This is a genomic window from Aestuariimicrobium soli, from assembly GCF_051192575.1.
Taxonomy (GTDB): domain Bacteria; phylum Actinomycetota; class Actinomycetes; order Propionibacteriales; family Propionibacteriaceae; genus Aestuariimicrobium; species Aestuariimicrobium soli.
This window is the reverse complement of sequence record NZ_JBPJSQ010000001.1, coordinates 171,339-227,865: the sequence shown is the minus strand read 5'-3', so window position 1 is coordinate 227,865 and position 56,527 is coordinate 171,339. Positions and strand designations below refer to the sequence as shown.

The 56,527-nt window shown below is 69.0% G+C and carries 53 protein-coding genes and 4 tRNA genes (2 of these 57 only partly in view); 14 read left to right on the top strand and 43 right to left on the bottom strand.

The genetic code is table 11. The annotated features are described in order from the left end of the window. Positions 1-481, top strand: partial view of a pyrophosphate--fructose-6-phosphate 1-phosphotransferase gene (locus tag ACSDQ9_RS01065; protein WP_435142686.1) — the end only. 740 nt of this gene lie to the left of the window's left edge; the window shows 481 of its 1,221 coding nt (coding positions 741-1,221); its start codon lies off the left edge, out of view; its stop codon occupies positions 479-481. Between the two features lie 19 nt (positions 482-500). Then, a complete protein-coding gene (locus ACSDQ9_RS01060; protein ID WP_435142684.1) occupies positions 501-3,665 on the top strand; it encodes an efflux RND transporter permease subunit in 3,165 nt (1,054 codons plus the stop codon). A gap of 2 nt (positions 3,666-3,667) precedes the next feature. Here the strand turns inward: ACSDQ9_RS01060 and ACSDQ9_RS01055 are convergent, their stop codons facing one another. From ACSDQ9_RS01055 to ACSDQ9_RS00920, 28 genes are all read right to left on the bottom strand, one after another. Further along, positions 3,668-4,822, bottom strand: coding sequence for a YhjD/YihY/BrkB family envelope integrity protein (locus tag ACSDQ9_RS01055; RefSeq protein WP_435142682.1), 1,155 nt, complete (start codon positions 4,820-4,822; stop codon positions 3,668-3,670). Beyond that, positions 4,806-7,667: an aminomethyl-transferring glycine dehydrogenase gene (gene gcvP, locus ACSDQ9_RS01050; protein WP_435142680.1), complete on the bottom strand. Its 2,862-nt coding sequence runs from the start codon at positions 7,665-7,667 to the stop codon at positions 4,806-4,808. Before gcvP ends, ACSDQ9_RS01055 begins: the two co-directional genes overlap by 17 nt. A 70-nt stretch (positions 7,668-7,737) precedes the next feature. Further along, the gene (locus ACSDQ9_RS01045; protein ID WP_435142678.1) at positions 7,738-8,319 is read right to left on the bottom strand and encodes a MerR family transcriptional regulator; all 582 of its coding nucleotides are present in this window, start codon (positions 8,317-8,319) and stop codon (positions 7,738-7,740) included. 166 nt (positions 8,320-8,485) lie between these two features. Further along, the gene (locus ACSDQ9_RS01040; protein ID WP_435142676.1) at positions 8,486-8,944 is read right to left on the bottom strand and encodes a bifunctional nuclease family protein; all 459 of its coding nucleotides are present in this window, start codon (positions 8,942-8,944) and stop codon (positions 8,486-8,488) included. A 9-nt stretch (positions 8,945-8,953) separates the two neighbouring features. Further along, positions 8,954-9,655, bottom strand: coding sequence for a transcriptional regulator FtsR (ftsR, locus tag ACSDQ9_RS01035; protein WP_435142674.1), 702 nt, complete (start codon positions 9,653-9,655; stop codon positions 8,954-8,956). Next, positions 9,655-10,164, bottom strand: coding sequence for an FHA domain-containing protein (locus ACSDQ9_RS01030; protein ID WP_435142672.1), 510 nt, complete (start codon positions 10,162-10,164; stop codon positions 9,655-9,657). Before ACSDQ9_RS01030 ends, ftsR begins: the two co-directional genes overlap by 1 nt. 27 nt (positions 10,165-10,191) lie before the next feature. Next, positions 10,192-10,578, bottom strand: a complete 387-nt coding sequence (gene gcvH, locus ACSDQ9_RS01025) for a glycine cleavage system protein GcvH (RefSeq protein ID WP_435142670.1) — start codon at positions 10,576-10,578, stop codon at positions 10,192-10,194. A gap of 77 nt (positions 10,579-10,655) precedes the next feature. Next, positions 10,656-11,393, bottom strand: a complete 738-nt coding sequence (locus tag ACSDQ9_RS01020; protein ID WP_435142668.1) for a DUF881 domain-containing protein — start codon at positions 11,391-11,393, stop codon at positions 10,656-10,658. Further along, entirely contained in the window at positions 11,386-11,718 is a 333-nt protein-coding gene (locus tag ACSDQ9_RS01015) for a small basic family protein (protein ID WP_435142666.1), read from the bottom strand. The genes ACSDQ9_RS01020 and ACSDQ9_RS01015 overlap by 8 nt, the downstream gene beginning before the upstream one ends. Further along, entirely contained in the window at positions 11,715-12,533 is an 819-nt protein-coding gene (locus tag ACSDQ9_RS01010; RefSeq protein ID WP_435142664.1) for a DUF881 domain-containing protein, read from the bottom strand. Before ACSDQ9_RS01010 ends, ACSDQ9_RS01015 begins: the two co-directional genes overlap by 4 nt. Continuing rightward, a complete protein-coding gene (locus ACSDQ9_RS01005) occupies positions 12,530-13,099 on the bottom strand; it encodes a CDP-alcohol phosphatidyltransferase family protein (RefSeq protein WP_435142662.1) in 570 nt (189 codons plus the stop codon). The genes ACSDQ9_RS01010 and ACSDQ9_RS01005 overlap by 4 nt, the downstream gene beginning before the upstream one ends. A gap of 9 nt (positions 13,100-13,108) precedes the next feature. After that, positions 13,109-14,206: a glycosyltransferase family 4 protein gene (locus ACSDQ9_RS01000; protein ID WP_435142660.1), complete on the bottom strand. Its 1,098-nt coding sequence runs from the start codon at positions 14,204-14,206 to the stop codon at positions 13,109-13,111. 55 nt (positions 14,207-14,261) lie between these two features. After that, a complete protein-coding gene (locus ACSDQ9_RS00995; protein WP_435142658.1) occupies positions 14,262-15,143 on the bottom strand; it encodes an LpxL/LpxP family acyltransferase in 882 nt (293 codons plus the stop codon). Then, positions 15,140-15,760 (bottom strand): phosphatidylinositol phosphate synthase, encoded by a 621-nt coding sequence (gene pgsA / locus ACSDQ9_RS00990; RefSeq protein WP_435142656.1) that lies wholly within the window; start codon positions 15,758-15,760, stop codon positions 15,140-15,142. The genes ACSDQ9_RS00995 and pgsA overlap by 4 nt, the downstream gene beginning before the upstream one ends. Beyond that, positions 15,760-16,317, bottom strand: a complete 558-nt coding sequence (locus ACSDQ9_RS00985; RefSeq protein WP_435142654.1) for an HIT family protein — start codon at positions 16,315-16,317, stop codon at positions 15,760-15,762. Before ACSDQ9_RS00985 ends, pgsA begins: the two co-directional genes overlap by 1 nt. A gap of 3 nt (positions 16,318-16,320) precedes the next feature. Beyond that, positions 16,321-18,342 carry a threonine--tRNA ligase gene (gene thrS / locus ACSDQ9_RS00980; RefSeq protein ID WP_435142652.1) on the bottom strand — a complete coding sequence of 674 codons (2,022 nt, stop codon included), beginning with the start codon at positions 18,340-18,342 and terminating at the stop codon, positions 16,321-16,323. 92 nt (positions 18,343-18,434) lie between these two features. Next, complete coding sequence (locus ACSDQ9_RS00975) at positions 18,435-18,698, bottom strand: hypothetical protein (protein WP_435142650.1); 264 nt, start codon at positions 18,696-18,698, stop codon at positions 18,435-18,437. Between the two features lie 36 nt (positions 18,699-18,734). After that, the gene (locus ACSDQ9_RS00970; protein ID WP_435142648.1) at positions 18,735-19,058 is read right to left on the bottom strand and encodes a hypothetical protein; all 324 of its coding nucleotides are present in this window, start codon (positions 19,056-19,058) and stop codon (positions 18,735-18,737) included. A 242-nt stretch (positions 19,059-19,300) separates the two neighbouring features. Continuing rightward, complete coding sequence (locus ACSDQ9_RS00965; RefSeq protein WP_435142646.1) at positions 19,301-20,419, bottom strand: ABC transporter ATP-binding protein; 1,119 nt, start codon at positions 20,417-20,419, stop codon at positions 19,301-19,303. Continuing rightward, on the bottom strand, positions 20,416-21,468 hold the full coding sequence (locus ACSDQ9_RS00960) for an ABC transporter ATP-binding protein (RefSeq protein ID WP_435142645.1): 1,053 nt from the start codon (positions 21,466-21,468) through the stop codon (positions 20,416-20,418). The genes ACSDQ9_RS00965 and ACSDQ9_RS00960 overlap by 4 nt, the downstream gene beginning before the upstream one ends. Next, positions 21,465-22,316, bottom strand: a complete 852-nt coding sequence (locus ACSDQ9_RS00955; protein ID WP_435142643.1) for an ABC transporter permease — start codon at positions 22,314-22,316, stop codon at positions 21,465-21,467. Before ACSDQ9_RS00955 ends, ACSDQ9_RS00960 begins: the two co-directional genes overlap by 4 nt. Further along, a complete protein-coding gene (locus tag ACSDQ9_RS00950) occupies positions 22,313-23,392 on the bottom strand; it encodes an ABC transporter permease (RefSeq protein WP_435142641.1) in 1,080 nt (359 codons plus the stop codon). Before ACSDQ9_RS00950 ends, ACSDQ9_RS00955 begins: the two co-directional genes overlap by 4 nt. A 114-nt stretch (positions 23,393-23,506) precedes the next feature. After that, the gene (locus ACSDQ9_RS00945; protein WP_435142639.1) at positions 23,507-25,399 is read right to left on the bottom strand and encodes an ABC transporter substrate-binding protein; all 1,893 of its coding nucleotides are present in this window, start codon (positions 25,397-25,399) and stop codon (positions 23,507-23,509) included. 124 nt (positions 25,400-25,523) lie between these two features. After that, complete coding sequence (locus tag ACSDQ9_RS00940; RefSeq protein ID WP_435142637.1) at positions 25,524-26,705, bottom strand: ROK family protein; 1,182 nt, start codon at positions 26,703-26,705, stop codon at positions 25,524-25,526. 89 nt (positions 26,706-26,794) lie between these two features. Beyond that, positions 26,795-27,997: an NAD(P)/FAD-dependent oxidoreductase gene (locus tag ACSDQ9_RS00935; RefSeq protein ID WP_435142635.1), complete on the bottom strand. Its 1,203-nt coding sequence runs from the start codon at positions 27,995-27,997 to the stop codon at positions 26,795-26,797. Positions 27,998-28,143: 146 nt separating this feature from the next. Next, positions 28,144-28,215: transfer RNA gene (locus ACSDQ9_RS00930), tRNA-Val, on the bottom strand. A gap of 1 nt (position 28,216) precedes the next feature. Next, a tRNA-Cys gene (locus ACSDQ9_RS00925) sits at positions 28,217-28,287 on the bottom strand. Between the two features lie 41 nt (positions 28,288-28,328). Next, positions 28,329-28,401: transfer RNA gene (locus ACSDQ9_RS00920), tRNA-Gly, on the bottom strand. Positions 28,402-28,568: 167 nt separating this feature from the next. Here ACSDQ9_RS00920 and ACSDQ9_RS00915 point away from each other — a divergent pair. The 3 genes from ACSDQ9_RS00915 to ACSDQ9_RS00905 all read left to right on the top strand — a co-directional run bounded on the left by ACSDQ9_RS00915 (position 28,569) and on the right by ACSDQ9_RS00905 (position 30,704). Next, a tRNA-Val gene (locus tag ACSDQ9_RS00915) sits at positions 28,569-28,640 on the top strand. A 170-nt stretch (positions 28,641-28,810) separates the two neighbouring features. Beyond that, positions 28,811-29,770, top strand: a complete 960-nt coding sequence (locus ACSDQ9_RS00910) for a YihY/virulence factor BrkB family protein (RefSeq protein ID WP_435142633.1) — start codon at positions 28,811-28,813, stop codon at positions 29,768-29,770. Between the two features lie 118 nt (positions 29,771-29,888). Further along, complete coding sequence (locus ACSDQ9_RS00905) at positions 29,889-30,704, top strand: sirohydrochlorin chelatase (RefSeq protein ID WP_435142631.1); 816 nt, start codon at positions 29,889-29,891, stop codon at positions 30,702-30,704. Positions 30,705-30,737: 33 nt separating this feature from the next. On the opposite strand, the gene ACSDQ9_RS00900 is transcribed toward ACSDQ9_RS00905, so the two are convergent. After that, the gene (locus ACSDQ9_RS00900) at positions 30,738-31,619 is read right to left on the bottom strand and encodes a PPK2 family polyphosphate kinase (protein WP_435142629.1); all 882 of its coding nucleotides are present in this window, start codon (positions 31,617-31,619) and stop codon (positions 30,738-30,740) included. Between the two features lie 17 nt (positions 31,620-31,636). Here ACSDQ9_RS00900 and msrB point away from each other — a divergent pair, with 17 nt between their 5' ends. After that, positions 31,637-32,056: a peptide-methionine (R)-S-oxide reductase MsrB gene (gene msrB / locus ACSDQ9_RS00895; protein WP_435142628.1), complete on the top strand. Its 420-nt coding sequence runs from the start codon at positions 31,637-31,639 to the stop codon at positions 32,054-32,056. 28 nt (positions 32,057-32,084) lie between these two features. Here the strand turns inward: msrB and hemQ are convergent, their stop codons facing one another. The 3 genes from hemQ to ACSDQ9_RS00880 are packed head-to-tail and all read right to left on the bottom strand — an operon-like array spanning position 32,085 to position 34,451. Next, positions 32,085-32,777 (bottom strand): hydrogen peroxide-dependent heme synthase, encoded by a 693-nt coding sequence (hemQ, locus tag ACSDQ9_RS00890; RefSeq protein WP_435142626.1) that lies wholly within the window; start codon positions 32,775-32,777, stop codon positions 32,085-32,087. Between the two features lie 9 nt (positions 32,778-32,786). Further along, complete coding sequence (hemE, locus tag ACSDQ9_RS00885; protein WP_435142624.1) at positions 32,787-33,863, bottom strand: uroporphyrinogen decarboxylase; 1,077 nt, start codon at positions 33,861-33,863, stop codon at positions 32,787-32,789. Between the two features lie 24 nt (positions 33,864-33,887). Further along, positions 33,888-34,451, bottom strand: a complete 564-nt coding sequence (locus ACSDQ9_RS00880; protein WP_435142622.1) for a DUF402 domain-containing protein — start codon at positions 34,449-34,451, stop codon at positions 33,888-33,890. Positions 34,452-34,532: 81 nt separating this feature from the next. On the opposite strand from ACSDQ9_RS00880, the gene ACSDQ9_RS00875 reads away from it, so the two are divergent. Beyond that, positions 34,533-35,132 carry a DUF3000 domain-containing protein gene (locus ACSDQ9_RS00875; protein WP_435142620.1) on the top strand — a complete coding sequence of 200 codons (600 nt, stop codon included), beginning with the start codon at positions 34,533-34,535 and terminating at the stop codon, positions 35,130-35,132. Further along, the gene (locus ACSDQ9_RS00870) at positions 35,132-36,439 is read left to right on the top strand and encodes a ribonuclease D (RefSeq protein WP_435142618.1); all 1,308 of its coding nucleotides are present in this window, start codon (positions 35,132-35,134) and stop codon (positions 36,437-36,439) included. Before ACSDQ9_RS00875 ends, ACSDQ9_RS00870 begins: the two co-directional genes overlap by 1 nt. On the opposite strand, the gene dxs is transcribed toward ACSDQ9_RS00870, so the two are convergent. Next, a complete protein-coding gene (gene dxs, locus ACSDQ9_RS00865) occupies positions 36,429-38,339 on the bottom strand; it encodes a 1-deoxy-D-xylulose-5-phosphate synthase (RefSeq protein ID WP_435142616.1) in 1,911 nt (636 codons plus the stop codon). The genes ACSDQ9_RS00870 and dxs overlap by 11 nt on opposite strands. A 47-nt stretch (positions 38,340-38,386) precedes the next feature. Further along, positions 38,387-38,899 carry a hypothetical protein gene (locus tag ACSDQ9_RS00860; RefSeq protein WP_435142614.1) on the bottom strand — a complete coding sequence of 171 codons (513 nt, stop codon included), beginning with the start codon at positions 38,897-38,899 and terminating at the stop codon, positions 38,387-38,389. Between the two features lie 173 nt (positions 38,900-39,072). Between ACSDQ9_RS00860 and ACSDQ9_RS00855 the strand changes: the two genes are divergently transcribed. The 3 genes from ACSDQ9_RS00855 (at position 39,073) to ACSDQ9_RS00845 (ending at position 42,592) form a co-directional block, all read left to right on the top strand. After that, positions 39,073-39,699: a superantigen-like protein SSL4 gene (locus ACSDQ9_RS00855; RefSeq protein WP_435142612.1), complete on the top strand. Its 627-nt coding sequence runs from the start codon at positions 39,073-39,075 to the stop codon at positions 39,697-39,699. A gap of 184 nt (positions 39,700-39,883) precedes the next feature. After that, entirely contained in the window at positions 39,884-40,453 is a 570-nt protein-coding gene (locus ACSDQ9_RS00850; protein WP_435142610.1) for a YdhK family protein, read from the top strand. 60 nt (positions 40,454-40,513) lie between these two features. After that, positions 40,514-42,592, top strand: coding sequence for a copper-translocating P-type ATPase (locus ACSDQ9_RS00845; protein WP_435142608.1), 2,079 nt, complete (start codon positions 40,514-40,516; stop codon positions 42,590-42,592). 391 nt (positions 42,593-42,983) lie between these two features. Here ACSDQ9_RS00845 and ACSDQ9_RS00840 read toward each other — a convergent pair whose 3' ends face one another. The 5 genes from ACSDQ9_RS00840 to ACSDQ9_RS00820 form a co-directional block, all read right to left on the bottom strand. Then, positions 42,984-43,730, bottom strand: a complete 747-nt coding sequence (locus ACSDQ9_RS00840; RefSeq protein WP_435142606.1) for a hypothetical protein — start codon at positions 43,728-43,730, stop codon at positions 42,984-42,986. A gap of 349 nt (positions 43,731-44,079) precedes the next feature. Next, positions 44,080-44,814, bottom strand: a complete 735-nt coding sequence (locus tag ACSDQ9_RS00835; protein WP_435142605.1) for an SDR family NAD(P)-dependent oxidoreductase — start codon at positions 44,812-44,814, stop codon at positions 44,080-44,082. 44 nt (positions 44,815-44,858) lie between these two features. Further along, positions 44,859-45,245, bottom strand: coding sequence for a nuclear transport factor 2 family protein (locus ACSDQ9_RS00830; protein ID WP_435142604.1), 387 nt, complete (start codon positions 45,243-45,245; stop codon positions 44,859-44,861). A gap of 63 nt (positions 45,246-45,308) precedes the next feature. Further along, the gene (locus tag ACSDQ9_RS00825; protein WP_435142603.1) at positions 45,309-46,343 is read right to left on the bottom strand and encodes an aldo/keto reductase; all 1,035 of its coding nucleotides are present in this window, start codon (positions 46,341-46,343) and stop codon (positions 45,309-45,311) included. 19 nt (positions 46,344-46,362) lie between these two features. After that, on the bottom strand, positions 46,363-47,334 hold the full coding sequence (locus ACSDQ9_RS00820; RefSeq protein ID WP_435142600.1) for an aldo/keto reductase: 972 nt from the start codon (positions 47,332-47,334) through the stop codon (positions 46,363-46,365). 73 nt (positions 47,335-47,407) lie between these two features. Between ACSDQ9_RS00820 and ACSDQ9_RS00815 the strand changes: the two genes are divergently transcribed. After that, positions 47,408-48,034, top strand: a complete 627-nt coding sequence (locus ACSDQ9_RS00815; protein ID WP_435142599.1) for a TetR/AcrR family transcriptional regulator — start codon at positions 47,408-47,410, stop codon at positions 48,032-48,034. 107 nt (positions 48,035-48,141) lie between these two features. Continuing rightward, the gene (locus ACSDQ9_RS00810; RefSeq protein WP_435142598.1) at positions 48,142-49,272 is read left to right on the top strand and encodes an MFS transporter; all 1,131 of its coding nucleotides are present in this window, start codon (positions 48,142-48,144) and stop codon (positions 49,270-49,272) included. 132 nt (positions 49,273-49,404) lie between these two features. Here ACSDQ9_RS00810 and ACSDQ9_RS00805 read toward each other — a convergent pair whose 3' ends face one another. Next, positions 49,405-51,450 (bottom strand): AAA family ATPase, encoded by a 2,046-nt coding sequence (locus ACSDQ9_RS00805; protein WP_435142597.1) that lies wholly within the window; start codon positions 51,448-51,450, stop codon positions 49,405-49,407. 152 nt (positions 51,451-51,602) lie between these two features. Then, positions 51,603-51,803: a helix-turn-helix domain-containing protein gene (locus ACSDQ9_RS00800; RefSeq protein ID WP_435142768.1), complete on the bottom strand. Its 201-nt coding sequence runs from the start codon at positions 51,801-51,803 to the stop codon at positions 51,603-51,605. A gap of 678 nt (positions 51,804-52,481) precedes the next feature. Between ACSDQ9_RS00800 and ACSDQ9_RS00795 the strand changes: the two genes are divergently transcribed. Continuing rightward, a complete protein-coding gene (locus tag ACSDQ9_RS00795; protein ID WP_435142596.1) occupies positions 52,482-53,159 on the top strand; it encodes a hypothetical protein in 678 nt (225 codons plus the stop codon). A 167-nt stretch (positions 53,160-53,326) separates the two neighbouring features. Here ACSDQ9_RS00795 and ACSDQ9_RS00790 read toward each other — a convergent pair whose 3' ends face one another. After that, positions 53,327-54,787, bottom strand: coding sequence for an AAA family ATPase (locus ACSDQ9_RS00790; protein ID WP_435142594.1), 1,461 nt, complete (start codon positions 54,785-54,787; stop codon positions 53,327-53,329). 4 nt (positions 54,788-54,791) lie between these two features. Beyond that, positions 54,792-56,527 carry the 3' portion of an ATP-dependent nuclease gene (locus ACSDQ9_RS00785; RefSeq protein WP_435142593.1) on the bottom strand. The gene runs 25 nt beyond the window's last position, so 1,736 of the gene's 1,761 nt are visible here — the last part of the coding sequence; the start codon falls outside the window, past its right edge; it ends in the stop codon at positions 54,792-54,794.

Genomic DNA, 56,527 nt, shown 5'->3' with positions numbered 1-56,527 from the left:
CGATCGCCTCAAGAAGGTGATGGACGAGGTGGGCAACGTCACCATCTTCCTGTCCGAGGGCGCAGGCCTCGACGCCATCGTCGCCGAGCTGGAGAAGGCCGGGCAGGAAGTACCCCGCGACCCCTTCGGCCACGTGAAGCTCGACAAGGTGAACCCGGGTGCCTGGTTCGGGGCACAGTTCGCCGAACTGCTGGGTGCCGAGAAGGTGATGATCCAGAAGTCCGGCTACTTCTCCCGCTCCGCCGCCGCCAACCAGGCCGACCTCGACCTGATCAAGCAGTGCACCGACCTGGCTGTCGACTCGGCGCTCGCCGGCACCCCCGGGGTCATCGGGCAGGACGAGGAGAACGGTGACGAGCTCACCGCCATCGCGTTCGACCGCATCAAGGGCGGCAAGCCGTTCGACATCGGCCAGCAGTGGTACCGCGACCTCGTCGAGGGCATCGGCCAGCCTGCCCCCGTCGCCGCCGCGGCACACTGACCCCGCCGGGCACCTCGCCATGCACCGACTCGCCCACGCCAGCCTCGGCAACCGCGCGCTGATCGCCCTCGTCACCGTCTTCGTGATGGTGTACGGGGTGATCGCCACCAGTGGCCTGAAGCAGGAGCTCCTGCCCTCGGTGCAGTTCCCGCAGGTCTACATCATCGCGAGCTACCCGGGGGCGAGCCCCACGGTGGTCGAGGACACGGTCACCACCCCACTGGAGCAGGCCGTGCTCAGCCTGCAGGGGTTGGAGTCGTCCGAATCGACCTCGACGACCGGGCAGTCGGTGGTGATCGCCACCATGAAGTACGGCTCGTCCATGAACGCCGTGCAGCAGGACGTGCAGGCGGCCATCTCCCGCATCCGCGGGGTGCTGCCCGACGGCGTCGACACCCAGGTGATCACCGGTAGCTTCGACTCGTTCCCGGTGCTGGTGCTGTCGGTGGCCGACTCGACCGACGCCTCGCAGCTCTCCCAGCGGCTGGGTGACCTGGCCGTGCCCAAGCTGGAACGCCTCGAGGGCGTGCGCTCGGTCGAGATCAGCGGGGCGCCCGCCACCCAGGTGCAGGTGAGCCTCGACGCCACCAAGCTGGCGCGGGCGAGGCTAACGTCTGCCGATGTGATGGCCGCCCTCGGTGCGGGCGGGCAGGTGTCGTCGGGCGGCGAGATCACCGACGGCGACCAGACGATGTCGGTCACGCTCGGGCAGCGCTGGACAAGTGTCGACCAGGTCAAGCAGGTGATGGTCTCCCCGACCACGCCGAGCTCCGGTGCGGGAGCCCCGGCGACCCCCGTACGCCTGGATGCCGTCGCCACCGTCGAGCAGGCACCGGCCGAGGCGCGATCGATCTCCCGCACCAACGGGGCTGCGTCGGTGACCGTGAGCATCTACAAGGTGCCCGACGCCAACACGGTCGCGGTGGCCGACGAGATCAAATCCCTGCTGCCGCAACTGCAGAGCGAGCTCGGCCACGAGGCCACCTTCACCCCGGTCTTCGACCAGGCCCCGTTCATCAGCCAGTCGATCCACGACCTGCTGGTCGAGGGCGGTCTGGGACTCACGATGGCGATCATCGTCATCCTGGTCTTCCTGCTGTCACTGCGCTCCACGCTGGTGACGGCCGTCTCGATCCCGGTCTCGGTGCTGGCCACGCTGATCGGCCTGCAGGTCTTCGGCTACTCGCTGAACATCCTCACCCTGGGCGCGCTGACCATCGCCATCGGGCGCGTGGTCGACGACTCCATCGTGGTGATCGAGAACATCAAGCGCCATCTCTCCTACGGCGAGAACAAGCGCGCCGCGATCCTCACCGCCGTGCGCGAGGTGGCGGTGGCCATCACCTCGGCCACCATCACGACCGTGGCCGTCTTCCTGCCGATCGGGCTCGTGCAGGGCCAGACGGGCGAGCTGTTCCGGCCCTTCGCCATGACGGTGACGCTGGCGCTGCTCGCCTCGCTGCTGGTCTCACTGACGATCGTGCCCGTGCTGGCCTACTGGTTCCTGAAGGCGCCCACGAGTGCCGACGACGTGGCCGCGGCGCAGGCGGCTCGTGAGCGAGCCGAGCAGCGCGAACGGTCGGGGTGGTTGCAGCGCGGCTACCTCCCCGCGCTGCGGTGGTCGCTGCGCCACCCCGTGGTCGTGCTCATCGTCGCCGCCCTGCTGCTCGGTGCCACGGGCGCGGCCGCCACCCGGCTCAAGACCAACTTCCTCGACGACTCCGGTCAGAACACGATGTCGGTCAACCAGGAGTTCCCGGCGGCGCTCAGCCTCGCCGAGAAGGACAAGCGGGCGACCGTGCTCGAGAAGGAGCTGCGCGCCATTCCCGGCCTGCAGTCGGTGCAGTTGACCGTCGGCTCCGAGGGCTTCAATTTCGGGCTGGGCGGCAGCCAGGACGCGGCCACCTTCAACCTCACCCTCGACCCCGACGCCGACAAGGCCGCCATCGAGGCCAAGGTGCGAGAGATCGCCACCAAGCTCGCCGACACCGGTGAGATCACCGTTGCGGCGCCGGCGACCACCGGCAGCTCGCAGGTCACCATCATCGTCCGTGGCCCCGACTCAGAACGGCTGGACGAGGCCACCACCGCCATCACCGAGGCCATGAAGAAGGTCGACGGCGCCAGCGACGTGTCGTCGTCGTTGAGCGAGGGCCGGCCGCAGATCCAGGTCGTGGCCCGACCCGAGGCCGCCGCCCAGGGGGTCACCGGACCGCTGCTGCGGCAGGTGGTCAACGGTGCCCTGGTCACCCAGACGGTGGGCCGGGTCGAGCAGCCCAGCGGCGGCAGCCTCGATGTCGTCATCCTGCCCACCGACGAGCCGCAGAACCTGGCGGCCCTCAACGACCTGCCTGTGCCCACGGCCACCGGCCCCGTGCCGCTGTCACAGGTGGGCACCGTCACGCGGACGACCGTGCCCACCTCGATCGCCCACCATGACGGCCAGCGCGGCGCCACCGTCTCGCTGACCCCGACCGGCAACGACCTTGGGGCGCTCACCTCGGCGGTGAATGCCCAGCTCGAAACGGTGCAGCTGCCACCCGGGGTGACGGCCGAGGTCGGGGGCGTCTCGGCCGAACAGGCAGACGCCTTCCGACAGCTGGGCATCGCGCTGCTGGTGGCGATCGCGATCGTGTACGTGGTGATGGTCGCCACCTTCAAGTCGCTGGTGCAGCCCCTGATCCTGGCGGTGTCGATCCCGTTCGCGGCCACCGGTGCCATCGTGGGCCTACTGGCGACCGACACGGCCTTGGGCATCCCGTCGCTGATCGGCGTGCTGATGTTGGTCGGCATCGTCGTCACCAACGCGATCGTGCTCATCGATCTGGTCAACCACTATCGCGCCGGCGGCGACAGCGTCGACGAGGCGCTGATCGACGGGGCGAGGCAGCGCCTGCGCCCGATCCTGATGACGGCCGTGGCCACGGTGTTTGCCCTGGTGCCGATGGCACTGGGCCTCAGCGGCGGCGGTGTCTTCATCTCCAAGCCGCTCGCCATCGTGGTGATCGGCGGCCTGACTTCGTCAACGGTGCTGACGCTGCTGCTGGTACCCGTGCTGTACCACCTCGTCGAGGGGCGGCGGGAACGTCGCCTGCTGGCGCGCCAGTCGAAGGCCCCCGAACCGACACCCGTCGAGCCCGAGCAGGAACCCGACGTCGCCCGCCCCAGGCGCGCCGCCGACTGACGTCAGCGGCGCCTGCCGAGCCAGCCGACGAGCATGCCGAGCCCGACACCGGCTCCGGTGCCCAGGGCGAACCCGCGGCGCAGGGTGCGATGTTCGTCGACGGGTTCAACGGGCTCGGGCTGCTGCAACCGCTGCAGCGTCGGATTGACGTCGCGGCTGGCCTCGGCGAGCAGGGTCACCGGGATCGGATCCAACCCGCGCCGGTCACGATCGGCCAGTTCCCAGTGCCCCGGTGCCACGTCGGTGCGCGGATCGTGGCGCAACGGCTCGTCCGCCGGGGAATATCGGAAAGCGACCGCGGGTTGGGTCGACGTCGCGATCCACGCACCGACCAGCAGGATCAGCCGCCCGAACAGGTTGAAGAACAACATCAGGATGATCACCGGCCCGAACAGGGCGGCGGCCTTGTTCTGAGAGAACACCCCGATCAGGGCGCCGGCGCCCAGCTGCAGCGCGGTGAAGGCCACGGCCGCCATCAGTGCCCCCTTGGCCCGGGCGGGCCACGGCGCGGGCTCGCGCGGCAGCAGCCAGTAGACCAACGTGAACAGCAGCCAGGCGCTGGCCACCGTCAGCGCCAGCGCGAGAATGCGCATCAGCACCCGGCCGAGCAGCGACGACTCCAGGCCGATCCATCCGGCCACGGTGGTCGACAGGGTGGTGCCCGCCTGGCTGAGGCCGAACGTGAGCGCGACCCCCACCAGCAGCGCGAGCAACATGCCGACGTTGCGCAGGGTGGTCACGACGATGTTCGACTTCTCCTCGTCGTTCTCGAACTCGGGTCGCCACTGGGCGCGAATGGCCGCCCGCAGGTTGCCGACCCACCCGGAACCGGCATACATCAGCGACAGCAGACCGACCAGCCCGACGGAGCGCCAACTCTTGAGGTACTCGTCGATCAGGTCGACGACCTTCTGGTCGGACGAGAACTGGCGGCCCACCTCGTGGCGCACCACCTCCAACCAGTCGGGGCGCAGCACGGTCAGCGTCATGCCGACCATCGAGAAGGCGAACATCATCACCGGCACGGCCGCCAACACCGAGAAGTAGGTGATGGCGCCGGCGAACTGGTTGCCGAGGCGGTTCCCGTAGCGGGTGTTGGCGCGCAGCAGGTGGGCCACCACCCGATGGGCGGTGATGCGCTCAATCAGTTTCTTCATCGAAGTACTCCGGGGGCGGGCAGGAGCAGACCAGGTTGCGGTCGCCGTGCACGTTGTCGATCCGGGCCACCGGCGGCCAGTACTTGTCGTGACCCCGCCCGGCGATCGGCCCACGGTGCTGCCCGGAAGGATAGGCGGCGCGCCGTCGACTGTAGGCGTGGTGCCACTCGTCGGCGGTGACCGCCGCCAAGGTGTGGGGCGCATTGCGCAGCGGGTTGTCGTCGGCCGGCCACTCCCCCGCCTCGACGCGGTCGATCTCGCCGCGGATCGCGATCATGGCATCGCAGAATCGGTCGAGTTCGGCCAGGTCTTCCGACTCGGTCGGTTCGACCATCAACGTGCCGGCCACCGGGAAACTCATGGTGGGCGCGTGGAAACCGTGGTCGATCAGTCGCTTGGCGACGTCGTCCACCGTCACCCCGGACGACTTGGTGAGCGCCCGCAGGTCGAGGATGCACTCGTGCGCCACCAGGCCGTCGGCGCCGGCGTACAGCACCGGGAAGTGCTCCCGCAGTCGCGCGGCCACGTAGTTGGCATTGAGCAGCGCCAGCTGGGTGGCCCGCCGCAGCCCGTCGCCACCCATCATCGCGATGTAGCCGTGGCTGATCGGCAGCACGCCGGCCGAACCCCAGGGTGCCGCCGACACGGCGCCGGCCGAGCTCGCGGGCCCGGCCTCGTCCACGACCGGGTGGTTGGGCAGGAACGGCGCGAGGTGTTCGCGCACCGCCACCGGGCCGACCCCGGGCCCGCCACCGCCGTGCGGGATGGCGAACGTCTTGTGCAGGTTCAGGTGACTGACGTCGGCCCCGAACCGGCCCGGTCGGGCCAACCCCACCAGCGCGTTCATGTTGGCCCCGTCGACGTAGACCTGGCCGCCGGCGGCATGCACCAGCTCGCACAGCTCGGTGATCGTGTCCTCGAAGACCCCGTGGGTCGACGGGTAGGTCACCATGATGGCCGCGAGCTCGGCGGCGTGCTTGTCGATCTTGGCGCGCAGGTCGTCCAGGTCGACGGAGCCGTCATCGGTGGCCTTGACGACGACCACCCGCATGCCGGCCATGGCGGCCGACGCGGCATTGGTGCCGTGGGCCGAACTGGGAATCAGGCAGACGGTGCGCTGCTCGTCGCCGCGGCTGCGGTGGTACTCGCGGATGGCCACCAGCCCGGCGAACTCGCCCTGCGAACCGGCGTTGGGTTGCAGGGATACTCGGTCGTAGCCGGTGATGGTCACCAACCAGGACTCCAACTCGGCGATCAACTGCGCATAGCCGGCGGCGTCGACGAGCGGCACGTAGGGGTGCAGATCGGCGAAGCCCGGGTAGCTGATCGGCTCGAGTTCGGCGGCCGCATTGAGCTTCATCGTGCACGAACCCAGCGGGATCATGCCGCGGTCGAGGGCGAAGTCGCGGTCGGCCAGCGTGCGCAGGAAACGCATCATGCGGGTCTCGGAATGGTGGGAGGTGAAGACCTCGTGCGTGCAGAACTCGCTGGTGCGCTCGTGCCCGGCCAGACCACCCACGTGTTCGGTGGCTGCGCGCCAGTCGGCACCGAACGCCTGGGCGACCGCCGCCAGGTCGTCCTCGGTCGCGTCCTCCCCCACACTGATCCCCACGTGGGTGGCGTCGACGCGGCGCAGGTGCACGAGCCGCTCGCGGGCGGCGGCCACGACGGCGTCGGCATCGTCCACGGCCACGGTGAGGGTGTCGAAGAACTGGTCACTGGCCAGGGTCAGGCCGGCTGCCGTCAACGCTCCGGCGAGGCGTCGGGTGTTGTCGTGCACGGTGGCGGCGATCCGCCGGAGCCCGTCGGGGCCGTGGTAGACGGCATACATGGCGGCGCAGACGGCCAGCAGCACCTGCGCCGTGCAGATGTTCGAGGTGGCCTTCTCGCGACGAATGTGCTGCTCGCGGGTCTGCAGCGCCAACCGGTAGGCCGGCACACCGTCGGCGTCCACCGAGACACCCACGAGTCGCCCGGGCAGGCTGCGTTCCAGGCCCGCGGCCACCGCGATGTAGCCGGCGTGGGGGCCGCCGTAGAACAACGGCACCCCGAACCGCTGGGACGATCCCACGGCGATGTCGGCCCCCCACTCGCCCGGCGGGGTCACCAGGGTCAGCGCCAGTAGGTCGGCGGCGGCCACCACCTGGGCACCGTTCTCATGGGCGAGCGTCGCGATCGCGCGCAGGTCGTCGGCACTGCGCAGATGCCCGTCGACCCCGGGCACCTGCACGAGCACGCCGAAGGCCTCGTGCTGGTGCAGCGCCTCGACGAGGTCATCGCCGGCGACCACCACGTCGATCCCCAGCGGTGTGGCCCGGGTGCGCAGCACCGCCAGCGTCTGCGGCAGCACCTGGGCGTCGACCAGGAAGACCGACCCCTTCTTCACCAGGCGCCGGCACATGGCCATCGCCTCGGCCGCGGCGGTGGCCTCGTCCAACAGGCTCGAACCGGCGGTCGCGAGTCCCGTCAGGTCGGCGACCATGGTCTGGAAGGTGAGCAAGGCCTCGAGCCGACCCTGGCTGATCTCGGGCTGGTAGGGCGTGTAGGCCGTGTACCAGGCCGGATTCTCGAGCACATTGCGCCGCACCACCGTCGGGGTCACCGTGCCGTACCAGCCCATGCCGATCATCGCCCGGCCCGGAACGTTGCGGGCGGCCAACTCGCGCATCCGCGAGAGGTGCTCCTGCTCCGACAGGGCCGGGGGCAGCTCGAGGTCACCGGCCATCGCGATCGCGCGGGGCATCGCCTTGTCCACCAGCGAGTCGAGGGAGGAGACCCCGACCACCCCGAGCAGGTGTGCGAGGTCGGTGTCACGGGGGCCGATGTGGCGGGCGGCAAAGCTCAAGGAAGGCTCACTTTCCAGCGGTGCAGGTCGTTCGGTGCGGCTGCCGCCACAGTACCGAACCTGCGCCCCCTCAGCCCGCGCGTCGCTGGCGGCGCCGGCGCGACAACTCGTCGTCTGCCGAGGCCGGCTGGTCGGACGACCGCTCCCCCGGCAACTCCAGCAGCGCGCCCTCGAGATCGCGCCAGACACCACCCAGGGCGATCGCGAACATGCCCTGACCACCCGCCAACAGGTCGATGATCTCGTTGTCGGAGGTGCACTCGTAGACCGAGACGCCGTCGCTCATCAGCGTGACCTGCGAGAGGTCGTTGACCCCGCGGACGCGCAGGTGGTCGATGGCGACCCGGATCTGCTGCAGGGAGATGCCCGCGTCGATCAGGCGCTTGATGACCTTCAGCAGCAGGATGTCGCGGAAGGAGTACAGACGCTGGGTGCCCGATCCCTCGGCACCGCGGATCTCGGGCACCACCAGACCGGTGCGGGCCCAGTAGTCGAGTTGGCGGTAGGTGATGCCGGCGGCCGCCGAGGCGAGCGGACCACGGAACCCCAGATCCTCGGGCAGCGGCGTGAACTGCCCCTCGAAGAGGGCGTCCTGACTCAGGTCGACTGAGGGCAGGGCAACGCGGTCGAGACCTTCAGCCTGGTCGTTCACGTCCGCTCCGTTCATTCGCTTCGCCCATTCTCACACGGATCGTCCGCGCTGGGGTCGTGGCAACCAACCTAGGTGCGGTGCTGGGGCGCCCCCGATTCCGACACGCCGGGTGCCGGTGGCCACGCGTGAACCGTCAAGTACCGGTTCAGGGCTGCAGGTCGAGGGCTCAGGGTTCGAAGTCGTCGGGGGTGACGTTGTCGAGGAACTCGCGAAACTTCTCCACCTCGTCGTCGCCCTCGGACTCGAGCACGACGCCCACCTGGTCGAGCAGCTCACTGGTGCAGGTGACCACGATGCCAGCTCGGATGGCGAGCGCGACGACGTCGGAGGGTCGCGCCGAGATGACGTGCCCGTCGATCTCGAGTTCACCCAGGAAGGTGCCATCGGTCATGCCCGTGATCCGCCCCGCGATCTCGGTGTGGCCGAGTTCGGAGAGCACCTCGGCGAACAGGTCATGGGTCAGCGGTCGCGGCGGAACCAGTCCCTCCATCGCCGAGGCGATGGCCGAGGCCTCGGCGGCTCCGATCCAGATCGGCAGGCACCGCTGCCCCCCGGACTCGCGCAACAACAACATCGGGCGGGACGGCAGGTCGAGGCGAACCCCCAGGATGTCGAGTTCATGCATGCCGCCAGCCTACCGATCGATGAGTGAGTGCATCATCGCGGCGTGGGCGTGGATCACCAGTTGGGTGACCTCGGCGGCGGCCTCCTGGGCACCGTCCTTCTTGCGGACGAACGGCGCCGCGGCCTGTTCGACCAGCCCGGCCTCCCGTTCCGCCGCCTGCTTGATCACCCGCAGATGGCGCGAGTCCAGCCCGTACTGGCGCAGCTTGCGGGCGACCACGCAGATGGTCAGGGCCTCGCGCCCGTAGTAGCCCCCACCGCGCCGTGGGAAGACCAACTGCATGCGCTCCAGCTCGACCAGTACCGCCTCGCTGAGGCCGCTCGCGGCCAGCAGTTCACGCCGCGACAGGCGAATCGGACGACGGTTGGGCCGCTGCCCCGCGGGCAGGGGACGCGGCTCGGGCATGACCTCCTGCGGCACCACCTGGGCAGGCGGCGGTGCGTCGAGGCTGGGCGGTTCGCCGCCGTTGTCCATCTGCTCGAGGTGGTCCTTGATGACCTTCAACGGCAGGTAGTGGTCCCGCTGCACGCGCAGGATGTAGGTCAGCCGATCGATGTCGACCTGCGCGTAACGGCGGTACCCCGACGGCGCACGCTCGGGCGAGAGCAGCCCCTCCGCCTCGAGGAAGCGGATCTTCGAGATGGACACGTCCGGGAACTCGGCCTTGAGGATCGCCAGCACCTGTCCAATGCTGCGCACGGGTTGGGGCATCAGTTCCGACCGGTCTCGCTCACCTCGGGAGCGCAGTAGATCATCCGGTACTTCCCGATCTGCACCTCGTCACCGGTGCGCAGGTCGGTGGGGCCCTCGACCAGGGTGCGGTTGACGTAGGTGCCGTTCAGGCTACTCATGTCCTGCACGGTGAAACCCTTCCCCGCCCGCACGAACATGGCGTGGTGGCGCGAGACGGTGACGTCGTCCAGGAAGATCCCCGAATCGGTGTGCCGCCCGGCAGAGGTCTGGTCGGTGTCGAGCAGGAATCGGGCACCCTCGTCGGGGCCCTGCTCCACCACCAGCAGGGCGCTGCCCGAGGGCAGGTCGCGGATGGCGTTGCGCACCTCGGTGGGGAACTCGTGGGTCTGGTTCTGCCGCTCATCGGTGACGGCAGGAATCGTGTGCGTGGCCTCGGACGACTGACCGGTGGCCAACTTCGCGCCGCAGTTGGGGCAGAAGTTGGCGCTGACCTCGACGTCTCGTCCGCACTGGGGGCATTGCATCATGACTGACACTCTCCTTCGGGGGTCGGGTCACTCACCCACGTGGGTGGCGTACTCGTCGGAGTCCAGCAGGTCGTCGTCGTCATCGCCGTCGCCGAGTTCGACCTCGAACAACCAGCCGTCGCCGAAGGGATCGGAGTTGACGGCTTCGGGCGCCTCCGCGAGGGCGTCGTTCACGGCGGTGACCACGCCCGACACGGGCGCGAACAGGTCGGAGACGCTCTTGGTCGACTCCAACTCACCGCACGAATCGCCGGCGACGACCTCTTCGCCGACCGTCGGCAGCGAGACGTAGACGATGTCACCCAGGGCCTCGGCGGCGAAGTCGGTGATGCCGATGCGCACGCTGCGACCGTTGCCCTCGCGCACCCACTCGTGCTCGCGGCTGTACCTCAGGTCTTCGGGAAAGCGGGACACTGGAGCTCCTCGGTCGCGTCGACGGGCAGGCGGGTCCTGCCCCTCGCGCACACCCTAGTGAAAAATCGTCGGCCGTGTCAGCGGCTCGGCTCGGCGAACTGGGGCTGCTTGGGCTGGTGCAGCGACGTGATGGTCAACTGGTCGGATCGGGTGATCGAGACCCGGGCACCCACCTGAGGCGCCTGCGCCTGCGAGACCAGCCCCCCGCGGAAGCGAGCCCCCTCCTCGAGGGCGTGCGCCTCACCGATGACGGTGAGGGTGTAGGGCGCCTTCAGCGGAACCCCGTTGACGGTGACCGCACCGGCGCTGCCCCCGAACCAGGTCTGGGCGACCACGCGCACCCCGTTCACGTCGATCGCCTCGGCGCCGGCGTCGCGCATCTCCTCGACGGCGTCGAGCAGCAGTTCACCGGTAACCTTCCCCCCGGGGTCGTCCACCGTGATCACGATGCCGGGCCCGGTGGCCGAGACGGTGCCGGCCAGCACCTGCAGTTCCTTGAGCCGGGCGGTGGCCTTCTGCTCAGCAACCTTCTGCGAGTCGACGCCGGTCTGCAGTTCCCGCTTGGCGGCCTCCTGCGCCTGGATGTCGGAACGCAGCTTGGTGGCGTTGGTGTTCAACTGGTCGAGGATCTGCACCAGGTCGGCGCGACGCATGCCCGAATAGGTGTCGTCACCCGAGCGCGCCCGCACCTGCCAGATCGTGGCCATGGCGAGCACGCACAGCACCGCGGCCATGAACGTCTGGGCGCGAGAGGGCCGCAGCAGGTCGCCGAGCAACTGCCGGGCGGTGCGGGGCGTGGGCTGGTCGTCAGGCATGCAGCAGGGCCCTCCGAATGGCGGCGGCGTTGGTGAAGATGCGAATGCCGAGCACGACGATCACCCCGGTGGCCAGTTGCGAGCCGACCCCGATCTGGTCGCCCAGGAAGACGATCAGCGCCGAGATCAGCACGTTCGAGAAGAACGAGACCACGAACACCCGGTCGGAGAAGACCCGCTCCAGGTAGGCCCGCAGCGCCCCGAAGACGGCGTCGAGGGCGGCCACGATCATGATGGGCAGGTACGGCGCCAGTGCGGTCGGCAGGGTCGGCTCGAGCACGAGCCCCAGCACGATGCCGAGCACCAGTCCCAAGATCGCGATCATGGCCCCACCCTAGCGGTGCGCAATCCGAGCCCCGGGTCGGCCGGCAGGGCCAGTCGGTCGGCCGTGGTGATCTCGTAACGCATGCCGTAGTTCTGCTTCAGCAGGTCCCACAACTGCCCGCCGGTGGTGCCGCTGAACCGAGCGGGCATCGTCTTGGGGTCGCCGATCACCTCGACCCGGTAGGGCCGGTTCAGCGAGACGTAGTCGACCGTGATGGCGGTGCCCGCTCCCCTGATGGCCGTGCGGGTCGAGATGCGGTGGCCGTTGATGGCGATCGCCTCGGCACCCGCCTCCCACAGGGAGTTGACCAGGCGTCGCAGGTCGGTGTCGACCACGATCGACTGCGGGTCGACGGTGCCCGAGAGTCCGCCGGCGTCGTCGACGGTGACCACGATGCCCGGCCCCGTGACGGGGCTGGCCCCGGTGAGCAGGCCCAGCCGATCGACGTCGGCCTGCACGCTCGAACCCGAGCCGAGTTGGGCGGCCTGGAGTCGTCCGACTTCACCCTGCACCTGCTGCAGGGTGCCCGTGAGCGTCTCGTTCTCCTGCTGGGCCTGATGGATCTGGGCGATCAGTGTCGCCCGCTCCTTGGCCATCTCGGGTGCCTGCTGGGTGGTCTGAAAGGCGGCCGTGCCGAACAGTCCCCCGGCCAGCACGAGGGCCACGACCAGCCAGGCGCGCCTCGTCCGCCGGGTCGACGCGGTCACCGGACGATCCGCCGCCGTGCGGTAGGCGGGCTCGAGGGCGGTGCCCACCAGATCGGTGAGCAGACTCATGCTGGCGTCGGGGCGGCGCCAGCGGCCCGGTTCGCTCATCTCGTCGCTCCCATCAGTCGCCGCGTCTGCAGCACGTAGACCAGGCCGGCCCACCAGTACAGACCCACGCCCCAGATGGCGAAGGCCCAGCCGATCACCAGCACCAGCGTGGCGCCGGGGAAGTCGCCCTGCCCGAGCAGCACCAGGGGGAAGGCGTACAACAGACAGAACGTGCCCAACTTGCCCATCAGGTGCACCGGCAGCGACGTCCAGCCGCGCCGCCGCAGCACGGGCACCAGAGCGAGCAGCACCAGGTCGCGGGCCACCAGCGCCACCACCAACCACCACGGCACGATGTCTCGCACGGCCAGCACGGTCACCACCGCCACGATCGACAACCGGTCGGCCACCGGGTCGAGCATTTGCCCCACGCGCGAGGTCTGGTGCCAGCGTCTGGCCAGATGCCCGTCGAGCCAGTCGCTGGCCCCGGCCAGCGCCAACAGCACCACGGCGGCCACGTCGTGGTGGCCGAGCACCAACCAGACGAACACGGGCACGCCGAGCAGGCGCAGCAGCGACAACAGATTGGGCAGCGTCAGTACCCGGTCGGTGTCGTAGCTGGCCACCCGGCCATGCTAACCCGACAGTACGGAGTGGAAGACTCGCTCGATCCGCGGCGCGATCCGCGACCAGTCGAACTCCTCGGCCCTCGCCCGACCCGGGCCGGGGTCATGGTCGAGGTCGCCGAGGCTGGCCAGGATCCCGGTGGCCAGGGCCTGCGGATCGCCCACCTCGACGACGCGACCCAGGGGACCCTCGCCGCCCTCGAGCACCTCCCGGAAGGCCGGCAGCGAGCTGGCGACCACCGGGGTGCCCGAAGCCAGCGCCTCCAGCAGCACGATGCCGAACGACTCGCGACCCGTGTGGGGGGCCACGTACACATCCGAGGTGGCCAGCAGCTGGTTGCGCTCGTGGTCGCTCAGCCGCCCCACGAACCGCACTCCCGGCACGCTGCGTCGACTCCCCGAGCCGGCGACCACCACGTCGACCAGCGGATGGCGTCGACGGACGAGCTCGATGGCTCGGGTGAAGACGGCGAATCCCTTGCGCGGCTCGTCGTAGCGGCCGATGAACGTGATCCGTGCCCGGTCACCGCCCCGCCAGCCCTGCCCACCGGTGCGCTCGGGGTGATCGGCCAGGGTGATGCCGTTGCCGATCACCTGCGCCTCGACGCCGATGTGCTGCCGGGCGACCTCGCGGGCCACCGCGGAGACCGCGATCCCGGCGTCGATCGCGGCGATGGTGCCCGCCATCGTTCGACCCGCCAGGCGCATCGTCCGCGAACCCGGGGTGGCCGTGTGGAAGGTGGCCACCACGGGGGCGTTGGCCTGCCACAGCGCGTGCACCGACGCCGACGGCGTGATCGGTTCGTGCACGTGAATGACGTCGGGACGCACCCGCCGCAGCCACGCCCCGACGCGCCGGTGGGTGCGCGGGCCGAAGGTGATGCGCGCCACCGACCCGTTGTAGGGCACCGGCAGCGAGCGGCCCAGACTGGTCAGTTGCCCGGACGAGAGCCCGTGCGCCGCCAGCCGGGCCGGATCGGCGGCGCCGGGGCCGAGGATGGCGACCTCGTGGCCGTGCGTCGACATCCACCCGCCCAGGCCGAGCACGTGATTCTGCACTCCCCCGGGCTCGGTGAACGAGTAGGGGCAGATCATGGCCACCCTCATGCCGCCGGCCTCCCCACCGCTGGCCTCCCCACCACTGTCCTCCCCACCGCTGTCCTCACGGGGTGAACACCGGCTGCAGCATGTGCCAGTCCTCGGGGCGCTCGACGACGCGGTCGGCGAAGAAGTCACAGACCTGCTGCATCATCGCCTGGTAGCGGCGCATGCGGTTCGGCGCCGCCGGATCGGGCTCGATGGGGTCGGAGAGCTGCAGGCGCAGCCGGTCACCCTCGAACGACGATGACAGCCCCATCAGCAGGGCACCCGACTCGCAGGCCACGTGGGCCGGCCCCACCGGCATCCGCGAGGGCACCGGTTCAGGCCCCGGCCAGAGCACCGGGGCGCCTCCGCGGCTGAAGTTGCGGTCGACGAGCAGACAGATGAGCTTGTTCGCCCGCGAGTCGGCCACCAGCTTCTCGGTGACGGTCGGGTCGCGGTGTCCGTACACGGTGAACCCGAGGCGCTCACGTTCGCGCACGAACAGGGCGAACTCGCGTCGTCCGAGCTCTTCGGCGACGGTCGCCACCGGCATGCCGACGGCGCAGGCCCACGCGCCGGCCAGATCCCAGGAGCCCATGTGCGGCAGGGCCAGCACCACCCCGCGGGTGGCCGCCGTCGAGCGCAATCGGTGCTCCTGTTCGGGGTCCATCACGATCCGGTCGACGATCTGCCGCGCCGACAGTCGGCCCAACTGCAGCGAGGTGACGGTGTTGCGGGCCCAGCTCGACAGGGCCCGCGCCGTCAGCGCCCGGTCGGGCACCGCGCCGGTGAGGGCCGCGACATTGGCCTGCCACTGGCGCACGGCGTCGTTGGGACGAGCCGCCAGCACCCCCGCCGCCACGCCGGCCATGGGTCGCCAGACCGGCCAGGGTACCCGCCCGGCAGCCTGCAACGACCCGGCGACAAGCTGGTCGCGCAGGTCGCCGGGAACCCGCTTCACGCCGCGTTCTCGCGGTCGCCGGCCGTGGCCTGCCGATGCACCTGGGCCATGCGCTGGCCGACGGTGATGGTGCTGGCGACGAACAGCCAGCACAGGGCCACGGGCAACGCCCACCACAGCCCGAACCCGGCCAGCAGGGCGCCGAGCAGTAGGGCGAGAATGCGATCGGCCCGCGCGGCCAGCCCGCCGACGACCCGGTAGGACAGCGACTCGCCGCGGGCCTTGACGTAGCTGGTCACCTGACCCATCACCAGCGCGCCGAGGGCCACCCCCGCCCACACCACCGAGTCGCCGGGGCCGGCGTAGTAGAGCAGGATGCCGCCGAACACGGCTCCGTCGCCGATTCGGTCGAGGGACGAGTCGAGGAATGCCCCCCAGGTCGAGGTGCGGCCGGTGCGGCGGGCCATCTCGCCGTCGACACCGTCGGAGAGGATGAAGACGCCCAGGGCGATCGCCCCCTGCCACAGCCACCCCTGGCTGAAACAGGTGATGGCGATCGCGACGGTGAGCACCGTGCCGGCCCAGGTGATGGCGTCGGGGCTGATGCCCAGCCGGATGAACAGCTTGGCGGGAGGCGTCATCGCCATCGACCAGTAGCGGCGGAATCGCTCCAACATCAGCGGTTGCCTCCCGTCGTCACCCAGCCGTCGGCCAGTTGCTGTCGGGCATCACCGAGCAGCTGGGGCAGGGCCCGGCTTCGTCCGATGATCGGCAGGAAGTTCGCATCGCCCTGCCAGCGCGGCACCACGTGCTGGTGCAGGTGGGCGGCGATGCCGGCGCCGGCCACCTCGCCCTGGTTGAGCCCCAGGTTGAACCCGGCGGGGTGACTCACGGCGCGCAGGGTGGTCATTGCCTCCTGACTCAACAGCGTCAGCTCGGCGGCCTCGGCGGCCGTGAGCTCCGTCAGGTCGGACAGGTGCCGGTAGGGGCAGACCAGCAGGTGCCCGGAGTTGTACGGGTAGAGGTTCATCACCACGTAGCAGAGCTCGCCACGGCGCACGACCAGCCCGTCCTCGTCGGACTCGTCGGGGATGCGGCAGAACGGGCAGGCGCCGGACGAGTCGTCCGCCGGCTTGTTCTCACCCTGGATGTAGGCCATCCGGTAGGGGGACCACAGGCGCTGGAACGCGTCCGGGACCCCCGCGAACTCGATCGCGTCGGTCTCGCCACTCACCGCTCAGGCCTCGCCGAAGCTCGCGGCCGTCGGCGAGTCGTTGCGGCGACTGCGCACCCACTCCGCGATCTCGGTCACGGCCTGCTCGACCGGCACACCATTGCGCTGCGAGCCGTCGCGGTACCGGAAGCTGACGGCGCCAGCGTCGCGATCCTCACCGCCGGCGATCAGCATGAACGGTGACTTCTGCTTCTGGGCGTTGCGGATCTTCTTGGGGAAGCGGTCGTCGGAATCGTCGACCTCGACGCGCACACCGACGGCCCGCAGCCGGTCGGCCACCGCGAACAGGTGGTCGTTGAACTCCCCCGCCACCGGAATGCCCGCGACCTGCACCGGCGACAACCACGCCGGGAACGCGCCCGCGTAGTGCTCGACCAGCACACCGATGAACCGCTCGATCGAACCGAACTTGGCCGAGTGGATCATCACCGGCTGCTGGTGGCTGCCGTCGGTGGCGGTGTAGGTCAGCCCGAACCCCTGCGGCTGCGAGAAGTCGTACTGCACCGTCGACATCTGCCAGGTGCGGCCGATGGCGTCCTTGGCCTGCACCGAGATCTTGGGCCCGTAGAAGGCCGCACCGCCCGGGTCGGGCACCACGGCGATGCCGTGCTCGGCGCCGAACTCGTCCGCGATCCGCTGCAGCAGGGCCGTGGCGTCGGCCCACTGCTCGTCGGAGCCGATGAACTTGTCCTTCTTCTTGCCGTCCTCGTCGCGGGTCGAGATCTCCAGGTAGTACTCGTCGAGCCCGAAGTCGCGCAGCAGCTTCAGCACGAAGCCCAGCAGGTGACGCACCTCGTCGGGTGCCTGCTCGGGGGTGCAGTAGCTGTGCGAGTCGTCCTGGGTGAGGGCGCGCACGCGGGTCAGGCCGTGCACGACCCCCGACTTCTCGTTGCGGTAGACGGTGCCAAACTCGAAGAACCTCAGCGGTAGCTCGCGGTAGGAACGCTGCCGCGACTGGTAGATCAGGTTGTGCATCGGGCAGTTCATCGCCTTCAGCCGGTAGGGCTGACCGTCGTCGTCGAGCGCCGGGAACATGCCTTCGCCGTAGTACGGCAGGTGACCCGAGGTGTGGAACAGCCCCTCCTTCGAGATGTGCGGAGTGCCCACGTAGAGGAAGCCGTGGTCCAGGTGGGCCTGGCGCACGTAGTCCTCCATCTCGCGCTTGATGACGCCACCGCGCGGGTGGAAGACGGGCAGGCCCGAGCCCAGCTCCTCGGGGAAGCTGAACAGGTCGAGCTCGGCACCCAGCTTGCGGTGGTCGCGCTTGGCGGCCTCCTCGAGGCGGTGCTGGTGCGCCTGCAGATCCTCCTTGGTCGCCCAGGCGGTGCCGTAGACGCGCTGCAGCGAAGCGTTCGCCTGATCGCCCCGCCAGTACGCGGCAGACGAGCGGGTGAGCGCGACCGCCTGCAGGTAGCCGGTGTGCGGCACGTGAGGGCCACGGCAGAGGTCCTTCCAAGCGACCTCGCCGGTGCGGCGCACGTTGTCGTAGATGGTCAGCTCGCCCGCCCCCACCTCGACCGAGGAGCCGTCGTCGTCGGACGAGTTGCCCTTCAGACCGATCAGCTCGAGCTTGAACGGCTCGTCGGCCAACTCGGCCCGCGCCTGTTCGTCCGAAACGACGCGACGGACGAACCGCTGCCGCTCCTTGACGATGCGCCCCATCAGCTTCTGCAGTTCCCTGAGGTCGTCGGGGGTGACGGGCTCGGTCTGGAAGTCGTAGTAGAAGCCGTCGACGATGGGCGGGCCGATACCGAGCTTGGCGTCGGCGCGCAGCAGCTGCAGCGCTTGGGCGGTGACGTGGGCGGCCGAGTGCCGCAGGATCGACAGGCCCTCGTCCGAGGTGATCTCGACGGGCTCCACGACGTCACCGTCGGCCAGCTCACGCTGCAGGTCGAGGGTCTCACCGTTGACCCGCATGGCGACGACGGTGCGGTCGTCGCCGAACAGGTCGATCCCGGTGGTCGTGGTCTCGCGCGTCTCCTGGCTGGTCTGGCCTGAACGTTGGACGCTGAACGAGATGGACACCACTGTGCCTTTCGGTGGACGAAGGCCCGCCCCCGTGGACGAACCGTGAGCCATTCTGCCCGATTCGCCCGCGGGGGCGGAAACGTCTTTCGCTACTTCACCTTCTTGATGGGAATGATCACCAATGCACCGAGCAGGGTGACGATCCCGGCCACCAGGAGCAGCGGAAGGAACTGGGTGCCGTGCCCCGCCGAGGCGACCAGCCAGCCGCCGAGGGCGGGTGCCAACGACTGCGGCAGGGCGTTGGCCATGTTGAAGGCGAGACCCATGATGACCTCGGCGATGTAGAAGTGGGCGACACTGTCGGCGAAGAACAGGCTCACCATCCCCACCGCGAACAGTGCCGTCGAGGCCACCACCAGGAACTTGCGCCGGCCCGTGCGGTCCGACAGTCAGCCCGAGACGTAGCTGGCGGCCATCAGCACCACCGTGTAGATGGTCACACCGGTGGCCACCGCGGCGGCGGCGGCGTGCTCGGTGAGCCCCAGGTGCTGGGTCATGTACTGCAACCGGAAGGTGGTGAACATGAACGACCCGAAGGTGATGAAGAGCCGCCCCCACCACGCCAGCCCGAAGTCGGGGAAGCGGATCGGGTTCGTCCAGAAGGTACCGAGGAAGGTCTTCAGGTCGAACGGGTGGCGATTCCTCAGCAGCACGGGATCGGGCAGGGCGAGGGCGTAGGCCACCATGCCGACCAGGCCGATCAGGGCCGGCACAGGAACAGCGCCAGCATCGACTCCGACAGCAGGCTGGCCAGCCAGGTGACCACCATGATGCCCAGATTCTGCATGATGCCCAGCAGCGCCACGAACAGGGCGATGGCCCGATCGAACCAAACTTAATGGCCGATCAGTTTCGAGTCGATCCGTCGTGCGCATCCCGGTCGCGACGTGCCTCCCGCACGGCCACCACCGTCCCGGCGATGATCATCAGCACCGAGACGATGATGGCCCCCGTGTCAGCCCACCTGCTCTGCGGCGTGCGGATCGCCGGTCTGATCACCAGCGACAGCACCAGGAAGCCGATCCCCAGCGCGATCATCCCCCGCGCCGCCACCGACGAGTGCGACATGCTTGCCCTCCTGTTCCTTCTGCACGTGGGTGAGCGGTTCGACCCGCTCGGGGAACAGGCACGCGCTGCGGCGCGGCCGGTCACCGGACGACCCCGGGGTCGCCTTCAGCGGCGGCTGCGCCGTGCGGCACTCGGCCTGCACCATCGGGCACCGGTTGGCGAACACGCACCCCTGGTGGGCCGGTGTGCCGATCAGCCGCTCGGCCTTGGTGGTGTCGCGCTCCTTGGCGAGCACGGGATCGGGAATCGGGATCGACTCCAGCAGCATGCGCGTGTACGGGTGGGCCGGCGAGATGATCACCTCGTCGACGGGCCCCTCCTCGACGATGCGACCGAAGAACATCACGGCGATCCGCCCACCACGGGCGAAGTAGCGCACCACGCCGAAGTCGTGGCTGATGAACGCGTACCCGAGACCCCGCTCCTTGCGGAACTTGATCAGCAGGTCGAGGATCGCCACTCGCATCGACACGTCGAGCATGCTGGTGACCTCGTCGGCGACGATCAGGTCAGGTTCGAGGCCGATGGCGCGGGCGATCGAGACCCGCTGCCGCTGGCCGCCCGACAGTTGGTGGGGGTACCGGTTCAGGAAGGCGGGCGTCGCGTCGAGGCCCACCTGCTGCAGCAGGTCGATCATCACCTTCTGCACCGTGCGGTGGGTGGCCAGCTTGTGCCCGAGCAGGCCCGGGGCGAGCGTCCCCGCGAGCGTGAGCCCAGGGTTCAGCGAGCCGTACGGGTCCTGGTGCACCATCTGCACCCGCCGACGCCACTGCCGGTGCTCGCGCCCCTTCAACGACCAGATGTCGGTGCCGTCGAACGCGACCGTGCCCTCGCTGGGCTTGTACAGACCCGAGATCAGGCGACCGAGGGTGGTCTTGCCGCAGCCCGACTCGCCGACGATGGCAACCATCTCGCCCTCGCCGATCTCGAGGTTGACATCGGTCAACACCGGGCGGGGGCTGGTCGGGTAGGAGTGGGTGATGTCGGAGACGGTGAGGTTGCTCACTGGCCCTCCTGGGTCGTGTGGTGGCTGGTGGCGGTCTCGCGGCTGACCACGTGGCAGGCGACCGCGTGGTCACCGCGCACCGTCAGCGTCGGCTCGACCTCGCGGCAGTGGTCCTCGGCAAGGGCACAGCGCGGGGCGAACCGGCACCCGGGCGGCAGCTTCGCCAGGTTGGGCACCTGGCCACCGATCGGCTTCACGGTCAACCCCGCCTCGAGCACGCTCGGGATCGCCCCGATCAGCGCCTGCACGTAGGGGTGGCGGAACTCCCCGGCGAAGATCGACTCCACCTCGCCCACCTCGACCAGTCGGCCGGCGTACATGACGGCCACCTTGGTGGCGAGCTCGGCCACCACGGCGAGGTCGTGGGTCACGAAGATGATCGTCAGGCCGAGATCGCGGTGCAGGTCTTTGAGGATCTCGATCACCATGCGCTGGTTGAGCACGTCGAGCGCCGTGGTGGGCTCGTCGAGAATCAGCAGCGACGGCTTCAGCAACAACGCGACCGCGATGGCGACGCGTTGCTTCATGCCGCCCGACAGCTGGCTCTCGAACGACTTCCAGATGCGATCGGGCTGCAGCTGCACGAGGCTCAGCAGTTCCCGGAAGTAGTCGCGCCCGGCCTGCTTGGTCGCGAACACCTCGGGATGTGCCTCGAGGATGTGGTCGACCTGGGCACCGATGGTGAGCACCGGGTTGAACGCGTTCATGGCGCCCTGGAAGACCATCGACATCTCGGCACCGCGCAACCGGTTGAGCTGGTTCCTCGACATCGAGGTGATCGGCTGTCCCTGGAACTGGATCGTTCCCCGCACCACCTCACCGGGCGGGGGCACGATGCCCATCAGTGCGTAGGCGAGGGTGGACTTGCCGCAGCCCGACTCCCCCACCAGCGCGCACAACTCGCCGCGCTCGAGGGTCAGACTGACCTCTTCCACGGCCTTGACGTGGCCGTCGCCTCGTCCGAACTGCACCGTCAGGTCGTCGACCCGCAACAGCGCGTCGGTGGTGGCCGCTTCAGCGCGGCCGGGCTTGTGAATGGTGGTGGTCATTGAACACGCAGCCTCGGGTTGAAGACGGTGTCGAGCGCGCGCGAGAAGAAGACGAACGCGACCTGCAGGATGACGATGGCGGCCATCGGCGAGAGCAGGTAGAAGACACTGTCGGTGGTGTACAGGGCGCCCTGGGCCATGGCCAGGTTGATCATGATGCCCCAGTTGGTTCCGCTGATCGGCGCGATGCCGAGCATGAACAGACCGACCTGGGCGTAGATGGCGCCGGTGATGGCCAGCAGGAAGTGGATCGCCACGTAGGGGCCGACGTTCGGCAGCAGCTGCCGCCCGATCATGTTGCCCAACGAGACGCCCTGCAGCTTGGCCGCTTCGACGAAGTCGGACGATCTCAGGCTGAGCGCCTGAGAACGAATCGCTCGGGCCAGGCCCGCCCACGCCGTGATCGAGAGCACACAGGCCAGCACGAACGGGTTGGTGGTGCGGATCACGGCCGACAGCACGATGATCAGCGGCAGACCGGGGATCGTCAGGAAGACGTCGGTGACCCGCATGATGATCTGGTCGGTGAGGCCGCCGACATAGCCCGACCAGAGGCCGACGATGACGCCGATCGCCACGGTCACGACCGCCGCCAGCACGCCGACGATCATGATCGGCCGGGTGCCGATGATGATCTGCTCGAAGACGCCCTGCCCGAGTGCGTCGGTGCCCAGCCAGTGCTCGGCCGACGGGGGCAGATAGGCGCGCGTCGGGTCCTGCTCGTCGTCCAAGGTGACGAACATCGGCCCGAAGATGGCCACCAGGATGTAGATCAGCACGATGACGCCGCCGATCAGGGCGGCCACGTCGTGACGCAGGATGCGCCACAGATCAGAGAACCAGCTCATGCGACGGAGCCTCCTGCCGGAATGACTTCGGTGGTCGGGTCGGTGGTCGGATCGTCCGCGCCGTCGTCGCGGCGCTTGCGCGCACCCGGACGGGCGATACGGGGATCAATCAGCGGGTAGAGCAGGTCGACCAGGAAGTTGGTGACGACCACGGTCACGGTGATCAGCAGGAACGTGCCCATCATCAGCGAGTAGTCACGCTGGTTGACCGACTGGATCATGTAGTAGCCGATGCCCGGGTACTGGAAGTAGGTCTCGATGAAGACCGAGCCGCCGAACATGAAGCCGATCGACAGGGCCAGCTGGGTGATCATCGGCAACATCGAGTTGCGCCCGATGTAGGACCGGGTGATCACCCGGTCGGACAGGCCGCGCGACTCTGCGGCGCGCACGTACTCGGCACCGAGCACCGACACCGCCGACCCCTTCATGCCCAGCGCCCAACCACCGAACGAGGTGATCACGTAGGCCAGGATCGGGAGGGCGGCGTGGTGCAACACGCTGATCATGTAGTCGGGGTTGGGCCCGGGTGTCACGTCGACCGAATAGGCACCACCGGTGGGAAAGACCCGCCAGATGCCGGTGAGCGTGTAGAGCAACAGGATGGCGATCAGGTAGCTGGGCACCGCGCTCAGGAAGCTGACGACGAAGGTCATGATGCGCGCACCGATGCTGCTCTGACGGGCGGCCATGGCCTGACCCACCGCACAGCCGATGATGAAGCTGATCAGCAGCGAGACACCGACGATCAGCAGGGTCCAGGGCAGGGCCTCGGCGATGATGGCGACCACGGTCGTTCCCGGATTGGTGAGGGGACGACCCAGGTCACCGCGGGCCACGTTGCCCAGGTACTGCAGGTACTGGGTGCCGACGGGGGCATCGGTCTGCAGGCCGTAGATGGCGTTGATGCGGTTCTGGATCTCGACCTCGGTCAGACCACCCTGCATGCGCAGTTGGGACTCGAGGGCAGCCATCGGGTTGCCCGGCATCAGCCGGATCATGAAGAACGACAGCGAGACGACGATGTAGATGATGACCAGCGACAGAATGAGGCGCTGGAGGATGTACTTGACCATTCAGGTGCACTCCTGAAGTGCGAGGGGGTGGCGGGGCTGGGTCCCGCCCCGCAGGCAGGTGGCCTGCGGGGCGGGACGAGGAAGGGTGTCCTCGAAGGGATCACGCCGAGGTGATCACTTCGGGACGATGTAGCCCTGCTGCATGGCCAGCGAGAGACCGCCGGTCATGTTGTTGGAGATGATGTCCCAGAGCTCGCTCGAACCGTTGTCACCGACCGGGGGCCAGTTGGTGAAGTGCTTGTCGGAGTACGAGAACTGGTACACCTTGGTGGCGTACCACAGGTAGGGCATCTCCTCGTTGACGAGCTGCGCCCAGGCCCAGGTGGCCTTCTTCATCTCGTCGTTCGGGGGAACGGTGCGCTCCTGGTTGGCGATGGTGGTGGGGATGTCGACGTTGCCCATGCCCGGCACCTCCATCTTGGGACCGAAGCCGATACCGCGCTTGCCGGCGTAGTTGCCCTGGCTGGTGAAGTTGTAGCCGGGGCCGAGCAGCGAGGCGTAGTTGCTGATCGGGTTGTTGCCACCGACGAACGCCATGCCGATCTCGAAGTCACCGTTGTGCTGGTCGGCGTCCTGCTGGGCGCCGGAGGTGGCCTTCACCTCGGACTTGATGCCGAACTGGGTCAGTGCCGTCGCGGCCGCGTTGAACGAGGTCACGATGTCAGAGGTGTCGGCATTGACGGTCAGCGTCAGCGTGAACGGCTTGCCGTCGGGCTTCAGCCACTGGTTGCCCTGCTTCTTGAAGCCCTTGCTGGTGAGCAGCTCGGTGGCCTTCTGCGGGTCGACCGGGTAGGGGTTCAGCTGCTTGATCTGGTCGTCGCTCAGGTAGAGCTTGTCCAGCGTCGGCGACAGGCCCGTGGGAACTTCCTTCCACGCGCCACCGGCACCCTCGACGTTGCCGTAGGCGGCCTCGGCCATCTTCTGGCGGGGGATCACGTAGGCGAGGGCCTGGCGGACCTCCTTCTGATCCAGCGGGGCCTTGGCCGAGTTGAACGCCATCATGAAGCCGAAGGCGAGCGGCAGGGCGGTGTTGCTGCCCTCGGTCTCACCCCAGCGCTTCAGGATCGGCGGCGGCAGGTAGACGTTGGAGAAGTCGGCACCATCGCTGAACAGCTGCGGGTAGATCGTCTGGTTCGAGCCGTTCAGGTAGTCGATGCCGGCCACCTGGATCTTGTCGGCACCCCAGAAGGTGGGCGACTTCGACAGCTTCGCCTCCTTGGTGGTGATGTTGTCGAGCTTGAACGGGCCGTTGCCGATCAGCTTGTCGACCTTGAGGGCCGCCAGCTTCTGGAAGGTCTCGCCCATGCGCTTGAACTCGGGCATCTTGGTGGCGCCCTCGGGGTCGTCGAAGGCCTTGCCGAAGTAGGCCTCGGCGTCCTTCTTCAACTCGTCGGTGACGAACTGGCCGTAGACGCTCGAGGGGTACACCACGATGTTCGGCAGGATCGCCAGCTTGGCCAGCGCCATGTCCTGACCCTTGCGGAGGGTGAACTCGACGGTGTGGTCGTCGGTGGCCGTGGCCGACTGGATCGAGCGCCAGAAGCCGTCACCGCGGGTGGCGTTCAGGTAGACCGTGTCGACGAGGTCCTTGCTGGTGACGGGGTTGCCGTCCTCCCACTTGGCGTCGGCGCGCAGGTGAACGACCAGCTTGTCGCCGCTCTCGTCCCACTTCTCGGCCAGCTGGGGCTCGAAGTCGGTCAGCCCGGGCGCCTTGAGGATCGCCAGACGCATGGTGATGAAGTCGTTCTGGATGCCCAGCCCGTTGACGTTGTACGGGTTGAACGACCAGGTGGTGTTCCAGCTGCAGCACGGCGACAGCTTGATGTAACGGTCCGACCCGGCCTTCTGGCCGGGGCTGTTGGGTGCGTTGCTGTTGGTCGAACCCTGACCCGCTGTGCCGGCCGTGCAGGCAGCCATCAGCGACATCAGCACGGCGACGACCACGGCCATGGCCGCGGGCAGTCGTCTGCCCCGCCGTGACCCGCCCCGCGAGATTCCACTCCTCATGGATCCTCCTTGATCCTCGGCGCCCTGTTGCGCCACGAGTCCTGACTATTCCAGCGAGGAGGTCGTTAGTCCCGAACTTGGAGTAAATGTCCAGAAAATGGAACAGGTTCGAGCTCGAGTCAGGTCAGCGCTGCCGTCCCGACAGCCCGCGGGCGTCGGGGCTGACGCGTTCGTCCAGCACCATGGTGGCCGCGCCGAGCGCGATGCCCGACTCGAGCGCCGCCGAGGTCTGCACGTGCACCGGACGAGCCGTGCGCAGCACCGCCCGCTGCGCCAACCGGTCGGCGAGCGGCTCTTCGACGAGACCGCCGTAGTGGGCCCACGAATGCCCACCGATCACGATCTCGGAGACGTCCAGCAGGTCGGACAACGGCGCCAGCCCCTCGGCCAGGTCGTGGGCCAGGGTGGCGAACACCTGGCTGCTGCGCGGGTCGCCGTCGCGAGCCTGGTCGACCAGCGCCGCGAGCAGGGCATCGCGGCCCGCCGGGCTGTTGCTGGCCCTGCGGACGACGTCGTCGCTCAGCGCGCCCACGTCGGCCGCGGCGAAGATCAGGTGCCGCGGGGAGACCCGATGGGCGAACGACCCGGGGATCACGCAGCAGGACAGGTGCGGCCCCGGGGTCTGGATGAGGAAGATGTTGACCTCGCCGAAGTTGTGCGAGACGCCGCGTTGCACCGCTCCCTCGTGGACGAGGCCGAAGCCCAGGCCGGCGCCGAGGTAGGTGTAGAGGAAGTCGGGGGTGGCACCGCCCTGCCGCAACCAGGCCTCTCCGCCGGCCGCGACGATCAGGTCCTTCTCGACCGAGACCGGCAGGCCGATGGCGGCCATCATCAACTCGGCGATCGGCACGTCGCGCCAGCGCTCCAGCAGCGGCGGGTTGATCATCACGCCCCGCTCGGCGTCGATCGGCCCCGGCACCCCGACACCCACGCCCATCACGGGGTCACGATCGGCGACCACCAGCGCGACCGCCCGGGCGATGTCGGCCACGACCACCTGCGGGTCGGCCTCGTCCGCCACCGGCACGACCGTCTGCTCGACCACCTCGCCGGCAAGGTTCACCAGCACGACCGCGATGCTCGCCGGGTCGAGGTGCACACCGACGGCGTACATGCCGTCGGGGTTGAGGCCGAGCATGGTGCGGGGCTTGCCCACACCCTTGATCTCGCGCCCCAACTCCACCGCCAGACCTTGGTCGAGCAGCCGTCGGGTGAGGTTCGAGACCGTCTGTTCCGACAGCGCCGTCAGTTGGGCGATCTCGACGCGACTGATCCCGGCGGTCGTCCGCCGGATGCAGTCGAGCACCACGCGGAGGTTGAAATCCCCCAGTCGCGGCACATTTGAACCACGTTGCATGGGGTCATTGAACCACGGGCTCTGCCGGCCGGCCGGGATCAGGCGGGGCCGCCGACCTCGGACAGCGGCACCGACGGGTCGCGCAGGTGCTCGGTCGCTGGGTGGCCCAGCCACGCCTTCAGCGGGTCCATCGCGTCCCAGTCGTTGGCCTGCATGACGGCCACCACCACGTTCTCCCGCAGCCAGATCGCGGTGAGTTCACGCGTCGCCCGGTCACCCCTCACGACCACGTCGTCGTCGAACGAGCCGTGCCCCGCGTATTCCATGCCGAGGTCGTACTGGTCGGTGAAGAAGTAGGGCTGGCGGGTGTAGGGGGTCTCCTCGCCGGTGATCATCCGGGCGGCATGCTTGCCCTGGCCCACCGCCGCGTCCCAGTGTTCGACCCGCAGACGCCCGTGCTGGGGGTGGGCATGGTTGGCGATGTCGCCGATGGCAAACACGCGCGGGTCGCTGGCGCGCAGGTACGCGTCGACCACTACACCGTCCTCCACGGCGAGCCCGGCAGCCTGGGCGAGCCCGACGTTGGGAGTGGCGCCGATGCCCACGACCACCAGGTCGGGGTGCAGTTCGGTGCCGTCGTCGAGCGTCGCCGTCGTGCCCGCCTCGGTGTGCTTCAGCGAGGCGAGGGTCGCACCGGTGTGCAGGTCGACCCCGTGCTCACGGTGCAGATCGGCGAACACCTGTGCCACCTCGGCACCCAGCACGCGCCGCAGGGGAACCTCGTCGCGGACGACGACGGTGGCCTCTCCCCCGGCCTGTTGCACCGCCGAGGCGACCTCCAACCCGATCCAGCCGCCGCCGATCACCAGCACGTTCTCGGTCAGGTGGTCGGCGATGAGATGGGCGTCCTCGAGGGTACGCAGGTAGGCCACCGGGGCGCCGGAGTCATCGGCGACCCGAAGGCGTCGCGGGGTCGATCCGGTGGCCAGCACCAGGTGGTCGAAGCCCAGCCGGCGGCCGTCGGCGAGCACCACCTCGCCGGCCTCCAGGTCGAGGGCGGTGGCCGTGGTGTCGAGCAGCAGGTCGATGTCGTGCTCGGCGTACCAGTCGGGCTCGTGCACGAAGGCCTTCTGCTCGGCGTCCCGCTTGCCGAGCAGCAGGTCCTTCGACAGCGGCGGCCGCTCGTAGGGTGCGTGCGGCTCGCTGCCGACCAGGGTGATCGATCCGGTGAAGCCTCGCTTGCGCAGTTCCGAGGCGGTGGTGGCGCCGGCGAGTCCGGCACCGACGATGACGACAGACATGGAATCCCCCTTTGAGGTTCCATCCACCCTAGGCTCGGCGCACCGGCGGCAACAGGGGGCGTGCAGAATCCGCGCGCAACACCCCAGGGACATGAAACGTGGCCCTGACAAGACTTTCGCCTTGTCAGGGCCACGTTCCTTCGGGGTGGGCGACACTGGGTTTGAACCAGTGACCTCTTCCGTGTCAGGGAAGCGCGCTACCACTGCGCCAGCCGCCCGAGGTGGAGACGGGATTTGAACCCGTGTACACGGATTTGCAGTCCGTTGCCTCGCCTCTCGGCCACTCCACCAGGAGAATGACCTCAAGCCTGGATGAGTTGAGACCCTTCCGAGCGGACGACGAGATTCGAACTCGCGACCCTCACCTTGGCAAGGTGATGCTCTACCAACTGAGCCACGTCCGCATGCTCCGTGATCTTTGTCCCTGTCGGGGCGCCGTTCTCGGGGCGTTGAGAACACTAGCGGACTCCTGTCGAGGAGTACAAATCGGGCCCCGAACCGGCCCGCCCGGGCTGCCTCCGGGGCCCGATGTGCAAACTCCGAGCGGCTGCGCTACCGTTGCTTCTCGCACGGGCGATTGGCGCAGTGGTAGCGCGCTTCGTTCACACCGAAGAGGTCACTGGTTCGAACCCAGTATCGCCCACCCGTGAGCACGGCCCCCGACCAACCACTTGGTCGGGGGCCGTTCTGCATGCCCACGGGCGGGTCGCCACCGCGGCCGACCGCCCCCGTGGCACCATCGACGGGTCAGCTCTTCCCCGCTGATCCTTCCCCGAAAGTCACCCGTGCATGCTCACCGGATCCGTTGTCGTGATGCCCAGACCCTTGCGTGATCGCCTCGCCCAGCAGGCGCGGCAATCGTCCGTGCTCGCTCCCCTCGCCCAGGCCGCGAAGGTTCCGTGGCGGACGATCCAGGCCGCCCTGCGCTATCGGGTGATGGGGCTGGCGGCCGAGTCGGCCTTCTTCGCCGTGCTGAGCCTGCCCCCGCTGCTGTTCGGTCTGGCCGGCTCGGTGGGTTTCGTCGCGCAGCGCTACAGCGTGCAGTCGGTGGCTGAGTTCAAGACCCGCATCGTCGAGGTGGCCACTCCGTTCCTGACGCAGTCGGCCATCGACCAGGTGCTCGTGCCCACGCTGGACGAAGTGCTCAGTGCGGGCCGCGTCGACGTGATCTCGATCGGCTTCCTGCTGGCCCTGTGGTCGGGGTCGCGCGCCATGAGTGTGTTCGTCGACACCGTCTCGATCATGTACGGCCACGCCGGCAAGCGCGGCATCATCCACGCCCGGGCCCTGAGCTTCGGCATCTACCTCGCCTCCCTGCTGCTGGCCGCCGTGATGCTCCCCCTGGTGCTGGCTGGCCCCAGCCTGGTCACCCGACTGCTGCCCGAACCCCTCACCTGGATCGCCCGGGCGTACTGGCCGACGGTGCTGATCGGATCGACCCTGCTGCTGACCACCCTCTACTGGTGGGCGGTGCCGCTGCGTCGGCGCTGGCGCGCCGACGTGCCCGGAGCCGTGCTGACCCTTGGCCTGTGGCTGGCCGGTTCGTGGGTGCTGCGGTTCGTGCTGGACGAGTCCCTGGGAGGCTCGTCCCTGTACGGACCACTCAGTGCACCGATCGCTCTGCTGCTGTGGCTCTACCTCACGTCGCTCGCCGTTCTGCTGGGCGCTGCCTTCAACGCATCGCTGGAGTCGGTGTGGCCGCACGTGTCGGGGATCAGCGATCGCCAGGCGGAGCAGATCCACGAGGCGGTCGTCGACGGCACCGACGACTGAGCACGAGACAACTGCCCACGATGTGAGACGCACCCTTGCGATCCGTCCACATGGCGAGAAGAGTGGCCATCACACGGCAACGGCGCCGCCCTTCCATTGAACACGGAAAGGCAGATTCATGACTGCTCCGGCCCTGGTTCTCGCTGCTGTCGGCACCGAGGACGCGAACTCTCGCCAGGTGGTGCGCGCCCTGGCCACCCAGATGATGAAGGTGCGGCCCACCGTCCAGGTGCAGCCTGCGCTCGTCGACGAGACCGGCTGCGAGTTGCGCACCGCCGTCGAGCGCCTCGCCCACCTGGGGGCCGACGAGATCGTGCTGGTTGACCTCGACGTCACCAGCGCCGTGGACACCCACCCGCAGTTGGTCGCCAGCCTCGACGACCTGCGGGCCACCTACCCCCTGCTGCGCATGAGCCTGGCTCGCCCGGTGGGGCCGGCGCCGGAACTGCTCAACGTGCTCGACGATCGTCTTCGCACGGCCCTTCGGCTGGCGCGCACCGTCGAACTCGACGCACTCGTGCTGTCGTTGGCCACCGGCGGCGACATTCGCGGGCACGGACTGGTCTCGCGTCGCGCCCGTCAGTGGTCCACGCACCACAAGCTCCCGTGCGTGGTGGCCGTCGCCGACGGCTCGGGCCCCAACGTGGCCCAGGCCATCGGCAGCCTGCGCGGGCAGGGTCGCCGACACATCGCCGTCGGATCCCTGTTCCTCGCCGAGTCGGCCACGTGGTCGTCGCAGGCCGACCTGGCCAGGGCCCACGGAGCCGTCGCCGTCTCGGGCCCCCTGGGCGCGGACGATCGCCTGCTCGACCTGGTGATGGCGCGCTACGCCTACGCGGCCATGGATCTGCTCGACCCCAGCTCCGACGCGCCCCTGCAGAACGTGGAGCTGCACGCCGAGGACGACCTGATCGAGCTGCTCACGCACAGCTGAGGGTCACACCCCCAGCCCTCAGCCCACAGCTCCTCAGCGCAGGGCCTTCAGGGCCTGCTGCTGCTCGGCCACGTCGAACTCGGCAGCCGGCCAGCCGAGGTTGAGCGCCCGCAGGTGCTCCACCAACAGCTGGGCCACGGCCCAGTTGCGGTACCACTTGCGATCTGCGGGCACCACGAACCAGGGCGCGGCGTCGGTGTTCGTCCGCTCGATGGCCTCGCTGGCGGCCACCTGGAAGTCCTGGAACTGTCGCCGGGTGTCGAGATCGCCCGGGTTGTACTTCCAGTACTTCTCGGGATTGGCCAGGCGCTCCTCGAGGCGGGCGTACTGCTCGTCGTAGGAGACGTTGAGCCAGCACTTGATGATGGTGGTTCCCGCGCGGGCGAGCTCGTCCTCGAACTCGTTGATCTGGTCGTACCGGGACTCCCAGGTGCGCTTCTCGATCCACCCGTTGACCCGGGTGACCAGCACGTCCTCGTAGTGCGACCGGTCGAAGATGCCGATCATGCCGTTGCCGGGCAGGGCGTTCTTGATGCGCCACAGGAAGTGGTGGGCGCGTTCCTCGTCGGTGGGTGCCTTGAACGCCTTCAACTGCACCCCCTGCGGGTCGACCATGCCGATGGCCTTGCGGATCACACCACCCTTGCCCGACGTGTCGAGGCCCTGCAGCACCACGAGCACGTTGCGCGTGGGGGCGTCGTCGGCCTTCGAGCCGGCATACAGCCGCTCCTGCAGATCGGAGAGTTCGGGTTCCAGAGCGGCCATGGCGACGTCGGCGTCGTCCTTGCCCGCCCCCGGGTACCCGCGCTTGTCGCGGGCGTCGTGGGTGGCGAGGTCGACCCGGCCCGCCGGAACCCTCAACACCTCACGAAGATTCAGCTCTGCGTTGACACGTGCTGCCTTCTTCTTGCCCATCCGGGCATCATAGGGGCGTGAGTGACTCCTACAGCCCCAAGGTGACCAAGACGTCGGACGAGTGGCGAGCCCAGCTCAGCGATCTGGAGTACCAGGTGCTGCGCGAGAGCGGCACGGAACGGCCCTTCACCGGTGAGTACACCGACACCACCACCGAGGGGGTCTACAGCTGCCGGGCCTGCGGCGCGGAACTGTTCACCTCCACCGAGAAGTTCGAGTCGCACTGCGGGTGGCCGAGCTTCTACGCGCCCTCCGACAACGACGCCATCCGCTACCTGCGCGACGACTCGCTGCCGGGGCGTCCGCGCATCGAGGTGCGCTGCGCAGCCTGCGACTCGCACCTGGGTCACGTCTTCGAGGGCGAGGGTTACGACACCCCGACCGACCAGCGCTACTGCATCAACTCGGTCAGCCTCTCCCTCACCCCGAAGGCCTGAGCTTCGCCCCGAAACCGGGTGAGGGCGGTCAGCCCCAGCTCGCGACGATGTCGGCGAGCTCGCGGCGTCGTCCGGTGAAGAACGGCACCTCTTCGCGGGTGTGTCGACGAGCCTTGGCCGCGCGCAGTTCGCGCATCAGGTCGACGATGCGGTGCAGGTCGTCCGCCTCGAAGGCGAGCAGCCATTCGTAGTCGCCCAGGGCGAAGGCCGAGACGGTGTTCGCGCGCACGTCGGCGTAGTCGCGGGCCAGCATGCCGTGCTCACGCAGCATCTGCCGACGCTCGTCGTCGGGCAGCAGGTACCACTCGTAGGACCGCACGAACGGGTACACGCAGACGTAACCGCGGGGGTCGTCCCCCATCAGGAACGCCGGCACGTGGGTCTTGTTGAACTCCGCCGGACGATGCAGCCCGATCTGCGACCACACCGGCTCGAGCACCCGGCCGAGCGGGCTGCGCCGCAGGGCGAGGTAGGCATCCTGCAGCACCTCGGTCGACTCGGGGGCGCTCCACCACACGAGCAGATCTGCGTCGGCACGGAAGCCGGCCAGGTCGTAGAACCCTCGGACGACCAGTCCGCGGTCGCCGGCGGCCTCTTCGAGCATGCGCAGGGTCTCGGCGACCTCCTCGCCCGAGATCGCCCCGGTGCGCCGGAAGACGGCGTACTGGGTGTAGTGGAGGGCCGCGTTGATGGCCTCGTGATCGGGAGTGGTGTGAGTCATGGTTTCCTCTCAGCCCTGCCGGGCCTCGGCCCGCAGCGCGGGACCCTCGGTGTGGACGAGTTCGACGATGCGGGTGAGCACGCTCGCGTCCGTGGTCGGCGGCACGCCGTGGCCCAGGTTGAAGATGTGGCCCGGGGCGCCGGCCCCGGCACGCACCACCTCACGCACGCGGTCGGCCAGCACCTCCCAGGGGGCGAGCAGCAACGCGGGGTCCAGGTTGCCCTGCACCGCCGCTCGGCCGCCGACGCGACGCGCGGCGACGTCGAGCGGCGTGCGCCAGTCGACCCCGATGACGGCCGGCGAGCCCTCCCCCATCACCTCGGTCATGGCCGGCAGCAGTTCGGTGGTGCCCACGCCGAAATGGATGCGCGGCAGATCGGCCGGCAGTCGGTCGAGCACGGCCCGACTGTGGGGCGCCACGTGGGCCCGGTAGTCGGCCTCGGTGAGCGATCCGGCCCAGGAGTCGAAGAGCTGGACGATCCGCGCGCCGCCTGCGATCTGCTCGGCCAGGAAGGCGAACGACAGGTCCGCCAGCCAGGCGCACAACCGCCGCCACAGGTCGGGTTCGCCGACCATGAAGGCTTTGGCGCGGGCGTGGTCCTTCGAGGGGCCACCCTCGACCAGGTAGCTCGCCAGGGTGAACGGGGCGCCGGCGAACCCGATCAGGGGCACCTGCGGGTCGAGGGCGGCGGTGAGCTGGCGGGCGGCTCGTCCGATGGGCCCGAGCGCCCCGGGGTCGAGCTCGTGGGCCAGCACTCGTTCCAGGCCCCTGGCGTCCCGCACCGGCGAGGCGACCACGGGGCCGGTACCGGGCACGATGTCGAGGTCGATGCCGGCGGCCTTGAGCGGCGCCATGATGTCGGAGAAGAAGACCGCACCGTCGGTCAGGTGGCGGCGCACCGGCTGCAGCGTGATCTCGGTGACCATGTCGGCGTCGAAGCAGCTGTCGAGCATCTGGGTGCCGGCGCGGGTCTCGCGGTACTCAGGCAGCGAGCGGCCGGCCTGCCTCATGAACCACACCGGCAAGCGGTCGAGCTGTCGTTGGTGGGCTGCGGCCAGCAGGGCTGGTTCGACGGATGCGGTCACCCGGACGATTCAACCACAGGCGAATCAGCGGCAGTCAGCCAGGTGCCGCTCACCGGTCCCGTCGAACGGGGCTTCGCCGTCGCGCACCCTCGCGAAGACGGCGTCGGCGGCGGCGCGGGTGGCCGCCACCAGGGCGGCGTCGTAGCCGAACAGGGCGGTGTGCTCGACGAACTCGTCCTCGTCGTCGATGAACAGATCACCGTCGAACCGCTGCACGATGTCGAGGTCCATGTCGACCAGCGTGGCTCGCCAGCCGTCGCCGGTGCGCCGCCAGACCGGGGCCGTGCAGACGTCGACGTAGACGCGGATCGCCCGTTCCCCGCCGTGCTCGGGCCGCCCGTTGAAGCAGGCCGCCCAGCGGGGGCCACCCGGCAGATCGGCCGCGGGCAGCAGTCTCACGATGGGCACCTCCGAGACCAGGTCGACGCCCGGACGACCGTAGGCCGTGCCGACCGGCATGCCGAGCCACACCCCGAATCGATCCACTCCGAGCAGCCGGTACGGCTCCTGCCAGTGCTCGCGGCCGTCGTGTTTGCGGAAGTCCAGGTGCACGGGGCCGGAGTCGGTCGGCGTCGGGGCATCGGTCACGTGCGCCAGCTTAACCGCCGCCCAACGCGTCGTCCGGCGTGCCTGATGATCACCCTGCGCACCCCCGCCTAGGGTGGTCTGGTGAGCGCGATTCCTCCGACCAGAGCGGCTGCCGATGTCTTCGGGGCGGTCGAACGCGAGCTGACCGAGTTCCGCTGGCGCGCCGAGGTGCAGGTCACCGAGATCCCGGCTCCGCAGCGCATCGCCCCCCGCGCGGCCGCTCTGCAGGCCGTGGTGATGAGTGAGGGCATCGAGGTCGGCAACGGACGCCTCGTGCTGCTGCACGACCCCGCCGGCAACGAGGCGTGGGACGGCACCTACCGGCTGGTCTCGTTCGCCCGCGCCGAGGTCGACGAGCAGATGGTCACCGACCCCCTGTTGCCCGAGGTGGGTTGGTCGTGGCTGACGGACTCCCTCGAGCAGCGGCACGCCGCCTACACCGCGGCGTCGGGCACGGTCACCTCGGTCGCGAGCCGCAGCTTCGGCGAGATGGCCGAGGAGCCGGCCCGCAGCGAGGTCGAGATCCGCGCCTCGTGGACTCCGCTGCTCGACGAGGGCCCCGACCAGTTGTCGACCCACTTGTCCGCGTGGCAGGACCTGTTGTGCACCACCGCCGGGCTGCCGACTCTGCCCGACGGCGTCGTCCAGTTGACGCCCCGCACGGGCCTTCGTCCGCTGTGATGGCCACCGAACCCGAGCGGGAGGAGCAGCCCGAGGCCCCGACGCTCCCCCTGCTGACCACCCCGGCGGACGGTATCCCCGACGTCGTCGACACCTGGGACGCCCTGGACGAGGTGATCACGGCCCTGGCCGACGGTCACGGTCCGATTGCCGTCGACACCGAACGCGCCCAGAGTTTCCGCTACTCCCCCAAGGCGTACCTCGTGCAGCTGCGCCGGCAGGGCTCCGGCACCCACCTGATCGATCCGGTGGCCTTCGAGGACCCCGACGGACGACCTCAACTGTCCAGACTGCAGGCCGCCATGGAGCCCAGCGAGTGGGTCATCCACGCGGCCAGCCAGGACCTGCCGTGCCTGGCGATGGCGGGCCTGGTGCCGCGCACGGTCTTCGACACCGAGCTGGCCGCGCGCCTGCTCGGGCTGCCCCGGGTGGGGTTGGGTGCCCTGATCGAGGCGGAGTTCGACCTGCAGTTGCTCAAGGAGCACTCGGCCGCCAACTGGTCGGTGCGCCCGATCCCGCAGGACTGGCTGGCCTATGCCGCCCTCGACGTGGAACTGCTGGTCGAGCTGCGTGATCGGCTCGAGGAGCAGCTGCGCGCGGCGGGCAAGCTCGACTGGGCCCTGCAGGAGTTCGCCCACGGCATCACCAAGGCCCTCGAACCGGGGCCCGACAAGGCCGATCGGTGGCGCAGGACGACCGGGCTGCAGCAGGTGCGTGGCCGCCGGGGCCTGGCCCTGGTGCGCGAGTTGTGGGACGAACGCGACCTGCTCGCCGAGCGGCACGACCTGGCCCCCGGCAAGGTGGTGCAGGACAAGGCCATCACCGAACTCGCGGCCAAGGTTCGGCCGTCGGGACGAGGGGGCAGCGGTGGCACCCTGCCGACGCGGGCCGACCTGCGTCAGATCGACGGCTTCAAGCGCCGCAACGCGCGTCGGTTCGAGAGCAACTGGGTGGCCGCGATCGATCGGGTGGCGACCCTGCCCGACCGAGACCTGCCGCCGTCCAAGGTGGCCCAGACCGGTCCCCCCAATCCGCGCGGCTGGGAGACCAGAGACCCGGAGGCCTGGGAACGCTGGAACCGGGTGCGCCCGGCGACGCAACAGCTGGCCGAGTCGCTGCAGATGCCCCCGGAACAGCTGATCCAGCCCGACGCGCTCAAGCGGATCACCCACACACCACCCCAGCCGGTGACGGCAGAGACGGTTGACGCGGCCCTCGCCGGGCTCGGCGTGCGCCCGTGGCAGCGCGACCAGGTGGTGGGCGTGCTCGTCGAGGGGCTGACGCCCCCGGCGGATGTCAGTCCGTGACGACCGACGCCAGGTCGGAGTCGGCGGGCTGCAGCCGCAGCCAGCGTTCGGTGGCCTGGCGCGCGAGTGCCTGCCCCGTCAGCCCGGCAGCCTCGAGCACCTGCTCGCGGGAGGCGTGGTCGAGATAGCTCTGCGGGATGCCGCGATCCATGACCACGGTGGACGACTCCCGCTCACGCAACAGCTGCGCCAGCCGTGAGCCGACGCCCCCATTGACGAGGTTGTCCTCCAGCGAGATGACCAGTCGGTACTCGGTGGCGAGGTTCACCAGACCCTCGGAGACCGGCAACGACCACAACGGGTCGACCACCGTGACCCCGATCCCCTGACCCTCGAGCCGGGCGCCGACCTCGAGGGCGAGCGCCGCGAACGAGCCGTGCCCCACGATCAGCACCTGAGGGTCGGACGAGGTCGCCAGCACGTCGCAGCCGTGGCGTTGGGCCACGGCCGGGATCGGGTCGGGCAACTTCTCCTTGGAGTAGCGGATGACGGTGGGGGCATCGTCCACGGTGACGGCCACCTCGAGAGCCTGCGCCAGACGTTCTGCGTCGCGCGGGGCGGCCAGTCGCAGGCCTGGGACGAGCCCCAGCAGCGACATGTCCCACATGCCGTGGTGGCTCGGGCCGTCGGGGCCGGTGACGCCGGCCCGGTCGAGCACGAACGTGACGCCCGCGTGGTGCAGGCCGACGTCGAGCAGCGTCTGGTCGAAGGCGCGGTTGAGGAAGGTGGCGTACAGGGCCACCACCGGGTGCAGTCCGGCCGCGGCGAGCCCAGCCGCCGAGGTGACGGCATGCTGCTCGGCGATGCCGACGTCGAAGGTGCGGTCGGGGAACGCCGCCGCGAACCTCGCCAGGCCCACCGGGTGCAACATGGCAGCCGTGATGGCCACCAGCTCGGGGTGCTGGTCGCCCAGACGCAGCATCTGCTCGGCGAAGGCGTCGGTCCACGTGGCGCGGCTGCCCTCACTCAGGGACTCGCCGGTGATCTCGTCGATCTTGCCGACGGCGTGGAAGCGGTCCTCCTCGTGGTTCTCGGCGGCGTGGAACCCTGCCCCCTTGCGGGTGATGCAGTGGACGATCACCGGCCCGGCGAAACCCTTGGCCTGGTCGAGGGCGCGCTCCGTGGCGACCTCGTCGTGCCCGTCGATCGGGCCGATGTACTTGATGCCCAGGTCGGAGAACATGCCCTGGGGCGCCAGCACATCCTTGATCCCAGTTTTCACACCGTGCAGCACCTCGTAGGCGGTCTTGCCCACCAGGGGCGTGCTGTGCACGCTGCGCTTGACGAGCCCGAGCGTCTGTTCGTAGCGCTTGTGGGTGCGCAGCCCCGAGAGGTGCTGGGCCAGACCGCCGACCGTCGGCGTGTACGAACGGCCGTTGTCGTTGACGACGACCACGAGCCGCAGATCGGGCTCGGCGGCGATGTTGTTGAGCGCCTCCCAGGCCATGCCGCCGGTCAGGGCACCATCGCCGATGACGACGACCACGGTGCGATCCTCGCCGCGGACCCGGAAGCCCTTGGCCAACCCCTCGCCCCAGGACAGTGACGCGGACGCGTGCGAGTTCTCGACCCAGTCGTGCTCGGATTCGGCTCGCTGCGGGTACCCGGCCAGGCCGCCTCGCTGGCGCAGGGTCGGGAACTGGTCGAGTCGTCCGGTGAGCATCTTGTGCACGTAGCTCTGGTGGCCCGTGTCGAAGACGATCGGGTCGCGCGGCGAGTCGAAGACGCGGTGGATCGCCAGCGTCAGCTCGACCACCCCGAGGTTCGGCCCCAGGTGGCCGCCGGTGCGGCTCACATTGCTGATCAGGGCGGCCCTGATCTCGGCCGCCACCGTCTCCAACTGCGCGCGCGACAAGCCCTTCAGGTCTTCGGGGCCACTGATCCGCTCGAGCAAGGACATGCCGACCAGTCTAGAACCAGCCGCCGCGCGAGCACGCATTCCGGCCCTCAGAGTCGGCTCACGAAGATCTTTCCCCGCAGGGTCTCCTCGACCAACATCACGGCCCTTCGCAACCGAACGAGCCGAGCCTCCTCGGTCTGCAGCACCTCCACCGCGCCGTCGAGCACGGGGGCATCGACGTACTCGGCGAAGGCAGCCCGGGCCTGGTTCAGACTCTCGCGGGTGGCCCTCACCTGCGACTCGACGTATTGTGCCGCCAAGCGCGCCAGCACCACCGGCTGACGCCGCAGCAGCGGGTAACCCCGGTACTCATGGGGGCAGCAGTCCAGCAGGAAGGCCGCCGCCGACTGCTCCCAGTCGGGTTCACTGGCCGGCAGCACGCTCTCGGGCCAGCCCGGCGGGATGAACGCCCGGTTCTCGGCTCCGACCGGCTTGGTGCGCTCCCCCGGTCGCGGACGACCGGGGTGGGGTCCGGAACGGTTGGGCTCCCAGTCGGGACCCTCGTTCACCTTCGCCCAGTCCTGACGGAAGAGGGCCGTACTGCGGGTGGCGATGCTCATGGTGTGCTCCTCACTGCCATGTTCGATTCTATTTCGAACATGGGTGAGAATCTAGGGGCCTCCTCGGACATTTTCGGCAGCACCCGGGGAACGAGGGGGTGGCCCACCGCGTCCCTAAGCTGTTCCAGCGGCCACAACAGCGCGGCCCACCCCAGACTCCCCGAGGAATCCCCATGAAGCTCCTGACCATCGCCCGCACCAGCCTCGCGGCCCTCGCCGTGGTGGCCCTCGCCTCGTGCTCGCTGACGCAGTCGGCCGACACGGCGCCGAACACCCAGGCCCCCACCTCGGCCCCGGCCGAGACCACGTCGGCCCCCCAGACCAGTGAGGCCGAGCAGACCAGCGCCACCGAAGAGACCAGCGCCGAAGAGACCAGTGCGGAGCCCACCGGCGAGGCCAAGGAAGCCTGCGCGGCCCTGACCGCAGACGAGATGAATGCCGCCCTCGGCACGAAGTTCGGCAAGGGAACCGGCACCACGGCGGCGGGCTACACCCAGTGCCAGTACACCGACATGACCACCGGCACCGTGGCCGTCGTCCAGGTGATCCCGCAGCCGGTGTTCGACCAGTACGTCTCGGCGATGACCAAGCAGATGGGCAGCGAAGCCAAGACCGAGAAGGCCACGGTTCCCGGCGCCGACCAGGCAGCGGTGATCACCGGCAAGGTGGGTGGCTTCCCCGGAAGCTCGATCGTCGTCGGCCAGGGCAACATCGTCGGTCAGGTGATGGTGGCCTCCCCGGCCGGCAAGGCTCCCGCCTCCGCCGCGCTGGTGAAGGCCGCCACAGCGCTGCTCGCCTGACCACTACTCGCCACGAGCGCGAGACTCCTCCTACCCCCCTCCCCGGCGAACGAAGCGGCCGACCCCTCGCGGGTCGGCCGCTTCGTCATGTCCGGGCTGCCTTCAGCCGCGACTCGTGCCGATCTTGTGGCATACCCCCTAGGGGTATATGCTGTGACAGCAGAACCCACGGAAGGGAAACGACATGCGCACGCGCATCAAGGCGGCCATCGCGGCGGCAATCCTCGTCGGAGCACTGGCCCTGACCGGCTGCACCAGCGACCACCAGGGCCACGGCTCCAGCAGTTCCGCCAGTTCCACCAGTTCCACCAGCGGCGAGATGGACCATCCGATGGACGGTGGGCCCGCTCCCGCCGGGATCAAGGAGGCACCCTCACCCACGTACCCGGTGGGCACGAAGGTGACCCTCAAGGCCGACCACATGGACGGCATGAAGGGGGCGGAAGCCACCATCGTCGGCGCCTTTGACACCCACACCTACGCGGTCAACTTCACGCCCACCACCGGAGGGGAACCGATCACGGACCACAGGTGGGTCGTCCAGGAGGAACTCGAAGGGGTCGGCGATGAGCTGTTGCCCGAGGGTGCCACGGTCACGCTCGACGCCGCCCACATGACGGGCATGAAGGGAGCAGAGGCCACCATCGCCTCGTCCACCTCCCAGACCGTCTACATGGTCGACTACACCTGGGACGGTATGACCATCACGAACCACAAGTGGGTTGTCGAGAGCGAGATCCAACCGGCCTCCTGAGCCGGCAGCACGAGGGGACCAGCAATCAGACGCGAGAAATTGGACGAGAGGAACCAAACGATGACAGCTCCACACGAACACCAGCACCACCACGTCGACACCGCCGAGAAGGCGCACCCCGGCCAGGGACACTCCGGGCACGGGGATCACGGTGGCCACGGGGATCACGTGGGTCAGTTCCGGCGGCTGTTCTGGATCAACCTCGTCATCGCGGTGCCAGTGGTCGCGTTCTCGCCCATGTTCGCCATGCTGCTGGGCTACCCGCTGCTCAGCTGGGCGGGGTGGGTCGCCGCGCTTCTGGGAACGGTCATGTACGTCTGGGGCGGCTCCCCCTTCCTCGCCGGCGGCTGGAGCGAAGTGAAGAGCCGCAAGCCGGGAATGATGCTGCTGATCTCGCTGGGCATCACCGTGGCCTTCCTGGCGTCCTGGGCCGCCACCGTGGGTCTGGTCGACCACGAGCTGGAGTTCTGGTGGGAACTGGCGCTGCTGATCGTCATCATGCTGCTGGGCCATTGGATCGAGATGCGCGCCCTGGCGCAGACCACCTCGGCGCTGGACTCCCTGGCGGCGCTGCTGCCCGACGAAGCCGAGCGTGTCGACGGTGAGGCCGTCGTCAGGGTCAATCCGGCCCAGCTGCGGGTGGGCGACACCGTCATCGTCCGTCCCGGTGGCAGCGTCCCCGCCGACGGCATCGTCGTCGACGGTCGTGCAGACATGGACGAGTCGATGATCACCGGCGAGTCCCGCCCGGTCACCCGCGGACGAGGCGATGCGGTGACCGCTGGCACCGTGGCCACCGACTCCGGTCTGCGGGTGCGGCTCACCGCGGTGGGCGACGACACGGCGCTCGCGGGCATCAACCGGCTCGTCGCCGAGGCGCAGGGATCGTCGTCGCGGGCGCAGCGGATCGCCGACCGTGCGGCAGCGTGGTTGTTCTGGTTCGCGCTCGGAGCCGGTCTGATCACGGCGGTGGTCTGGACCCTGGCCGGGAGGCCGGACGACGCTGTGATCCGGGTCATCACCGTGCTCGTCATCGCCTGCCCCCACGCCCTGGGCCTGGCGATCCCTCTGGTCGTCGCCATCGCGACCGAGCGCGCCGCGCGCGGCGGCGTGTTGATCAAGGATCGCCTCGCGCTGGAGTCGATGCGTGAGGTCGACACCGTGCTCTTCGACAAGACCGGCACCCTGACCAAGGGGGAACCCACGGTTGCCGATGTCCAATCAACCGCAGGTGTGACCGCAGACCAGGTGCTGGCTCTGGCTGCGGCTGCCGAGGCCGACAGTGAGCACCCTCTGGCCCGGGCGATCGTCGGCGCAGCCAAGCACAAGGGCCTGACCCTCGAGCCGGGAAGCGGGTTCTCGTCCTCGCCCTCCGTGGGAGTCACCGCGACCGTGGCCGGCCACGAGATTCGTGTCGGCGGGCCCCGGCTGCTCGAGGAGACCGGGCAGCCCGAGATCGATGCGGCCGACGCCTGGCGGGCCGAGGGCGCGATCATCCTGCACGTCCTGCGAGACGGCGCCGTCATCGGCGGGTTCAAGCTCGCCGACGAGATCCGTCCGGAGTCCCGCGAGGCCGTTGAGGCACTGCACGAGCTCGGCATCGAGGTGGTCATGATCACCGGCGACGCCGAGGCCGTGGCGAAGGAGGCCGGAACCCAGCTCGGCATCGATCGGGTGTACGCGGGCGTCCGCCCCGATGAGAAGTCGGCCAAGGTCGCAGCGCTCCAACACGGGGGCAAGAAGGTCGCCATGGTCGGCGACGGCGTCAACGACGCGCCGGCTCTGGCGCAAGCGGATGTCGGCATCGCCATCGGAGCGGGCACCGATGTCGCCATCGGCTCCGCCGGCGTCATCCTCGCCGGCTCCGACCCCCGCTCGGTACTCGCGGCGATCCAGCTCTCCCACGCCACCTACCGCAAGATGAAGCAGAACCTGTGGTGGGCCGCGAGCTACAACCTGCTCTCCGTGCCGCTCGCGGCCGGAATCCTCGCACCGGTCGGGTTCGTCCTGCCCATGTCGGTCGGTGCGATGCTCATGTCGATCTCCACCGTCGTGGTGGCGCTCAACGCCCAAGTGCTGCGGCGGCTCGACCTCACGCCGGAAGCCAGCACCCGCTCCATCCTGAAGCGCCGGCAGTGAGCCAGTTCCCCGACACGACGAAGCGGCCGGCCCCCGAGGGGGTCGGCCGCTTCGTCGGTTGCGGGCTGCGGTCAGCCGCGACTCACGCCTGGGCGAGGTTGCGCAGCACGTACTGAGACATGCTTCGCTGTACTCTGCGGTAGTCGCAATTCTCTGCCGACGAGGCAATTCACCTGGTCAGAGGCATGCTCGGACGTGCAAGCAACTTCCCTGCACCGGCGGTCCACCACAGTTGGCATGCTTCCATTACGGTATTTTCGACAAATCAACCCCGCTCTGCCTGCGGACACCTATCCCGCGGCCGGACGTCCGCGACGACTTGCCTGTCAGCGCGGGATCCGGCTGGAAGCAGAGTCCACGGCCGGCATCACAGCAGCCTCGCGGCTGGGCCTCACGGCCTCTGCTTGCAGACCTCGGGGATCCGGCTGATCCCCGCGTACCAGTCGCCCATTGCCGGGTCGATCGCCCTCAGCAGGCGCGCCGCGGTCCGGTGATAGCTCATGACGTCGGTGGCGATGAGCGGCTCCACGTGCGCGATCCTGTTGCGGAGGAGGTGGAGCCGGTTCGCCCAGTGGTGGATCACCAGCGGGTCGGGATGGTGGGAGAAGCTGTGCTTGATGGCGTTGTTCCACAGGCCGCGCTGCCCGTCCGGGCCGATCAGGCCCTGGGCATCGCGCTTGCTCGGCAGGAGCTTGACCCAGGTGCCGAACGTGATGTGGGCGACGATGTCGTCGTGGTTCGGGCTCACACCGTGACGCGGGTGGGAGGGATCCCGCAGGCTGGAGTCCTTGATCGCTCGTTCCCGCGCCGACTCATACGTCGACATCGGTGGCCGGCCGCCGCGGCCGCGAGGGTTGAGGATCCCCAAGAGCGGGCGAGCCGGGTGCTCGACCCAGTTCGCGCCATAGGCTGCAGTTCCGGCTCTAGCTGGCCGTCCTCGGTTCCATGCCTGCAGCTGCGCGTCGATCGAGTTCCGCATCGTGACCTCCACGACGCCGAGGGACTCGTGGATCGCTCCCGACAGCTCGAGGTTCCAGCGGTACAGCCGCATAGCTCCGGAGACCGAACCGGCCGCGGCGAGGTACGGTGCGAGCCGCGGTGCCGAGAGGTGGCTCGCGACGATGTCCTCGATGCCCAATTGCGCCTCCTCTGCTGGAGGGCTAGACTATCGGTCAGAAGCGAGGGCAGGACTCCTCGCACAGACATAGAGCCAACCCCCGTCGCATCGCGGCGGGGGCGCTTTTTTGCCCGAATGCGGTTGAGTCGAGTCGCTACCGCCACAGCTCTTCGGCTTCGGCGGTTTGAGAGCATCTCGCGCGGACGGAACCGAGACAGACCTTTGAGGCCGGGGCCCGCATGGTCGCGAGGCTTCGTCTCTTCCTAGGAAGGGGATGTCGGCAAGACGCCGAACGAGCCTTCACCTGCCCGTGGTTAATCACAGGAGATGATGGTGGAGCCGAGTCTGCACCACGGCGGCGGTCCGCTACTCACCGGCGCGGCAGGCCGATCCCGGTGTGTGCGGCGAGTGCCGACAGCAGCGCGTCCTGTACTCCTTCATCGTGGACCGCGCGATGGGGCTGCTCCACGCGCTGGTGAAACCAGTAGCCCCCGGAGACCAGGGCGTCGGGGTCGTCGGAGCCGGCGAGCCACGCCTGGGTGACGTGGCCGAGCTCGAGGGCGTCGTTGGCCGAGGGGCCGCCCATCCTCGTGGGCACCCAGCCCGGGTCGACGGCGTTGGACAGCACGTCGGGCCAGCGCCGCGCGATCGCGGCCATCAGGACCGTGACCAGCAGCTTGCTGTCGGAGTAGGACAGCGACGCGCGCGAGCCCGCCCAATCGGCGCGGGAGAGATCGAGTCGGCCGCCGTGGTGCATGTTGCTGGAGAGGTAGACCAGCCGCGACGCCGGGACCAGCGCCGTGAGGGCGTAGGGGGCGACGACGTTCACCGGGAGCAGGGCGGACCCGTCGATCACCCCGGCGTTGTGGACGACCGCGTCGAACGGGTCGAGAGCGGAGGCCTGCTCGGCCAGGTCCCGGACCTGGTCGAGGTCTGCGAGGTCACCCACCACGTGCCCCGCACCGCGGTCGAGGAGGTCGAGGACCGCGTCGAGCCTGGTCTTGCTGCGGGCGTGCACGACGACGTCGTGGCCGTCGTCCAGGAGCGCTTCGGCGGCGGCGCGGCCGAGGCCATCGGCGGAACCGGTGACGAGCATGCGGGCCATGGAGAGCCTCCTTAAGGGGCAGGCGGTGAAGGGCCGGGCCGAGCTCAGGCGAGGTAGGAGTCGATCGGACCGTTGTCGACGTAGATGCGCTGGTCGGTGAACTTCCTGGCTGCGATGGTGAAGATCGAGCAGGCGCGGATGGTCGTCTCGACGCCGTCGGGGAAGCGCCAGACGCTGTCGACCTCGAAGACGACGACTCCGTCCTCCTCCTGCCAGACGTTCACCAGAGGGTGGGCCAGGGAGTCGACCTTGCCGCCGATCGCGGCCATCTGGGCCAGCACGACGTCCTTGCCGGTGACGGTCGAGGCGTTGGCGAAGGTCAGCGAGACGTCGTCGGCGTAGAAGTCGGCGAGGCGGTCGTAGTCCTTGGCCTCCATGACGGCGAAGTACTCGGTGAGGAAGTCGATCGTGGACTGGTCTGCACGGGGCATGGGTGTTCCACTTCTTTTCGGTGCTCTTGGTGGTGGTGCGATCCGTCGCCCGCAGGAGCGGGGTCAGGGTCCGGCGGTGGCCGAGGACGGCTGCCTCGGGCCGTCGCCGGCGCGGTGGTGGAAGGCCGGCGGCTCGACCGCCAGCTCGGTGAGGGCGTCCAGCTGCTCCGGGGTCAGTTGCACCTCGGCGGCCGACGCGTCGGCCTGGAGCTCCTGGACGCTCTCCGGGCCGACGATCACGCTGGCGACGGCGGGCCGGGACAGCAGCCACGCGAGCGCGACCGGCTGCATCGGCAGTCCCCACTCGCGGGAGAGCCGGTCGACCTCGCGGGCCAGGGCGACCTCGTTAGGCGGGAAGCCGGGTGCGCCGAACCGCTGGTCGCCCGAGACCGGTCGGTCCAGCACGGCCAGGTCGGCGAGGAGTCCGCCGTGCAGCGGGGCGTAGGGCACGATCGAGACGCCGAACTGCTCGCAGGCGGCGGCGAGCTCCCGCTCTGCGGCCCGGTCGACGAGGCTGTACTTGACCTCCGCCGCCACAGGGGCGGAGCGCAGCCGTCGGTCGTCGGCGATCCACAGCGCCTGCGCGACCTTCCACGCGGGGTCGTTCGACAGGCCGACGTGGAGGATCTTGCCCTGGCGGATGAGGTCGTCGTAGACGTCGAGGGTCTCCTCCAGCGGGGTGTCGGGGTCGGGGTCGTGGGCGTAGTACAGGTCGATCCAGTCGGTCTCGAGGCGGCGCAGGCTCTCCTCGACCCGGCGGACGACGTGCCGCCGCGACAGGCCACGGTCGTTGACGCCGAGGCCGGTTATCCCGTTGGACTTGGTGGCGATCACCACCTCGTCGCGGCGGCCCCGCAGTGCACGACCGAGGATCGCTTCGGCGGGCTCGCGCTCGGCGGCCGGAGGTGCTCCGGCGCGGTCGAAGACGGGCATGTTTCCGTACACGTCGGCGGTGTCGACGAAGTTGATGCCCAGGTCGAGGGCCGCGCCGACGATCCGGTCGGCCTCCTCCGGGACGGGGGCGACGCCGAAGGTGGCGGTGCCCAGGCAGATCTTCGAGACGCGGACGCCGGTGCGGCCGAGGACGGAGTACTCCATGGTGTGAGGTCCTCTCGGGTCAGGCGGCCAGGTGGTCGGTGAGCGCGGAGACGGCGTCCAGCTGCTCGGGGGCGAGCTCGACGTCGGCGGCCGCAGCGTTGGCGCGCATCTCGTCGGGGGTCTCGGCCCCGACGATCACCGACGCGACCGCCGGGCGGGACAGCAGCCAGGCCAGCGACACCTGCTGCATGCCCAGGCCCCACTCGCGGGCGAGGCGGTCCAGTTCGCGGGCCACGGCGATCTCCTCCTCGGAGAAGCCGGGACCGCCGTACCGCTTCCCGCCGGCGACCTCCCGATCCAGCACCTTCAGGTCCGCCAGCAGCCCGCCGTGCAGCGGGGCATAAGGGACGATCGACAGGCCGAAGCGGGTGCAGGCGGGGGCGAGCTCCTTCTCGGCGCTGCGGTCCAGCAGGCTGTACATCACCTGCGCCGCCACCGGCGCGGAGACCAGGCGGCGATCATCGGCGATCCACAGAGCCTTGGTCATCTGCCAGGCCGGATGGTTGGACAGCGCCGCATAGCGGATCTTGCCCTGCCGGATCAGGTCGTCGTACACGGCGAGGGTCTGCTCCAGCGGGGTGTCCGGGTCGGGGAAGTGCCCGTAGTAGACGTCGATGCAGTCGGTGCGCAGTCGGCGCAGGCTCTGCTCGACCTGCCCGATCACGTACCGGCGCGACAGGCCGGCGTCGGGGTCCCAGCGCCGCTCCCCCGACTTCGTCGCCAGCACCACCTCGTCGCGACGGCCCGACAGGGCGCGTCCGAGGATCTCCTCGGCCGACTCCCGCTCCGAGGCCGCGGGGTGCCCGGGACGGTCGAAGACCGGGGTGTTGCCGTACACGTTCGCGGTGTCGAAGAAGTTCACCCCCGCATCCAGCGCCGCACCGACCACGCCGTCGGCGTCCCGGGAGGTCGGGGCGACGCCGAACGTGGCGCTGCCCAGGCAGATCTGAGAGACGCGGATCCCGGTCGGGCCGAGGACGGAGTACTTCATGGCGATTCCCTTCAGCGATGACGACACCCGAACTCTAACCGATCGGTTATAGTTGGGCAAGAAGGATGAGAGGATGAGCCGCATGTCGGAGACCATGAGCACCAGGACACGCGGCCCATACCGGACCGGGGTGCGCCGACGCGAGCAGCTGATCGAGGCGACCATGGAGGTCTTCGCCGAGCACGGCTACGCCGGCGGCTCGATCCGCACCATCGCAGAGAAGGCCCGGGTCTCCCACGCCACGCTGATCCAGCACTTCGGAAGTAAAGAAGGCCTGCTCACCGCCGTGCTGGAGGAATGGGATCGGCGCACCGTCCAGGACGGCCTGGCCGACGTCAACGGCCTGGACTACTTCCGCCGCCTGCCCGAGGTGATGGCCGCCCACCAGCGCAGCCGAGGCCTGCTCGAGCTGTTCACCACCCTCGCCGCCGAGGCCTCCAGCGCCTCCCACCCCGCGCACGGCTTCATCGAGCAGCGCTACCAGGGGAACCTCGCCACCCTCGCCGGGCACCTGCGCGAGGCGATCGAGGCCGGCAACATCGCACCGATGACAGACGCGCAGATCATGACCGAGGTCCGGCTGCTCACCGCCGTCATGGACGGCATCGGACTTCAGTGGCTGCTCGACCCGACCACCGACGTGGAGGGGGCGGTGACCGCCTGCGTCGAGCGCGCCGTGGCCGCCTGGCAGGCCCGGTGACGACCAGACCTCGGCCCGCGCCGCGCGGGGAAGGAGCGACAGCGGACTCCGCGCCCCGCCCGCGCCGCGCGCTGGGCTTCGCGGCGGCGACTGGGACGCTGGTAGCGGTGTTCGCCGCGTCAGGCTCGCCGATCCCGCTCTACGAGCGCTACCGGGCGGCGACCGGGCTGACCACCGCGGACCTGTCGGTCGCCGCCGTGACCTACTTCGTGGCGGTCATGCTGGCCCTCGTGGTCCTCGGCCGCCTCTCCGACCACCTCGGCCGCAGGGCCGTTGCGCTCGGCGCGGCGGCGCTGGCGGCCGCCGGGTCGCTGGCCCTGCTGCAGGTGACCGGGCTGCCGGTGCTGATGACGGGGCGCTTCTTGCAGGGCCTGGCCTGCGGCCTCGGCTCCTCGGCCGTCGCCGCCTACGTCGTCGACCTCGCACCAGAGAGGCCGCGCTGGCTCGCCGCAACCGCCGTCGCCGGATCGCCCCTGATCGGGCTCACCGTCGGGGCGGTCGGGTCCGGTGCGCTGGCCGAGCACGGGCCCGCCCCGGAGCAGACGCCCTACGTCATCGTCACGGCGCTGCTGGTCGCGTGCGCGGCCTTTCTGCTCGCCAGCCCGGACCCCGTCGACCGGCGGCCCGGGACGCTGGCTTCGCTGCGCCCACGGGTGCACGTCCCGGGCGCGATCCGGCCGCTGCTGCCCGCCGCGGTCGCGGTGTTCGTCGGAACCTGGGCCGTCGGCGGCTTCTACCAGGCCTTCAGCCCCACCATCTCCGCGCAGAGCCTCGGCACCGGCAGCACGCTGGTCGCGGCGGTCGTATTCGCCTCGTTCATGGCCCCCTACGCCGTCGGCGGCCCGCTCACCGGACGGCTGCCTCCGACCGCGGCACAGCGGCTCGGGATCGCGGTCTTCGCCCTCGCCGTCGTCGGCGTCGTCGCCGGCCTGCTGTCCGGCGCGATCGCCGCAGTCATCGGCTGCGGGATCGTGGCCGGCGCGGCACAGGGGGCCGCGTTCACCGGCACCATGCGCGGACTCCTCGGTCGCACCGGCCCCGCTGAGCGAGCCGGACTCATGGCGACGGTCTACCTGTTCTCCTACGGCGGCGCTGCGATCCCCAGCCTGGTCGCCGGACGGGTCGCTGCCGCCGGGGCCCCGCTCCAGGGGATCGCTGTCGGCTACGCCGGTCTCGCCGTCCTCGCCGCCGCGGCCATGCTCGTTCTGGCCGGACGGCAGAGGCGTAACGCCTCTTGATCGGACGGGCGCAGCGGTGGCGGCCCATCGTCGCGGACACGCCTCCGACGTCGGCGCGGACGGCCTGTCGCCGTTCGGTCGCAGGGGATCGAGATGTACGCCAGCGGTTCAGGCCCGCCGTGGCAGCGGGGCTTACTGGTGCGTCGTGTTGATGCTCCGGGCAAGGCTCTCAAAGTTCATCAGGGTCGTCTGTGACAGCTTCTCCACTCTCGCCGGGCTGCGCAGCAGCACTTCGGCGGGACGCCAGTGGTCGAACTTGCCGTCCAGCTTCTCCAGCCGCAGAACGATCCGATCCGGGTGGTCCGGCAGATCACCCACCTTGTGCTTCATCCCGAACGCCTCGTTGTACAGCCCGAGGTAGTCGCCGACGCTGAACAGATCCTCGATGTCACTGTGCTTCTGCTCCAGCACCGACCCGACGAAGACAACCCGCCTGCCGGCGATCTTGTTCGCCCGCATCGCCGCCTCGACCTTCCCGACACCCTCGGTGCCGGAGTCCAGCAGCACCGACACCGACACCTTCTGCCCCAACAGGGACACGAAGGCGGGCACGTTGGACGCGCCCCCGGCCGGGAGGATCCGCCATCGCTCGTCGAGCCCTTCCCTCCCCTGGTCGCGCAGGCGGCGGCTGATGATGTCGAGGTATGCCAGGTCGGACGGGCCCTCGACCAGGAGGTTCCGCTCGCCGATGAACAGGTTCTGCGACAGGTCGTAGCCGAGAGCCGCCTGGAGTGGGAACGCGCTGTCCTCGCCGACCTCCAGCGCGTCCGACGAGGTCACCGAGCCGACGTCGTCGCCGCGGTCCTCCACGACGCGGACGCGTTCGATCTGCTCGACCATGAACGGCGAGTGGGTCGTGTAGAGCACCTGCCCGACCGGTGCGAGGCGCTTGGTGATGAATCGCAGGAAGTCGCGCTGCGCCTTCGCGTGCAGCGTCAGCGCCGGCTCGTCGAGCAGGATCACCACGTCGTCGCGGTCCTCGAACTCGCTGAACGCCGCGAGGAACGAGAAGAACCACTGGTAGCCCGACGAACGTAGCGAGAAGTTGTTCGTGAAGTCGTGCTTGCGGTCCTCCACCCGGAAGTTGAGGTAGCGGACGACGCTGCTCTGGCCGTTCGGGGCTTGGACCGTTTCCGGCTCGATCTCGACCTTGATCCTCAGCTCCGGGTTCGTGCTCCAGTACTCTGCCATCTCCCGTGACAGGTCGCTGGACACTGCCTCCAGCTCAGCGGTCCGCGACTCGAACTCCGCATCAGTCACCGAGTCGATGTCGGTGTCGGCCAGCCGCAGCAGAGCCCGCGCGGTCTGCTTCGACGACGCGCCCGGCTCCTCGTCCTCCTTGGTGCGCAGGCTCGCCACGTCCACGCGACCCTCGAGGTTCTGATAGGAGGCGAAGCGGAAGAACTTCGGCATCCTCTTCAGCACGATCGACCTGGCGATCGCGCCCAGGTCGTCCTTCTCGCCGATCAGCGAGGTGATCCGCTCCAGCGCCTGGGCGTCGGCGGCATCGTCCTCGCCCGGGTCCTCGTCGGTCCCGTCCGCAGCATCGGCCACCGCCGACGATGACTGGGGCTCCGCGGCGAGGCACTCCTTGAGCGACGCGACGTTGGCGTGCGCCTCCAGGAGGGAGGCCGCGTCCGGATGACCTTCGAGGACGTTCTCCAGGAACCGGCGCTCGTCGACAGGCACCCGCAGCCACCGGTTGCCGTTGTAACGGCGGCCGACGGAGACGCTCGGGTCTGTCGCGACGCCTTCGCCGAGCGCGTCCCGCAGCACCCCGAGGTCGTCCTCGTCGAGCTCGAAGGTCGCCTCAATCGGCGTGACGAGGGAGAGGTCCTCTTTCCGGCCGTCCCGCTTCCACCGCCAGCGCGGGTAGTCGTCCCGCTCGACGAAGGCGTCGCCGTACACCGGGTTCAGCCGGTACAGGGCGTCCAACATCGTCGACTTCCCCGACTCGTTCATGCCGACCAGGGTCGTTACATCCAGATCCACCGACACGTCCGTCGAGTCCAACACGTTCTTGTACCGGCGCACCCGGAACGATGTCAGCTGCATCGCGAACCCCTTCAGCAGTCTTCTATGACGTCCGGTCAGCGTACTTCGAGGCATCGACATCCGCCGCTCGAACGCCCCACCGGATGCACAGGACTCGCGCGACATCGGGATCAGCTCCGCCATCCGTGTTCGATGCTCACACAACTTCAGAAGCGATCGAGCCTCCGAGCCGTCGATGGGCTCCGGGCAAGATGTGCGGGTTATCAGATCGAGCGCCACTCGGCGGCGAGGCCATCGACGCAGCTCCGTCCGTCGGTGAAGCAGGAACTAACGCCTCAGCGTCGATTTGTGGGGCCGACGGATGGAGTAAGCAAGTCCCGCGCCACCACCCTCAGCTGGTCAGCGAGCACGTCGACGGAGTCCTGCGTGAGGTTCCGCTCGCCCCTCTCGATGCCGGCCAGGTACCGCGGGCTGACGCCGAGCTCTTCGGCGAGCCCCTCCTGAGTGAGTCCCCGTGAACGACGGACGTCGCGCACGCGCGATCCGAGCACCGCTCTCAGGGAATCAGACACCCCTCAAGCGTCTCGGCAGGTAGTCATCACTTCCAGGTAGTCATCGCTTCCACTAGCGTCGACGGGATGCACGCAGATGCAGCGCCGCGGTGTACCGAACGACCTTCGGGCCGATCTAGGCCCGTGGCCGCCCACTTCTGTGAGTGCGGCATCGCAGGGCCTTCCATCGGATCCGGCCCGCGGACCGCTGCGCTCCTGGACACCGCCGGCGCAGGGGCTGCCATCGAGGCCTCGAACGCGCTGGGATGGGCAGGCGCGAGCGCCGCGACCGGCACGACTGCGCGACGCATCGGAAAGCTCCTCGGAGGCGACCGGGCCAAGCGCCCAGAGTTACCACTCTCGGACTACGCATCGCCTGCGCCCTCGAGCATCTCGCGCATCCGACGCACGAACGCATGGCGACAGAGCAGGCCGCGCCGACCGACGCCCCCGGCCGTGCTCGCAGCCTTGCGAGAGGCGGGGGCGGAGAAGGCGAGGGGCGCGCCTCCCCTCTCCCGGGCGCAGATCGACAAGGTCGTCGCCATCCTGAGGCAAGCGGGCGACGAGCCACATCACCAGAATCCGGTCATGTCCGAAGGCCGCGCCGACGAGCGTTTCACCGCGTGAACTGCGGTGGAGCCACGCCGAGAGAAGGCCAGAGGGATGAACGCCGACGATGAGATTCGCATCCTGAACGATGGCTGGCGTCTGCTCGGCGACGAGGTGGGGACGGTGCTCCTGTCGAGAGGCTGGGCGGTCGCAGACCTGGACGTGGGCGACGACGAGCCGCTGGAGTTCTACTGGCCTCCTACCGCACCCATCGGCTACGACAGCCATGCGGGGCCACCAAACGAGGCCGAACGAGAGCGTCCGCTGATGCGGGGCCAGCAGCGCACGCCCTGGCTGCGACCGACCCGGATCTCCTGGAGCGGATCGTCCTGGAAGGTGAGATACGGCGAGGCGATCGCCCAGCCGCCGGACCCGCCTCTGGCGCACCACGGCGACGCTGCTCTCCTCGCCGACGTGGAAAGTATCGAATGGTGGCCGATGACTGTCGACGAAGCGCGCCGGATCCAGATCGAGCGGGTCTACGCGACGACGGTCGCCGACGCCCGCGACGATCACAGCCAGGCCGCTGTCCCTACTGAGCCCTACGCTGGCCGCATCAAAGCGATTCGCGAGCACGAGCACTTCGAACAAGCTCGCACCCATGGTCTAGCAGACGCGGATCCGCCGTCTACTCCGCGGCCACGGGGCGACCTCCGGGCTCAGGTGAGGCTCGTCGACGCCGAGGCGTGGGCGTCGGCTGTGCGCACCGCGCGCGCCGGCGGGGATGGATGAGGCTCCCCAGCGATTGATCCAGGTGCCGCGGTGACCGATGCCAATAGACTGCCGTCGCGCCCTGGCTTCGTTCGGAAAGTTAAGCACATCAGGCGGCACCACCCGGCACTCTTGTCACAGAACTGTCCGCGTTCTCAGCCATCTCAAGCGCCTTTAATGCAGCTGGGTCAGCGGCGGCTTGGTGACTTCTTGTGCACTTCCATGCGCGCGGCCGGAAGAGTGCTGGAGTCGCTTATGACCGTCACCGACTTCGACCCTCTTGTGAGTGCTACGTACAGTTCCTGCGCACCGTAGGCGGTCGGATCGAGGATGATGACGTGGTCGTACTCGAGGCCTTTCACCAGCAAGGGCCGCGACACAACGCGCGCTGCTGCACTGCGCCCAACCGCCCGCGTGTGGTCCCTCTCTAGTTGCAGAGCCTCTGCCACCGCGCGCCCGTTCGTGCTCGCTGAGGCGAGCGATCGAGTGACCTCCTTCCACGCCTCACGGCAATGGATAGAGACTCCCTGAAGTCTGCCGAGGAGCTCGAAGGCTGTGCGCACAGTTGCGGGAGTGGGTTGTTCGCGGACACGGACTACGGCTTCGTAGGTGGGCTTTAGATCTTCGTCCCGCGTGACGAAGGAAAGGCCATCGAGCAGCCGCTTGCGCTTGGCCGAGCTGATGTGAGTCGGTATGCCAACACTGCACTTTGTAGCGAACTCGACCATCGCATGGGCGACCTCGGGTCCACTTCCGGTATCGACCTTCGCCGCGAATGCCGCCGTCACCTTCTCGTCGAGTGCTTCCATGACTGTGTAGCGACCGCCCAGCTTGCTCGCTGCCGCGACGCAATCGTGACGAAATCGCCCCAACACTGCGATAGTGCCATTTTTCCCGAGCGCCTTCATGCACTCAGAGACGAAAGTTCGGTCATCCCATTTCCGCACCCAACGGACAGGCGTTCCGTCAAGGCTGATCGGCAACCCGTCCGTCAGCTCGGTTCGAACGTCGACCAACCACTTGCCGAGCTCGGCATTATCCGGCTCCCACCGGCGCGGCCGATGGTCCACGGCGACTTCGGGAAAGTTGGGAAGCACGTCCGCGTCCCAGTCCACGGGCGGGGTCTTGCCGAAGGTCAAAAGGCTCTGAAGCGGATCGCCGAGAACAGTGGTTGGTATCGATGCGGACAGCGCGAGGACGAGCTTGTGCTGCTCAAGGACGCAGTCCTGGTACTCATCTACGAACAGGTTCGTGTAGCTGAGCCGCAGCATCTTGGCGATCGGCTTGGTGCCCGCTGCCCGTGCTGCGGCGAGGTGGTACTCGGTGGACCTGCTCCAGTCGGGAGTCGTCGGCACTGCGAGGCCGGCCAGGTCCGGGAAGTGCGCGATCAGGTCGTAGGACCACGAGTCGATAGTCCTGACGACGACCCGCTCCCGCGTCACGCCGAACTTCTTCATCCGCCGGCGAAGCGCGTCCACGCCGGCGTGCGTGTGCGTGAGGACGAGGCTCGTCCCGCCGCGCTGCGCGGCTTTCGCGATGGTCGCAGCGATGAGCTCGGTCTTCCCGGCACCAGCGGGCAGGGTCACCGAGCAGGGCTGCGACGAGAGCACAGCAGCGACCGCGTCTTCGATGCGGGGGTCTTCACTCATCGAGTTACGCCTCTCCCTCATCTGCGTCGAGCAGCACCGGCTCTTCGTCATACGCGAAGGCGCGGAGTCCGTCGAGCACTGCCTTGAGATGGGTGCCGGCCAGGTCTGTACAGTGTGCGATGACGACGCCAGCCAAGTCTTCTCCGCGTTCTTGCCGCTTGAACCATTCCCTGTCCTTTGCGACCGCCGCGCTCGCGATCGCGGACCGGAGCGCTGCCTCGGCCACACCCGCCTGCACAAGCCAGGTCGCTACTTGAGTTCCCGAGAGTTTCCCACCGGAGACTCGCGCGCCAACGGCGGCCAGAACCGACTCCTGACCACGAATACTGACGGCGAGGTCGACGACGTCCTGAACGCCCGTCATCGGGAGCTCACGGATGATCTCGCGCTCGACATCGCAACCCGGAGTCCAGCGGTGCACGGTAATGCCGGCCGTGCAGGCCCGCTCGACATCAGTGTCGATGGCTGGGTCGTCGTGGTCGAGCAGCGCGCAGGTCAGGTATCCGAGCTCATGGAAGTTCGTAGCCCGTTGCAGCGACTGAGACCCTCCTCTGCCATCAACGAGGACGGTGCCCACCGCCGCGGATCCATCCAAGCCCTGGTCTAGACGCTGCTCATCCCAGTGGCGAAGCAGCGCCCGCAGGAGGCCAACTTCGGTGGCACCCTCGCCGACCATCACCCTGCGACCCAGTAAGGCGTCTGGCGCGCTGCGCAACGTTCCCTGCACTTTGTCGAGATCGGAGGGAACTGCTCTGCATGTGGTGGTTCCTGCCCCATCGGCATGGACGACCTCGATGTCTTCCGCGCGGAGAGTCGTCACCGCGACGGGCGAGTGTGTCGTCATGATGATCTGGAGCTTGTTGGCCTCCGTTCGCTGCCGCAGGCGGTGCAGGGCCTGAGCCAGTCGATGGGGCTCGAGCCCGTGCTCGACTTCGTCGATCGCGATGATCGAGCCCTCTTCCATAGACCGGTCCTGGATGGCCAGGCTCGTCAGCCGCCGAGTCCCGAGTCCGAGGCTCGACAGTGGCACCTCGCCGTCGTGCAGCAGCAGCGCGTGGGTCGATGACGAGGAGCCTGGCTCGAGACCAGGGCGCAGTTCGCCGAACGACCCCGCCCCAAAGACGCTGGCCGACTTCTGTGCCGCCGCGGCAGCGTCGTGAAGCGCATTCGGCTTCGCTTGGAACACTGCAGTGCGCGCTTCGCGATGCGCATCGAGGATCACCGACGAAGCGCCGTCGCCGCCCTCGGTGAGCCCCGACAGCGCCGACCCTCGCGCCCAGCGGAAGTGAAAGTCGGGCCGCTCGCCGAGCCGGAAGAAGCCGAGCTGCCGCCTTTGGTTCGCCGAGATCGGGCGGGCGTCATCGGAATCGGGGCGCACCACTTCCCAGGTGGGCTCGAGATCCGGAGTCACCGTCAATCGGACGACGAGGCACTCCTCGGCGTCGTCGACGGGATCATGGACGAGCGTGCCGTCGGGCCTCAGCCCCGAGCGGTCCTTGCCGAGCTGGCCTTCCTTGACAAGGTTGTCCGGGAGCTCGGTGACGACCGCTTCGATGACGATGTCCTTCGTCAAGTCGAAGTTGTAGAAGTCCGCATCGGTGAACTGGGGGTTATAGCTCGGACTGAGCACCAGCCCGATCGCGTCCATCAGCGTCGTCTTCGTGCTGTCGCCCGCGCCGACCAGCGCCACCAACCGCCGGTCGATCCTCCAGTCCGTACGCGCGATGCCGCGGAAGTGCT

Coding starts and splice junctions, on each gene's coding strand:
- ACSDQ9_RS01060 (WP_435142684.1), top strand. CDS start 501: ATGCACCGACTCGCCCACGCCAGCCTCGGCAACCGCGCGCTGATCGCC.
- ACSDQ9_RS01055 (WP_435142682.1), bottom strand. CDS start 4,822: ATGAAGAAACTGATTGAGCGCATCACCGCCCATCGGGTGGTGGCCCAC.
- ACSDQ9_RS01040 (WP_435142676.1), bottom strand. CDS start 8,944: ATGCATGAACTCGACATCCTGGGGGTTCGCCTCGACCTGCCGTCCCGC.
- ftsR (WP_435142674.1), bottom strand. CDS start 9,655: ATGCCCCAACCCGTGCGCAGCATTGGACAGGTGCTGGCGATCCTCAAG.
- ACSDQ9_RS01030 (WP_435142672.1), bottom strand. CDS start 10,164: ATGATGCAATGCCCCCAGTGCGGACGAGACGTCGAGGTCAGCGCCAAC.
- ACSDQ9_RS01020 (WP_435142668.1), bottom strand. CDS start 11,393: ATGCCTGACGACCAGCCCACGCCCCGCACCGCCCGGCAGTTGCTCGGC.
- ACSDQ9_RS01015 (WP_435142666.1), bottom strand. CDS start 11,718: ATGATCGCGATCTTGGGACTGGTGCTCGGCATCGTGCTGGGGCTCGTG.
- ACSDQ9_RS01010 (WP_435142664.1), bottom strand. CDS start 12,533: ATGAGCGAACCGGGCCGCTGGCGCCGCCCCGACGCCAGCATGAGTCTG.
- ACSDQ9_RS01000 (WP_435142660.1), bottom strand. CDS start 14,206: ATGAGGGTGGCCATGATCTGCCCCTACTCGTTCACCGAGCCCGGGGGA.
- pgsA (WP_435142656.1), bottom strand. CDS start 15,760: ATGTTGGAGCGATTCCGCCGCTACTGGTCGATGGCGATGACGCCTCCC.
- ACSDQ9_RS00960 (WP_435142645.1), bottom strand. CDS start 21,468: ATGACCACCACCATTCACAAGCCCGGCCGCGCTGAAGCGGCCACCACC.
- ACSDQ9_RS00955 (WP_435142643.1), bottom strand. CDS start 22,316: ATGAGCTGGTTCTCTGATCTGTGGCGCATCCTGCGTCACGACGTGGCC.
- ACSDQ9_RS00950 (WP_435142641.1), bottom strand. CDS start 23,392: ATGGTCAAGTACATCCTCCAGCGCCTCATTCTGTCGCTGGTCATCATC.
- ACSDQ9_RS00945 (WP_435142639.1), bottom strand. CDS start 25,399: ATGAGGAGTGGAATCTCGCGGGGCGGGTCACGGCGGGGCAGACGACTG.
- ACSDQ9_RS00935 (WP_435142635.1), bottom strand. CDS start 27,997: ATGTCTGTCGTCATCGTCGGTGCCGGACTCGCCGGCGCCACCACCGCC.
- ACSDQ9_RS00910 (WP_435142633.1), top strand. CDS start 28,811: ATGCCCAGACCCTTGCGTGATCGCCTCGCCCAGCAGGCGCGGCAATCG.
- ACSDQ9_RS00905 (WP_435142631.1), top strand. CDS start 29,889: ATGACTGCTCCGGCCCTGGTTCTCGCTGCTGTCGGCACCGAGGACGCG.
- ACSDQ9_RS00900 (WP_435142629.1), bottom strand. CDS start 31,619: ATGGGCAAGAAGAAGGCAGCACGTGTCAACGCAGAGCTGAATCTTCGT.
- hemQ (WP_435142626.1), bottom strand. CDS start 32,777: ATGACTCACACCACTCCCGATCACGAGGCCATCAACGCGGCCCTCCAC.
- ACSDQ9_RS00870 (WP_435142618.1), top strand. CDS start 35,132: ATGGCCACCGAACCCGAGCGGGAGGAGCAGCCCGAGGCCCCGACGCTC.
- dxs (WP_435142616.1), bottom strand. CDS start 38,339: ATGTCCTTGCTCGAGCGGATCAGTGGCCCCGAAGACCTGAAGGGCTTG.
- ACSDQ9_RS00860 (WP_435142614.1), bottom strand. CDS start 38,899: ATGAGCATCGCCACCCGCAGTACGGCCCTCTTCCGTCAGGACTGGGCG.
- ACSDQ9_RS00855 (WP_435142612.1), top strand. CDS start 39,073: ATGAAGCTCCTGACCATCGCCCGCACCAGCCTCGCGGCCCTCGCCGTG.
- ACSDQ9_RS00850 (WP_435142610.1), top strand. CDS start 39,884: ATGCGCACGCGCATCAAGGCGGCCATCGCGGCGGCAATCCTCGTCGGA.
- ACSDQ9_RS00845 (WP_435142608.1), top strand. CDS start 40,514: ATGACAGCTCCACACGAACACCAGCACCACCACGTCGACACCGCCGAG.
- ACSDQ9_RS00835 (WP_435142605.1), bottom strand. CDS start 44,814: ATGGCCCGCATGCTCGTCACCGGTTCCGCCGATGGCCTCGGCCGCGCC.
- ACSDQ9_RS00830 (WP_435142604.1), bottom strand. CDS start 45,245: ATGCCCCGTGCAGACCAGTCCACGATCGACTTCCTCACCGAGTACTTC.
- ACSDQ9_RS00825 (WP_435142603.1), bottom strand. CDS start 46,343: ATGGAGTACTCCGTCCTCGGCCGCACCGGCGTCCGCGTCTCGAAGATC.
- ACSDQ9_RS00820 (WP_435142600.1), bottom strand. CDS start 47,334: ATGAAGTACTCCGTCCTCGGCCCGACCGGGATCCGCGTCTCTCAGATC.
- ACSDQ9_RS00815 (WP_435142599.1), top strand. CDS start 47,408: ATGAGCCGCATGTCGGAGACCATGAGCACCAGGACACGCGGCCCATAC.
- ACSDQ9_RS00805 (WP_435142597.1), bottom strand. CDS start 51,450: ATGGCGGAGCTGATCCCGATGTCGCGCGAGTCCTGTGCATCCGGTGGG.
- ACSDQ9_RS00795 (WP_435142596.1), top strand. CDS start 52,482: ATGAACGCCGACGATGAGATTCGCATCCTGAACGATGGCTGGCGTCTG.
- ACSDQ9_RS00790 (WP_435142594.1), bottom strand. CDS start 54,787: ATGAGTGAAGACCCCCGCATCGAAGACGCGGTCGCTGCTGTGCTCTCG.